The following is a 56,126-nucleotide window of genomic DNA, read 5'->3' as shown; positions in this document are numbered from 1 at the left end:
CGGGAGGTCGAGGCCGTCGGGCTCGGCGCCGCGGGTTTCGTCGACGAGACGCGCTCCCTGGTGCGTTTCGCGCCCAACCTGGCCTGGCGCGAGGAGCCGCTGCAGAAGAAGGTCTCCGCCCTGGTCGGCCTGCCCGTCGTGGTGGAGAACGACGCCAACGCCATGGCGTGGGGCGAGGCGAGGTTCGGCGCGGGACGCGGCGAGAGCCATCTGGTGTGCGTCACGGTCGGCACCGGCATCGGCGGCGGCATCGTCTTCGACGGCGCGCTCTTCCGCGGCCGCTGGGGCATGGGAGCCGAGCTGGGCCACATGCAGGTCGTCCCCGAGGGCCGTCTGTGCGGCTGCGGCAACCTCGGCTGCTGGGAGCAGTACGCCAGCGGCAACGCCCTGGTCGCCGAGGCCAGGCTGATCGCCGGCGCCGATCCCGGCCGCGCCGCCACGCTGCTCGAACTCGCGGGCGGGACGCCGGAGCTGATCGAGGGCAGGTTCGTGACCGAGGCGGCCAGGAGGGGCGACGACGCCGCGCTCGCCGCCTTCTCCTCGATGGCCGACTGGCTGGCCCAGGGATTGTGCGACCTGACCGCGATCCTCGACCCCGGCTGCTTCGTCCTGGGCGGGGGCGTCTCGACCGCCGCCGACCTGTGGATCGACCGGGTCAGGGAGGCGTTCGCCGCCAACGTGACCGGCCGGGGGCACCGCCCGATCGCCGAGATCCGCCTGGCGGAGCTCGGCGCCTCCGCCGGGCTGGTCGGAGCCGCGGACCTGGCCAGGATCCGCTGAGGGAGCCGCCGACGGCGCCGCTCAGGATCGCCACCTACAACGTCCGTTCGATGAAGGACGACCAGGCCGCGCTCGGGCGGGTGATCACCGCCCTGCGCGCCGACGTGCTGTGCGTGCAGGAGGCGCCGAGGTTCTGGCGCTGGCGCCGCAGACGTGGGCGGCTGGCCGCCTCGGGAGGCATGTCCGTGGTCGCGGGCCGCCGCCTGGGCGGGGTGGCGGTGCTGACGGGCCCCGCCGTACGGCCGCTGCACGGGCGGGGGCGGCTGCTGCGGTTCTTTCCCGGCCTCGAACAGCGCGCGATCGCGATGGCCGTCGTGGAGTACGGCGGGCACCGGGTCGCGGTCGGCTCGGTCCACCTCGACCTCGACCCGGCCGCGAGGGCCCACCACGCGGGCCAGGCGCTCTCCATGCTCGGGGAGGTCGCCGAGCGCTTCGGCGCGCTGCCCGTGCTGGCCGGGGACGTCAACGAGGAGGCGGGGGAGCCGGCCTGGCGGCTCATCACGGAACGGCTGACCGACTGTTACCCGCTCGCGCCGCGCGGCGACGGCCTCACCTTCCCCTCGCGGGCGCCGCACGTGCGCATCGACGCGGTCTTCGCGGCGCCCGGGGCGCGGGTGGTCTCCTGCGGTGTGGCCGGGGCCGATCCCGGTGACCTGCGGCTGGCGACCGACCACCTGCCGGTGCTCGCGGAGCTGTCGTTCTCCGGCGAGAGACCCGGCTGAGGGGCGCGACGGGGCGCCGAGATCGGGAAAGGACGGGGCCGGGGCCTCTCCCCGAGATCTCCGTCGGGAGGGCAACTACAGCGGGCACGCACACGGGCCGTGCCGGGCGCCGTACCATTTGGGGCATGACCCGTCGCCTTCCGCGGCGTGCGCTGGCGCTGTGCGCGGGAGGACTGCTCCTGACGGCCTCTCTGTCGCCGCCCGCCCACGCCGACCCCCGTCCCGCCTCCGTCGCGGAGGCGTGGCAGGCGCCGACGAGCGCGCGGCTGAGCAGCGACGGATCGCTGTCCGACGTCGCGGGCGTCTCGACCTCCGACATCTGGGCGGTCGGCCAGGAGAGCGTGTGGGACATCTGGCAGAGCCGCGGCGCGCTCACCCACTGGAACGGCAGCACCTGGACCGAGGTCGGCATCCGCAACGATCCGACGGGCGCGGGGCTGTTGCGTTCGGTGGCCGCCGCGCCCGGCCAGGTGTGGGCGGTCGGTGAGGGCCACGACGGCCTGCCGTACCTCGCCTCGGGCAGCGGGACCACCTTCGACCGGGTGGTCGTCGACAAGCTGCACGTCGGCGACTGGCTCGCCGGGGTCGCCGCGCTCCCCGGACGGATGGCCGCGGTCGGCCGCCGGGGCGAGCAGCCGCTGGTCCTCACCCAGACCGGCACGAAGTGGAAGCTCACCCAGATCAAGGGCAGGGGCACCCTGTACGGCGTCGCGCTGTCCGGCAAGGGCGACGGGCTGGCGGTCGGCGACACCGGCACGGGGCCGCTGGTCGTCCGGCTGTCGGGGAACCGCTGGAAGCAGGTCTCCGTCCCGGCGGTGCCCGGCGGCTACCTGCGGGATGTCTACTTCGACTCGCCGAAGCGGGCGCTGGCCGTCGGCGGCGTCTACCTGAGGTCGGGCGGGGTCGGCCCGCTGATCCTGTCGTGGAACGGCAAACGCTGGTCGAGGGTGAAGGCCCCCGGCGACGACGTGCGCCTGTACGGCGTGACCGGCGACAGGAAGGGCCGTTTCTGGATCTCCGGTGTGGACATGGAGCGCCCGGGAGAGGCGTTCCTGCTCACCTACGACGGTCACAGGGTCAAGACGGTGCGCGGCGCGGACGGCGCGGCCCCCAGGACGATCAGGCTGCAGTCGGTGACCTACCTGACGGCCACCGGGACGGTGTGGACCGTCGGCCATGTGGTCGACGCCTCGGGCCGCTACACGGACGTGGTCGAGCGGTTCGGCGCGGCCGGGCGGCCGGTCGAGCCCTGAGGCCCGCCCCGGCTCCCGGGGCGCGCGGGATCGGAGCCGGGCCGTTGCGTCGGCCCGTCCTCAGACGACGGCGCCGTCGTCCCAGCCGTCGGTCGGCGGGCCGTCGCCCATCCGCACGACCAGCGCCACGAAGCCGCCGATGAAGGCCGCCACGGCGGTGAACAGCATCCACCCCTGCAGCCGCCAGCTCAGCGCCGCGCTCAGCAGCAGGTAGGCGGGGCCGCCGAACAGGGCCAGCCACGCGAGCTTGGTCGCGGTGTCGGTCTTGGGCAGCGGAGGCGGCGGCGGAGGGACGTAGTGCCCCTCATCGTCCTCGGTCTCCGCCTCGCCGCCCCGGCCGAGGCCCGCGAACTCCTCGGGCAGCGGCTGGCGCGCCTCCTCCGGCGGTTTGACGACCCTCCTGGGAGGGCCGGCGGGGAGGTTCTCGCTGTCCGGCCACGGCTGATCGGCCGAGTCCAGCTCGGAGGTGTCGTTGAAGGAGGCGACGATCTGACGCCAGACCTCGTCCTCATCGCTCTGGGGTGTCACTTAGCTGGCCCGTCCCTCCCGGAGACCACGCATGCCCCGCCTGCCTTCACTCTCCCTGCAAGGGTACAGAGGCGTTCGCGTTGATGAACTCCAGGCTCCCCGCAAAGATCCGGTCCGCGTCGTTGTCGAGGGTGGCGACGTGGTAACTGTCGTTGAGTTCCACAACATCAAGGTTCCCCCCGGTTAGCTTTTCACGCAAAATTCGCAAACTAGTTGGTTTCACCACATGGTCCTGCGGGCTGTGAAAAGCCAGTACCGGTTGGGTGACCTTGTGCAGTTCCGACTGGGTCAGCGCCCACAGCCGGGGGAGGGTGGCGGCGGCCTTGACCGGGGTACGGCTGTAGCCCAGTTCCCTCGCCCCCTCCTTCTTGATGTCCCCTGCCACGCCCCGCACCGAGGAGACGAACAGCCCGAGCAGCGGCGCCAGGGCGAGCATGGGGACGTCGTTGGCGATCGACGGGTTGACGACCACGACCCCCCTGATGCCCGTGCCGTGCACCTCGGCCAGCCGCAGCGCCATGCAGCCGCCCAGGGAGAGCCCGGCGGTGAAGACCTCGTCACAGTGGCCGCGTAGGCCCGCCAGCGCCCTGTCCAGCTCGGCGTACCAGTCTTCCCAGCGGGTGTGGCTCATCTCCTGCCAGGTGGTGCCGTGGCCGGGCAGCCGGGGAAGCTCGACGCTCAGGCCCGCGGCGGCCAGGTGCTCCGCCCAGGGACGCAGCGACTGCGGCGACCCGGTGAATCCGTGACAGAGCAGAACCCCGACCCGTCCCCCTCTGTGGTGGTACGGCTCCGCGCCGGGCATGACTGGCATCGCAGCTCCTTGTAAGGTTCGCCCGATCGTCGCACGACTGGGGCGTGTTTTGCGAGAGGTCGATATGTGTGGTTTGGCGATGTAGGTGGTCCGTCCGGGAGGTGGGAGGATTGCTCCAGGTCCCACATGCCGACCGAAGGAGCCTCGCGTGTTCTACTGGGTGGTGAAGGCCATCCTCTGGCCCTTCCTCCATTTCATCTTCCGCCCGTGGGCGGAGGGGGTGGACAACGTGCCGAGAGAGGGCCCGGTGATCCTGGCCGGCAACCACCTGTCGTTCGCCGACCACTTCTTCGGGGCGCTGTTCCTGCCCAGAAAGGTCATCTCCCTCGGTAAGTCCGACTACTTCACCGGACGCGGGATCAAGGGCGTGCTCAGCCGGGCCTTCTTCAGCGGCGTCGGCACCGTCCCGATCGACCGCTCCGGCGGGAAGGCCAGCGAGGCGGCGCTGCGCACCGGCAAGCGCATCCTGACCGAGGGGCAGGTCCTGGCCATCTACCCCGAGGGGACCCGCTCGCACGACGGGCGCCTCTACAAGGGCAAGACCGGCGTGGCCAGGCTGGCGCTTGAGTCGCGTGTCCCGGTCATCCCGTGGGCGATGGTCAACACCTTCGAGATGATGCCGCCGGGGCGCCCCCTGCCCAGGCTCGGCATCCGCCCCGGCGTGAAGTTCGGCAAGCCGCTCGACTTCTCCCGTTACTACGGGATGGAGGAGGACCGCCTGGTCCTGCGCGCCGTCACCGACGAGATCATGTACGCCCTGATGGAGCTGTCCGGCCAGGAGTACGTCGACAAGTACGCAGCGAGCGCCAAGGTCGAGGCCGCCCGTGCCGCCAGGGAGGCGGCCAAGGGAGGCCGGGGCTGAGCGCCGCTCAGTCAGGCAGACGCTCACGGATCCGGCGGATGTGCTCGGGCGTCGTACGGCAGCAGCCCCCCACGAAGGAGGCGCCGGCCGCGTGCCACTCCGCGGCGGCGGCGCCGTACTCGGCGGGGTCGGCCAGGCCCTCCCAGCGGTGCTCCGCGGCGTTCCAGGTCTCACCGGAGTTGGGGTAGACCACCACGGGCACGTCCGTGACCTCCTTGATGAGGGAGGGGACGTGGCTCGGCGCGACACAGTTGACGCCGGCCGCGACCACCCCCGGGTGACCGGCGAACAGCGCGGCGGCCTGGCGCAGCGGGGTGCCGTCACTGATGTGACCGCCGTCGCGGCAGGAGAAGCTCACCCACACCCGGGTCTGCGGCGTCTCGTCGAGCAGCCGCCGCAGCGCCCGTGCCTCGGCCAGGGACGGGATGGTCTCGCAGGCCAGCAGGTCCGCCCCGGAGCCCGCCAGGATGTGCCAGCGGTCCCGGTGCCAGGCGAACAGGCCGTCCTCGTCGAGGTCGTAGTCGCCGGTGTACTCGGCGCCGTTGGCCAGGGCCGCGCCGTAGGGGCCGACGCTGGCGGCGACCGCGCCCCGGCCGGTCGCGTCCCTGGCCTCGGTCGCGAGCCGTACCGAGAGCAGGATCAGCCGCTCGGCCTGGACGGCGCTCAGCCCGCGCCGGACGAAGGCGGGAACACTCGCCTGGTAACTGGCGGTGGTGGCGACGTCGGCCCCGGCGGCGAAGTAGTCGAGGTGCGCCTGACGGATCACCGAGGGGTTCTCGATCAGGAGCTTCGCCGACCAGAGCTCGTCGCGCAGGTCCGCGCCGAGCGCTTCGAGATGTGTGGCCAGCCCGCCGTCGAGAACCGTCATTCCATCACTTTATGGGTGTAACGGGTGGCCGGGGAGGACGCCCCCTCCCCGGCCACCCGGCGCTCAGCCGATCCGGCGCAGGGCCTCGGCTAGGCTGGACAGGCCGACCGGGCCGAGTTCAAGGGCGGAGGTGTGCCAGCGGCGCAGGTCGAAGGCGGCGCCCAGGCGCGTCCTGGCCTCCTGCCTGGCGGCCAGCCAGGCCCGCTCCCCGAGCTTGTAGGAGATCGCCTGGCCGGGCCAGCCGAAGTAGCGGACGATCTCGGCGTGGATGCGGTGCGGTTCACACCTGCCCCGCTCGCCCAGCACCTCGCAGGCCTTGGCGAAGGTCCACCGCGACCCGTCGGGCAGCGGCAGGTCCAGATGGACGCCGATGTCCACGACGACCCTGGCCGCCCGGAGCGCCGACCCGGCGAGCATGCCGAGGCGGGTGCCCGGCTCGGTGAACCAGCCCAGCTCGTCGGCCAGCCGTTCGGCGTACAGCGCCCAGCCCTCCCCGTGCCCGCTCACCCAGGAGTTCCTGCCGAAGCGGGACAGGCTCTCCCCGGCCACCTTGGTCGCGCCGAACTGCAGATGGTGCCCGGGAACGCCCTCGTGGAAGACCGTGGTCAGCTCCGGCCAGGTCTCGAACCGGTTCCTGTCCTCACTGACCGGCCACCACGTACGGCCCGGCCGCGACAGGTCCTCACTCGGCGAGGTGTAATAGGGCGCCCCGGAGGAGGAGCCGACGGCCAGCGTGACGTCCACCCGGCGCAGCGGCTCGGCGATGTCGAAGTGGGTGCCGTGCAGCCTCTCGACCGCCCTGTCGTGGCGTTCCTGAAGCCAGTCGCGGTAGGCGTCGCGGCCCACGACGTACTGGGTGTCGTTGAGGATCTCCGTCGCCTCCTCGACCGAGGCGCCCGCCTTGACCCGCTCGGCCTCGACGGCGAGCTCGGTCTCGATGCGTTCGAGCTCGGCCCAGCCCCACTCGTAGGCGTCCACCAGGTCGATGTCGGCGCCCAGGCTGATCCTCGCGGCCGCCGCGTAGCGCTCCGCGCCCACCGCGTCGGCCTCCTCGGCCATGGGCGCGTAGTCGTCACGCAGGTAGCGGGCGATCCGGGCGTAGGCGGCGTGGGCGGCGGCGACCCCCCTGGCCAGATCCTGCCGCACCGGCCCGTCGCCGTACCGGGCGAGCAGCGGATTGTGGGTGCCGCCGTCGGCCAGCAGCCGGGCCTGGGTCGCCGACTCCAGAGCCTGGCGGCGGGCCGCCCGCAGTCCCCTGGACAGGCCGGTCTCCAGGCTCGTCCGCCAGCCGTCCAGCATCTCGGGCATCGCCGCCAGCCTGGCCGCCACGTCACGCCACTCGTCGTCGGTGCCGTTCGGCAGGAGGTCCACGCTGTCACGCAGGTCGTTGACGAGCCCGAAAGGCGCCTGCACCGCGCGCAGCGGCTCGCCGAGTTCGTGCCAGGCGCGTTCGGCCTCAAGACGTTCCCGCAGATGGGCGGCCGCCCGCACATCCGCCTCACCCTGGGGGCGCAGGGTGGCGAGCCTGGTCAATGTCTCGCTGATCAGGGCGGCCCGCGCGGCGTGGCCGTCCGGGCCGTAGTCCGACGCGGCGGCGAACTCGACGGCGATGCCCGCCGCTCCGGCGGCGACCGGGTCGAGCGCCGCCGAACGCGAAACATATTCATCACAAAGAGAGAAAATGGGACTGGTCACGCGGGAACTTTAACCAACCTGACCTGCGGCTAATCGCCTGTCGCATAACGTCCTGACCCTTATAAGAGGAAGCTATCCCCTGTGGTGGCGGCGCGTTATACCCTCCATATGAAATAGGTTATATCTCCTAAGAAATGGCCGTTATCGCCTCCAGAAAGAGCGGCGTTTTCCGGTACGGCCCAGCTCCTCCAGCCCTTCGAGGGTCTCGCGCCACAGGTCCTCCACGTCCCCGCCCGCCCGGAGCCGTGCGACCAGGGCCTCAAGCCCGGCGTGACCGCCCAGGGAGACCGCCAGGGCGGCGAGCCTGCCCGCCAGGTCCTCCAGATGACGCAGCCGGTCGGCGGCGGGCAGGGACGCCGCCTCCCGCAGCCCGCGCAGCTCCCCGGCGAGCAGCTCACCGAGCGGCGCGGGCGCGGGAGGAGCCACCGGGGCGGGGCCGGCGAGCCGGGGGCGGGGGCCGGGTGCGGCGACACGTGGAGCAACGGAGCGCGGAGCGGCGGCGCCCGGCGCGGGAGGCGGGACGGGGGCGCCCCCGAAGCTCGCCGCCGCGAACCCGGGCGCGGCGCTCATGGGGGCGGCCATCCCGGTCAGCGACATCGGCGCCGCCGCCGGGGGAAGCGGCCGCTCCCACCCGCTGGGCGGCTCGACCGGCTGGATCACCCGGTGCCCGGGGCCGCCCTCGGCCACCACCCGGCTGTCGACCGCGACGAACGCGGTGAACCGGCAGAGCACGCCGTACCTCAGGGAGACCGCGACGATCTCCTCCTCCAGGGAGTGGTCCCCGGCGGCGTAGCGGTCCTCAAGCGCCCGCAGGCGCTCCCGCGCCCAGATCGCCCGGGTCGCCCCGGTGGCCGGGCCGTCCGCCACGCTCCCCGCGACCCGCCGCCGCCAGGCGTTCCCGGCGACGTCGGTCCCCCGTACGGCCAGCGAGCCCTCGGCGGCGCCCCGGTAACGTCCCCTGACGACGAGCGGGACCCCCGGGTAGAGCGAGTCGAGACGGCTGACGCCGTCCGGGAGCAGGCCGAGCCCGTCGGCCTCCAGGGACAGGCCGGTGACCACAGGAGAGCCGATCCTGCGGTGGATGTGCTCCATGGCCTCGTCGAGCCTGTCCTCCGACTCGACCAGCTCGCACCGGCCTGCGCCGATCCCGGCCAGCCTGCTCAGGAACCCGGCGTTGACAGCTCTGTCGATGCCGACCGTGTGCACCCGCGTCCCGGCCAGGCGGGGGGCGAGCCGTTCCAGGATCTGGTCCTCGTTGCCGACCTGGCCGTCGGTGACGAGCACCAGGACACGGTCTCTCCCGCCTCTCCCGCCGGAGGCGAGCAGACCGGCCGCCCGTTCGAGGGGGGCCAGCATCTCGGTGCCGCCCCGCGCCTCAAGACGCGCCAGGTGCTCGACCGCGCGGTAGCGGTTGCGGTCGCTCGCCTCGGACAATCCCTCGCCGAGTCCCTCGGGACCCTCGACGACGGTGTCGAAGGACAGCACCGCGAACCGGTCACCGGTGGTGAGCGTGTCGACGATGCGGGCCGCCGCGCGCCGGGCCGCGACCATCTTCCAGCCGGTCATGCTGCCCGAGCGGTCCAGCACCAGCACGACATCCTTCGCCCTGTCCGTGACCTGGGCCGGGCCCGGCACGACGGTCAGGGTGAACGTGCCCTCCCCGGAACCGTCCTCGGGGTCTTTCCCGGGGTCGGGGACCAGGGCCAGCGAGGTCGAGGCGTCGAAGGCCAGGCGCAGGACGAAGTCGCGGTCGAGACGCTCGCCGGGGCGCAGCCGTACGGTGTTCCCCTCCTCCTGGACCACGTGCAGGCTGGAGCGGATCTCGCGCAGGTCGAGACCGGCGGGGTCGATGGAGACGGCCAGCGACAGGCGGACCGGGTCGGGGAATCCGGGCAGCAGCACCGGGGGTGTGATCCGGGAGGCGTCGGGCACCGCGTCGGTGTCGCACGCCCAGCCGTCACCCGCCCGTTCACCGTCCAGCGGGGCGCCGGGGACGTAACGGGGAGCGACGACCAGCGGGAAGCGGAAGGTCGCCGCGCCGTCCTCGTAGGGGAGCGGCTGGTCGAGCCCGAGGCGTACGGTGACCCGCTCGCCGGGCACGATGTTGCCGACCCTGATGGTGAAGACGTCGGGCCGGTCCTCCTCGGCGATCGCGGCCCGCCTGCCCTCGGCGACGGCCTGGTCGTAGTCGGCCCTGGCCTGGCCGCGCTCCTTCAGGACGCCCTCGACGACCCGGCCGTCGGCCTCCATCGTGAAGGAGGTGACGGCGGCGCGGTCGGGCAGTGGGAAGACGTAGGTCGCCTCAAGTGCCACCTCGTGCGGGTTGCGGAAGGTCTGGACGACCTCGACCCCCGCGGCGAGGCCGCAGACGCCCGCGGTCACCTCGACGCTCTCCAGCGGCAGGTTGCCCCGGTCGGTGACGAGGGCCCCGAGACCGGCGCCGGGGACCGGCTCGCACTCCTCGGGGCGTAGCGCCGTGATCTCGGTGATCATGGTTGGTTCCCTCCGTGATCGGGGTTGTCGGGGTTGTCGGGTTTGCCGGGGATGCCGGGGACAAGGCCGTGCTCGCGCAGCACTGCCAGGAGCGTCTCCGCGGCGGCGCCGATGTCGGCGAGCGCGCCGGGGGAGAGGGGATGTCCGCCGTCGAGCAGCAGCGTCACCCCGGCGGCCAGCCGTACGCCGTTGACCTGGGCGGGGACGGGCCGCGCCCGCGGCCGGGGGGCGGATGTCCTGGGTGGTTCGGCCCAGAACCTCGGGCGCGCGCCGCCGCCGCCCGCAGGGCCCGCAGGAGGGCTCGGAGAGCTCGGAGAGGCCGGCGAGGGGAGGTCGGCGACGGCCTCAAGGGTCTGGTCGCTCGCCCCGGCCAGCTCGGCCTGGATCTCGGCGATGGTCAGCCCCTCGGCCTGGCGGCGTTTGACGGCGACGAGCTGGAGCAGGTGACGCCTGCCGTACAGGGCCACGCGGCCCCGGCGGGACGCGGGCGGGTCGAGCAGGCCGATCGTGGCGTACCACCGGATGAGGCGTTCGTTGGGCACGTCCCTGACCCGCCCGTTGAGCTGGGCGGTCGGGGACAACGCGGCGGAGGCCCGCTCCGCCAGCTCACCGATGGTCCATTCCATATGACGATAGTGACACTGTCACAATGACAGTGTCAACATAAGGGCCATATTGATGGGTAGGGACGTTTCCGTACAAAACGGAAACCGATCCTGCAAGCAGGGGGAGGACACCACATGTCCGCGATCACCAGTTCGCTCAAGGGCGAGGACAAGAAGGTCGTCATCACCGCGCTCCAGGGCGCGCTCGTGGATCTTCTGGAGCTGTCGCTGCTGGGCAAGCAGGCCCACTGGAACGTGATCGGCCACCATTTCCGCTCGCTGCACCTGCAGCTCGACGAGATCGTCGCCTCGGCCAGGGAGTACGCCGACACCGTCGCCGAACGGGCGGTCGCTCTCGGGGGCAACCCCGACGGGCGCGCCTCGACGCTCGCCAAGACCAGCGAGCTGCCGGAACTGGAGGCCGGTTACATCAACGACGGCAAGGTCGTCGCCGCGATGACGGACATCCTCGGATCGATCATCCGCAGGATGCGTGAGCGCGTCGAGGCGACCGAGAAGGCCGATCCGGTGACCCAGGACATCTTCATCGAGATCACCCAGAAACTGGAGGAACAGCACTGGATGATCGAGGCCCAGCGCTAGGACCTGTTCCGTGGGTCGCCGCCTGGGCGGCCGCGGTGGACGTGAAGGATCCACAGAACAGGTGCCGTATCCGCTCGGGGGCGCTCCGGACCGTCGTGGCCGGGGCGCCCCCGCGTCATCGGAAGTCGGCCCGGTTCGCGCTCGCCCACTCGGCGAACTCGCGGGCGGGGTGGCCGGTGATCCGTTCGACGGTGTTGGTGACGGGTGCGGGAACGCCGACGGCCGAGGCGGTCACCTCAAGGAGCGTCCGCAGGACCGGCTCGGGCATCCGGGGGTCGCGCCGTCCGAGCGCCTGCTCCACGGTCAGCTCCTCCACCTCGACGGGCGCGCCGACGGTCTCGCCGAGGGCCGCGACGACCTCACGCAGGCGCATCGACCGGGGGCCGGTGAGCACCTGCCTCCGGCCCCGGTGCGCCTCCTCGGTGAGCAGGCGCGCGGCCACCTCGGCGACGTCGTCGATGTGGACGGGGTTGACCTGCGCGTCGGGATGGGCGATGCCGACCCGTCCGGTGGCGCGGATCTCCCCGGCCCAGTCTCGGCGGGCGTTGGTGGCCAGCCAGCTCGGATACAGCACGGTGTGCCGCAGGCCGGACTCCTCCAGCGCCCGCTCGACCGCCCGGTGGACGAGGCCGATGGGCCGGTCGTACTCCCCGGCCTCGTAGGCGGCGGGGGAGGACAGCAGCACGACGTGCCGCACTCTCGCCTCGGCGGCGATCCTCAGGAAGGCGCCGGTCTCGCCTCTGGTGGGGTAGAGGAACATCGTCTCGACGCCCCGCAGGGCCTGTTCGGCGCCGCGCGGGTCGGTGACGTCCAGCTCGGCGGGCTCGGCGCCCTCGGGCAGCCGCAGTGCGGAGGTGTTCCTGGCCGAGCCGCGCACCCGGTGGCCGCCCTCGGCGAGCAGGGTGAGGAGACGGCCGCCGATGTTGCCCCGGGCGCCGGTGACGAGGATGGTCATGATCGATTCCCCCTGTACGGCTACGATGGATTTGCTTTGGAAGCCAAATACCTTTGTTCGCAAAGGTAATTTGTGAGGGGTGGGGCATGTCAAGCGGAGACGAGGGGCCCGGACTGGGCGTCGACGACGCGATCCGGGCGTTGCTGCTGCTCATGCCGCGCATGGTCGGGCGGGTGAAACGGCTGCCGGTCCCCGAGCCGCTCCAGTCGCTCGCGCTGGGGCCACGGCATCTGTCGCTGCTGTCCTACCTGCTGTTCGACGGGCCGATGACGGTGAACGAGCTGGCCGCGCGCCTTGAGGTCGCGCCGACGACGGTGAGCCTGATGGTCGGTGAGCTGAGCCGCAAGGGCGTCCTGGAGCGGCGCGAGGACGACGACGACCGGCGCCGCAGGATCGTCAGCATCGCCGCGGCCGGTCGCCCGGCGATCGACGACTGGCTGGCCAGGGGGGCCGTCGCCTGGCGCAGGGCGCTCGAACCGCTCACCCCGGAACAGCGCCGGATGTTCCTCGACACCCTGGGCGCCTACCAGCGCGCCGTCGAGGAACTTTCGTGACCGGGCGGCCGGTAGTGTGACGACTGTGGCAATGGGCAACGCGGCTCGCAGACTCGCCCCGCTGGGCGGGCTGCTGCTGGTCGCCGCCGTCCTGTGCGGACTGATCGTCATGCACGGGGTGCAGCCCTCGCCCGGCCCGGCACCCACGGCGAGCGTTCTGACCATGGGGCTCGGTCACGCCTCCGGCGCCGGTGCCCCGATGCCGGACTCCTCCCACGAAGGTCACATGGGCGGCCAGGTCTGCCTGGCCTTCCTGCTCACCGGAGCGGCACTCCTGCTCCTCGCCGCCGTGACGGTTCTCGGCCGGCCGGTGCCGACGCGGGCCCGCTCGCTCGTTCGGGGGCTGCCGCGCGGGCCCACCGCCCGCCCCAGAGGGCCGACCCTCGCCCAGCTTTGTGTGATCCGGGTGTAGAAGCCGCACTCGGCGGTCCGTTCTGACCGTCGAGCGCCGACTTCTCATTCACCTTGTTGAACACGAAGGGTGTTCGTCATGAAGCGCATCGTCATTCTCGCACTCGTTCTCGCGGCGGCCGGTCTGCCGGCCACCGGCTGTGGCTCCACCGGGCGCACCACACTCGCCGTGGAATCCGCCCCGGACGCGCCGGCGGCCTCCACTCCGGCCGCCGACCACAACGGCAAGGACGTCATGTTCGCCCAGATGATGATCCCCCACCACCGCCAGGCGGTGGAGATGGCGAAGCTGGCCGAGGGCCGGGCCGTGAGCGACCAGGTCAAGGAGCTGGCCGGGAAGATCGAGGCGGCCCAGGAGCCGGAGATCCGGACGATGAGCGGCTGGCTCACCGCCTGGGGCGCGCAGGTGCCGGGTGAGCGGGGCATGCCCATGGACCACGACATGCCCGGCATGATGTCCGGCCAGGCCATGGAGGAGCTCAAGGGGCTCAAGGGCGCCGCCTTCGACAGGGCGTTCCTGACGATGATGATCCAGCACCACGAGGGCGCCGTCGCCATGGCCGGGCAGGAGCAGGCGGAAGGCGTCCACGAACCGGCCAGGCGGATGGCCGCCGACATCGTCGCAGGCCAGTCGGCGGAGATCGCCACGATGAGGCGGCTGCTGCGATAGCCCCGGGGGGACCGGGCGCCCGCCGCGCAACCCGTACGGCGGGCGCCGTCCCCGGACCAGGGCATGGGATAATTCTGCAGGTCAGGCAGCTTCGCCTGCTTCCCCTCTGACCGAGTGACAAGGGGAGCGGGCATGGACATCATTCCTCGGGCGGTCGTCATCCCCAAGGAGACCGACCATCTCGAACAGGGTAAGTACGGCCCCGTCTTCCCGAGGACCCCGGCGTGCTACGGGTTCACGATCATCGCCGACGTCAAACCGGGGCGGGCCGAGGCGATCAGGGACCACGGCCACACCCTGGCCAGGGCGCTGGAGGCCGACCCGCACCTGCTGGCCCCGCTCAAACTGCACTACCTGCGCTGGGTGCTCTTCGACGACGACACGCGTTTCATGTACCAGGGGATCTTCGACACCGACTTCGACAAGTACACCGAGGACGCCGTCGCGCTGTTCACCATGTCGGGGGTGAGCACGGCCTTCGAGAACCTTGAGGGCTTCCCCGAGGACTGGCGGACCAACCCCGAGGCGTTCGTCAGGTTCGTCCGCGAGCACCACTGCCCGAGCTTCATCGAGTACGGGGAGTACCCCTACGTCACCGCCGACGAGATCAAGAAGGCGCTGCGGATCAAGAGCGCCCTGTCGGAGATGCTCGACCAGATGCAGTGAGATCCGAGCCGTGAGCCGCCAGGGCGGGCCGGGCGCCACGCGTGTCCCGCCGTACAGGGGAGACGAGATGAGCCGGTCAGCGACCGCACGCACCTACAACCAGAACCACGTGCCGCGTCCGTACACCCCCGGTGGGCGGCGGGTGAGCGTCTACGTCTCGTGGAGCTATCCGGCGGAGGCGGGCAGGAACCCGGCCGAACTGGACAACCGCTTCTCCACGATGACCGAGGTCCGGCGGACGGCCTGGCCCGCCTACGAGGATCCGAAGTGGTCCGACCCGCTGCGCTTCCAGCAGGGTGTCGCCGGATCCCTTGAGCTGTTCTTCTGGGGCTGGCTGCCGTTCCAGCGGTTCGCCGAGGAGGCCACCGGGCACCCGGTGCCGGTGTACCAGCGCCTCGACCAGGCGGGCTTCCCCACCCCGCTGGACGAGCGGGTGCTGGCCGACACCGACACCCTGCTGGTGTTCGGGCTGGACCACATGATCACCGGGCAGGAACCGGCGCCCGAGGAGGTCGAGGCCGTTCGGGCCTTCCTCGCCCGGGAGGGGACCCGCCTGGTGCTGGGGCCGCACCACGACGTCGGGGCCTCCGACGACCTGGCCGTCCGTGAGAGGGAACACCGCCACCACGGTGACCCCCTGGTGCCCCGGCAGCAGCGCTTCGCCCGCTACCTGCGCTCCCTGATGGGAGAACTCGGCATCCCGGTGGAGAACCGCTACGGCCTGCGCCCCGCAGTGAGCGGACCCAAGCAGATCGCGCCCCTGACCATCGCCCGGGACCTGGACGGCGCGGGATGGCTGGAGGGGGTGACCACCCTCAACTTCCACATGCATCTGCCGCACTACGCCGTGACGACCGACGACCCGGACGTCGTCCGTGTGCTGGGCCGGCAGCCGATCGACCTGACCCGGCCGACACACCCCTTCACCGAGGAGGGCAACACCGAGTTCGACGTGGTCCTGTGGATGCCCCCGGGCGGCGACCGGGCCGGTGACGTGCTGCTGGCCGACTCCACGGTCTTCAGCTCGCTGTTCGGCGGCGACGAGAGCCTGCGCGCCTTCTGGCGGAACATCGTCACGGACCGGAGGGGGACATGACCGGGCGGGCGGTGGCCGTACTCGAACTCGACGACATCCAGCGTGGGGTGCTCAGCCCCCGGCCGAGCCCGTACGCGGCGACCTACGTCCTGTTCCGCATCGACGACCGCGCGCACGGCCGGGAGCTGATGCGGCGCCTCAGCACGGCGGTCACCTCGGCCGCCGACACGACCAGCCCCCTGGGGGAGACCTGGGTCAGCGTCGCGCTCACCCACCACGGCCTGGCGGCGCTCGGGGTGCCGAGGGAGTCGCTGGAGACCTTCTCCTGGGAGTTCGGGCAGGGGATGGCCGCCCGCGCCCGCGCGCTGGGCGACGTCGGCGAGAGTGCCCCGGAGAACTGGGAGACCCCGCTGGGCACCTCCGAGGTCCACGTGGTGCTGGTGGCCATCGCCCCCGACGACACGCGGCTGGAGGCGGCCCTCGACCGAGCCCGGCCCGCCTACCACGCCCTGCCGGGCGTCACGGCGATCTGGCGGCAGGACTGTCACGCGCTGTCGACCGAGACCGAGCCGTTCGGCTACCGCGACGGCATCAGCCACCCGGCCGTCGAGGGCAGCGGCATCGCCGGGTCCAACAGCCTGGAGACGCCGCTCAGGGCCGGGGAGTTCGTGCTCGGCTACCCCGACGAGCTGGGTGGTCTCCAGATCCCGCAGCCCGAGGTGCTGGGGCGCAACGGCAGCTACGCGGTCTTCCGCAAGCTTCACCAGCGCGTCGCCGCGTTCCGGCGTTACCTGCGTGACAACGCGGCCGATCCGGCGGACGAGGAGTGGCTGGCGGCGAAGATCATGGGCCGCTGGCGCAGCGGCGCCCCGCTGGCGCTCAGCCCCGGCCGCGACGATCCCGCTCTGGGCGCCGATCCGTCCCGTAACAACGTCTTCGGCTACGAGCGGGACGACCCGGCGGGGTTCACCACTCCCGGCGGCTGTCACATCCGCAGGGGCAATCCCCGCGACGCGGCGGTGGCGGGCGTGCCGAGGCTGCACCGGATGATCCGGCGCGGCACCGCCTACGGCCCGCCGCTGCCCGAAGGGGTGCTGGAGGACGACGGGGCCGACCGCGGGCTGATGTTCGCCTTCATCGGGGCGCATCTCGGCAGGCAGTTCGAGTTCGTCCAGTCCGAGTGGATGAACGACGGCGTCTTCTTCGGCGCGGGCGGCGCGCGCGACCCGGTCGTCGGCTCCGGTGACGGCTCCGGCGACTTCACGATTCCCCGCAGGCCGCTGCGGCGCTGCCTGAGGGGACTGCCACGGTTCGTGGTCACACGCGGCGGTGAGTACTGCTTCATGCCCTCGCTGAGTGCCCTGCGCTGGCTGGGCGAACTCGGCGGCTGACGCACGGCGCAGGGCCGGAGGTTCCATGAACGCGCTGCAGCCACTGTTCAACGCGATCACCGTGATCTTCATCGCGGTCACCATGTTCGCCGGGGGCCTGGCGACCACGTTGTCCGCCTTGCGGGCGGTCTTCACCGACCTGCGGTTGCTCGCACTGGCCCTGCTGGCCAACCTGGTGGCCGTCCCGTTGCTCGGCTGGGGTCTCGCGGCGCTGTTCTCCCTGCCCACCGCGGGTTTCATCGCCCTGATCCTGGTCGCGGCCTCCCCGGGCGGGCCGTTCGGGGCGAAGCTGAGCGTGGTGCAGAAGGGGGATGTGAGCGCGGGTACGGCGACGCAGGTGCTGCTGGCCGCGGTGGCGAGCCTCACCTTCGGCCCGATGAGCACGGCCGTCCTCAGTGTGGCCGACGTCGGCGCCAGGATCTCCCTGGACGTCGCCGCGCTGGTGCGGACCGTGGCCGTCCTGCAACTGGTGCCGTTCGCCGTGGGGCTGGTGGTGCGTCACTGCGCGCGCTCCACGGCGCGTTCGTGGCACCCGGTCGCCGCCCTGGTGTCGAACGTGACGTTCCTGATGGTGCTGGCCGGCATGCTGCTGGGCAGCTGGCACGACGTCGTCGCGCTGCTGGGCTCGCGCACCCTGCTCGCGGGGTTCGTCCTGGCCGTGGCCGCGTTCGCCGCCGGAACCCTGCTGGCCACCGGGCCGTCCGCGCGCCGTACCACCATGGGGTGCGTCACGGCGGTGCGCAACGTGGGGCCTCCGCTGGCCGCCGTCGGGATCGCCTTCGACGACGCGCAGGCCATCCTGGGAGCGCTCGCCGCGGTGCTGATCAGCGGCCTGGTGGCGGTCCTGCCGATCGCCGCGGTGCTCGGTCACCGGCGAGGCGACCTCACCTGAGGAACCGGAGGTCAGAGCAGGCGCTCCAGGAAGACCATGACCGTCATGGTGACGATGCCGGCGACGATCAGATCGACGGACCAGCGCAGGTTGCGGTGCTTGGTGCGGGCGACCCGGGCGATCCACAGGGCGTCGGTCGCCAGGAACAGCTCGTAGTCCGAGGTCTCGGTGTTCATCCGCTCGATCAGGGCCTGTGGTGTCGGCACGTCGGCGTAGCCGAGGACCCGCAGCCCGCCGCGTCTGGGGGACAGCGGGCGGATGGTGAACAGGATCAGTGTGACCGCCACGGTCAGCAGGATCAGGGCCAGGACGACACCGAAACGCCCGATGCCGGGGAAGCGGGCCGGGCCGGTGAGGATGAGGGTGACGAGCACGCCGTAGGCGACGCCCGCCCATGACAGCAGCAGGCCCGCTCTCTTCTCGCTCGCGCTGATCAGCTCGGCGCGGGCGGAGACGACGGCGGCGTCGAGCCGTTCCCTGAGGAGCGGGGACATGGATGCGTGTCCCGCGCGGCTGCCGTTCCCGGAGTGGCCACTGGATGTCACCGGTTCGTGGGTCATGCCTCCCCTTTTCTCCGCCTGGCTCCGGGGGCGCGAACGGGCGTACGCCGGGTTCCAACCACTGTAGGAGGGGGCGAAGCGGGTGATGTCAACGTCGTGGTAAAGCGTTCGTGCCGCCCAGGGAATGAAACGTGACGGCCCTGATTCGTCACGGACTCCTCGGGGCGTGTGTATGGCTTCACCGGATCGGCAGGCGGGCGGTCATTCCTGGAGCCTCGCCTCCCGGCCCGGCCGGCGCCGGGTGTGAATGACGGATGGAACGCCGTGGAGGTTCCTTTACGCTCCCATGTCAATGCTGAGCGTGACCGTTGGTGCGGTGGTAGCGTGACATTGCCTTCACAAAAGCGCAAGCTTACGAAAAAAGGCAGTTGAGAATATCCGCATTTACCTGGAATTGGTCCCATAAGGGGAAACGGTCGCAAAGGAGAGTGAGATGGCCGCGAAGAGAGGGCCGACGCTGCGGGCGCAGTGGCTCGGAAAGCACCTGAAGGAGTACCGCGACGCGGCCGGGCTGACGCTCAGGCAGGCGGGTGACCATCTCCAGCGTGACGCGGCGACCATCAGCCGCCTTGAGTCGGGCATCATCCCGGCCCGGGTGTCCGACGTCATGGCCCTGCTCAACCTGTACGAGATCGACGACGAGCGGATCCGCGACGGGCTCGAACAGCTCAGCCGTGACATCTGGCGCAAGGGCTGGTGGGACGGCTTCTCGGCCGACTCCCTCGGCGGCATGCTCGACCATGCCTGGCTGGAGGCCCGGGCCAGGGCCGTCTACTCCTACGCGGCGATGGTCGTCCCCGGCCTCCTCCAGACCCGTGACTACGCCTCGGCGATCATCACGGCGGGGGCCACGGGGGCCTCCGCCCGTCAGGTCGAGCAGTGGATCGCGTTCCGGATGGCCCGGCAGGACGTGCTCGACGGGGAGGCGCCGCCGAAGCTGATGATCGTCCTCGACGAGGGCGTGCTTCACCGGGCGGTCGGCGGCCCGAATGTGATGCGTGCTCAGCTGGAGCACCTTTTCGCGGCCGTCTCCAGGCCGAATGTGACCCTTCAGGTCCTGCCGTTCGCGATCGGGGCGCACGCCGGAGTGGACGGCGCCTTCACGGTTTTCCGCATGCCCGAGCCCTACTCCGACGTGACATACGTGGAGACCAAGGCAGGGGCCGTCTACACCGAGGCGGACGGTGCCGAAAACTTCATCCAGGCATACGATTCGCTGCTGAACGCCGCGCTTACCCCGGATGATTCCGCGACCGTTGTCAAGAACGCGGTCGACCGATTCAAATGAGACGACAGGGAGAAGCAGATGATCACCCCCGAGGAACTGTCGGGTGTCGCCTGGCACATCAGCTCGAAGAGCCCCGACACCGGCGGTCAGTGTGTGGAGGCCGGACCGCTGGCGGACGGCAGCGGCCGGGTGGCGGTGCGGCACAGCCGTCGCCGCGACGCCGAGGTGATCGTCTACACCCGTGCCGAATGGCAGGCGTTCGTCGGCGGCGTCAAGGACGGTGAATTCGACTTCCCGGTCTCCTGACCGGTGCCTGACGGCGGCGCCCCTCGCCCTGGCCGGGCTCCCGGGAGACGAAGGACCCGGCCGGGCGGCACGGCGCGGGCGACGTCCCCGGCGGCCGTCACGCGCCGGGCCTTCAGCCGGCCGGGTCGCGGGTGCCGTACCCGGGACGTCGCCGCGTCACCCGGATCGGTTCCGTCGCGGACGTCAAGGCCTCGTGGAACTCCTGAGCCACTCCTGCCGGGTGATCGCGTCTCGACCTCGCCGTACTCGCTGCCGGGAAGCGGCTCCTCCCACTCCAGGTGGAACGTGCGGACGTGCCGCATGCCGACCGAGGCCATCGTCGCGCGGGAGGCGGCGTTGACCGCCATCGTCTCGGCGAAGACACGGTTCAGCCCGAGATCCTCGAAGCCGTGCCGGAGCAACTCCCGTGCGCCCTCGCTGGCCAGGCCCTGACGCCAGTGACGGCGCAGGAGGCGGTAGCCGAGCTCGGCCTGCCCCTCGACCGGACCCTGGTCGGCCCGCTGCGGTGGTTCGAGGATCCACCAGCCGACGAACCGCCCGTCCACGGAACCGGCCCAGAACCCCAGGCCCGGCACCCGGTCCGCGGCGGCGAGCCGTTTCCGGTGGAAGCGCTCGACCTCCTCGCGGGTACGGGCCCGGCCTTCGAGATAACGCATGACCTCGGGGTCGGAGTCGAGCTCCACCTCGTCCTCAAGGTGCTCGTCGGCCAGCGGGACGAGAAGGATGCGGCCGGTGCGTAACGTCGCCTGGGACATGAAAGGCATTCTCCCCGACGTTACCCGGACATGAGGGCCGAGATCGCGATGGCGGCCAGGGCGCAGGGCAGGAGGATCGAGACGGCGAGGACGGCCCGCCGGGCGGCCACGTAACCGACCGGCACGAGGCCGTCCCGGCGCGGTGACACCCGCCACGGCCTGCGGGGATCGGCGGTCACCGGGCGCCCCTCGGGCAGCTCGTCCGGTACGGCCAGCGGCAGGTCGACCAGCCAGGCGACCAGCCGGGCGACGGCCACGGCGTCGGAGGGAAGGCCCGACGCCAGGTAGCGGGTCTCGCCCGCCGTGGAGGACAGCTCCCTGACCATGTTCCCCATGCCCATCGTGCGGAGCCAGCCGGACACCTCACCGTCTCCCGGGCCGGCCCCCCGGCCGACGCCCGTCCGCACCAGCAGGTCGGCCTTGCTGACGACGACCGCGACCCGCCGCTGCCCTCCCCCGCCGGGACGGGAGGCGAGCTCGTTGCGTACCCGCTGGAAGGTGTCGGCCGGGTCCTCCGAGGAGAAGGAGACCCCGGCCGCGGTGAGCATGTCGCGTTCGGCCGTGGTCAGGCCGCCCCGTACGAGTGGCAGTGCGAACGGGTCGACGACCAGGACCATCCGCTCCCCGTGCGTCAGGTAGCCCATCGCCTCGACCGCGGCCGCCCCCGTGTAGTGCTCGCCGGAGGGGTCGAACAGGTACATGATCCGGTTCCCCCTGCGGGACCCGGTGGGAAGCGAGACGTCCAGCGTCATGGCCATCGGCAGGGGAGTGGGCGTCTTGGACACCCTGCCCTGCCGCATCTCGTCCCGGTGGCGGGTGAAGGCGAGGCCGTCCTGACGGGTCACGAAGCTCGCCCGCCCGCCGTTCGCCTCGACCGCGGCGTGCAGCGCGGCGATCGCCAGCGTCATGAACGTCGTCTTACCCGCGTCGGGGCCGCCGACGAACGGCAGCGGCTCGGCCCTGGCCCGTCCCGTCCTCGGTGACAGCGGCCTGCCGCACCCGGGGCAGTACCCCGCCAGCCGGTATCTGCCGAGGAGGATCGTCGTGGGGAGCCGGGCGCCGCACACGCACACGTGCCGGAACGCGCCGTCCCCGTTGGGGCGCAGCCGCCGGTGCCGTTCCCCGCAGGAGGGGCAGGCGTACTCGGGAAGCGTCAGCCGTTCGTAGCAGTCGGCGTTCTGGCAGACCTGCAGGACCCGGTGGGCGGCGGTGAAGGCCAGGTCCAGGCCGCGCAGCACCAGGACGCAGGGCAGCCACACCAGCAGGGCCACGCCCGCGACCAGCGCGTACGCCGCGAACGACACGGCCAGGGCGAAGGCGAGCACGACCATGCCCAGCACGACGCCCGTCTCGACGCCGAGCCACAGCGGGAACAGGAAGTACACCTGCGGCCGTTCCCGCCACCGCTGCCCGACCCAGTCCCGGACGGCCCCGGCCCTGGCGACGACGACCGGGCGGCTCGCCCTGTCCAGCGCCGCCCAGTCACGCCATATCTGCCGCAGCGCGTAGATCCGGTAGGCGGGATCCCCGCCCTGGCCGCCGGGGCGGGGAACCGTGGCGGCCGTACGGGAGAGCAGCACCCGGCAGGACCGGTGGACGTGGTACCCGGCGGCGGTGAGGACCGTGACCGCCAGCGCAGGCCCGGCGCCGGCGAGGAAGGGGAACACGACGACCGCGATCACGACCCAGATCGACACGGCTCACTCCCGCTTCCACACCAGCCGGGGACGCAGGCGTTCCCACAGGGCGGTTCGCGGGCGCACCAGCTCCTCGTAGCCCCGCAGGAGGTCGGGGTCGTGGGCGAACCTGGCCCGCACGGAGCCCAGGGGCGACCCGCGCGCCCACGCGTCGAGCCGTTCTGATCCGGCCCCGCCCAGCCGCAGCCTGACCGTGACCTCCAGGAGCCTCGCCTGCTCCTCCCGCGACCTGACGCGTCTCAGCCACAGGTCGACCAGCCACGCGGCGGCCCGGCGGGAGGCGGTCATGACGACCTTCGCCCGGAACTCGGGCCCTCTGGCGTCCAGGACTCCCAGCACCGCCTTCGCCACGGCCCCGCGCAGCTCGGGACCGGCGGTCTCCCTGGCGTCGAGGAGCCTTTCGAGCGGTCCGGCCAGGTCACCGGGCCGGACCGCGCCGGAGATCTCCGCGACGACGACCACCAGCTCGGCGCTCCCGGCGGGAGCGGTCGACGTCACCAGTCTCGCCAGCCTGGCCGTCTCCTCCCGCGGCCCGCCGCTGAGGAACGCGCGCCCCGGCAGCTCCGCCAGGACCGGGGAGACCCCGGCCGAGGCGCCCAGCCGTTCCGCGAGCGCCCCGCACTCGGCAGGCGTCGGCGGCCCGGCCCAGATCTCGCGCAGCACCGTGTCACGTCCGGGTTCCGGCGCCAGCCGTACCAGCCGTTCCGTCGCGTCGATCCGGCCGAGCGCGCCGCGCCGCACCAGGCGGTTGAGGACGGCCGCTCCGGTACGCGGGGCGCGTGTCAGGTCGGCGGGCGCGAGCAGGTCGCAGACCTCGTCGGTCAGCAGCCGGGCCCGCACCTCCTCGGGCGCCGTCTCCAGCCCGGCGAGCGCGCCCTCGACAAGCCTGCCGCGCCAGCCGTACGGCATCCGCCCCGCGGCACGCCGGAGATCACCCGCCCCGGCACGGACGAGCGCGGCGGCCCGGCGTTCCAGGTCGCGCCCCGGTACGGCCAGCCCCGCCTCGACGGCGAGCAGCGCCACGGCGGCGAGACCGGTCAGGCTCTCCGCCCCGCCCAGCGCGTCCCGCACCCGGGGTTCGAGCGCCCGGCGGGTCGCCGCGCGCAGCCGTACGGCGGGCAACGGCAGCTCGGGGTCCCGCAGGGCCAGCGCCACGCACCGGGCCGCGCAGCGGTCGGCCGTGTCCGGCGGGCCGGTCGCGCTCGCGGCGGCGGCGAGCTCGTACTCCATCCGGCCGGCGGCGCCCTCCAACGCCCGCCACACCCAGGCGGGAAGACCGGCCTCCAGCAGACGTGCCGCGTCCAGCTGCTCGGCGCGGGTGACGGTGACGTCGCCGTCGCAGAAGGCCACGAGGGCCGCGGCGGCCTCGGGGTCGGTACGGCCCAGCTCGGCCATGCCGTCCAGCGCGGCCATGTCCATCCGCCGCCAGCGGTCCACGACCGTACGGGCCAGGCGGCCGGTCCCGGAGCCGGCCGCGGGCCGGGTGAGATCGACCACCTCGGCGTCCAGGTCGGAGGGGAGCCAGACGTCCGGCGTGGTCCCCACGATGATCTGCGAGGCCGCCGCCGGATCGGCGCTGTAGGTGGCGAACGACAGGCCGAGGGCGACGGCCTGCGGCAGCGAGTAGGAGATCACGGTGATCCACCGGACGATCTCCTCGACGTCCCCGGCCACCAGGACCAGCCGCCCGTGCCCTCGGGTCAGGGCCCGCACCGTCGTCTCCAGCAGGAAACCGAGCCGGGCGTAACCGCCGTCGCCCTGGCCCGCGAGCCACTCCCCGAGGGATTCGGGGTCGGCCGTGCCGCCGGGGACGATCTCGGTCAGCTCGGGCAGAGCCGTCTCCGGGGAGTCCTTCCAGAAGGGGGCCCGCCACAGCTCCACCGGTCTCAGGCCGGTCAGCTCGCCGGGGGAGACCACCAGGGCGTGCCCGAGGAAGTTGCCGTGGCGCCCCGAGTAGTCCCGGCCGAGATGGACGCAGCGGGTCAGCACCCGGTGGGAGCCGAGGAGGTCGTAGGTCAGCGCGACGGGGAAACGCGACGCCTCCCGCTCGGTCGGGGCGAGCGGGGCGCCGGGCGGCGGCCGGTAGGTCAGCAGAGGGGCGACACGCGACCGCAGGCCCTCGGGCAGCCCCGGTGTCTCCGCGACGAACTGGAACCCCGCCCGGCCCGTCGGGCCCGCCGCCACCGAGGTGTAGTGCAGCTGCCAGGCCACCGCCTCACCGCCCCGCGCGCAGCATGCCGAACCGGTACAGCAGCCACAGCAGCGGATCCTCGACCCGGTAGGGGCGCACGCCTCCCGGCCCGACCCTACCGGTCCCCAGGTCGGGCTCCCCGCCGAGGGCGGAAAGCCCGAACAGCGCGTGGCCGGTGTAGTGCTGGCCCAGATACCGGTCGATCGCGCCCGCCTGCCACCGGTCGAGCAGCGCCCGCACCTGCTCGTGCACCGCCTCCCGGTCGTCGAGGTCGAGACGGCCGGTGCGGGGCCGGGCGCGGTGCAGGGCCGACTGGCGGCCGAACTCGGGCCGCAGCGCGTCGATCTTGCTGAGCGCCACCGCCACCGGGATCCGCAGCCGCCGCGGGAACCACCCCGAGAGCCACCCCGAACGGTGCCGTTCGCGCAGCAGTTCGGTGACCCTGGCGAGCACGTCGAGGGGGTCGTCGCCGGGGTCGCCGTTCACCGGGGGGCCCGCGCCGGGAAGCCCGAGCGGGTCGAGGAGGACGACGACGCCGTCCACCGCGCCGAGGTAGGACAGGTACAGCTCACTGCGGTCGCGGCTGCGCAGGTCCTCACCCGCCGCGTCGAACAGGACCAGCGCCAGCGAGCGCGTCCTGTCCCACCTGATCCGGAACTCCCGCCCGAACAGCCGCACCGCGCGGTCGAACGACCAGACGGTCCTGGACAGCAGATAGACCAGGGGCCCACCGGGGTCGGTCTCCGCCGAGCGGGTCGCGCCGAGCAGCCGGTTCTCCTCGTAGAGCGGGCGGGCGAAGTCACGCCGGTAGCGTTCGATGGTCCGTTCGTCGCAGCCCATGAGGGTGGTGTTCAGCTCCTCGCCGACCTGGTTGGCCAGTTCGTGCAGCAGGACGGTGAGGTAGGTGCTCTTCCCCGAGCCCTTCGCCCCCACCAGGGCGACGATTCTTCCCGGCCGCCGGCAGTACTCCGCGGGCAGCGGGCCGTGGCACCGGGGGCAGACCCGGCGGCCGGTCGGCCGGTGACAACGGGGACATTCGGCCCGGCTCCCGGGACGGGGCACCGCGAACGCGGGAGGCAGCGAGACCCCCGAGGACGAGCCGAGATGGCGGGCCAGGACCTCGTCGGGCTCGGGGTCGCAACCTCCCCTGCGCCCCGAGGCTCCGACGCACCGGAACTCGATCCGGCCGGGACGCAGCCTCGCGAAGCAGTGCGGACAGGTGACCACGGCTCACCTCACCCTCAGCCGCCGCACCGGCGGATCGACGAGTTCGGCCTCGCCCTCGGCGAAACAGCGCAGCCAGTACGGCCCCGCCCGGCCGGGCCCCGGCGCCTCCAGAGTGACCGGGACCTCCAGGTCGCTCCACTCGGCCAGGACGACGCCGTCGGCGGCGGAAACGGGCTGGACGCGGCCCCGCCGCAGCACGAGAGACAGGCGTGCCAGCCGTACGGGGCGTTCGCAGGTGAACGTGAGCACCAGGCGGCGCCGCCAGGGCGGTCCCTGCCACATCACGTCGTAGCGCACCGGCGGCCTGGCGGGCAGCCGTACGGAGGACACCGGCCCGAAGACGTGTCCCCCCTCAAGGAACAGGGCCGGGGCCACCTCGACGGTCAGCTCCTCGTCCTCGGGGACGGTCAGCCGGACGCCGCCCCGGCCGCGGTAGAGCGCGGAGGAGACGATCCGCTCCCGGCCGTTCCAGCGCACCAGCGCCTCGCTCACCTCGGACGGCCAGGCGAACCCCACGTACACGACCTCGCCCCGGCGTTCGGCGGTGAGACCGGCGACGGGCGGCAGGCTCACGTGCTCACGGTGGCCGCCGATCGTGGCCAGACCGCCCAAGACGGTCACCGCGAGCAGGACGGCGCCGACCCCGGCGGGCCGGACCGTCAGGCCGTCCCGGTGCGGGGAGGAGGGCACGGTACGACTCGCCGCGCGCAGGCCGGCCACCGGGACCGTCGTTCCCGGCGGCCAGGGCGGCTCACCCGGCAGGGCGACGATCTCCAGGACGCCGGTCGTGGGCGCCTGGCAGCGCACGAGGAACGCCCCCGGCTCCTCGGGGTCGGGTTCGAGGGCGAACGCGCGGACCGCCTCCGGGCGCAGGAGGAGTGGTTCGGCGCCCGAGGGCGCGGCGGCGGCCTCGCCCCGGCGGGCGACCACCTCGTAGCGCAGGGCGGTGTCGACGGCGGGGGCCTCGTCGAGGAGGGAACATCCGGCGACGACGGCCAGCGGGACGCCGTTCCTGCGCACCTCGTAGCCGATCTCCCCGACCCTGGACGCCGAGGGCTCCCATGAGACCAGGACGCCCTCCGCGCACGCCTCGGCCGTGACCGACCCGGCCGGGTGCGGGGCCAGCCTCGCCTGGAGCTCCCCGGCCTCCGGCAGGCCGGGCACGCTCGCCAGCGCGTCCCGCAGCATCAGCCAGGCCCGGTCGGGGTCCGTGCCGTCCCGTACGGCCTCGTCCCTCAGGCGCACGGCCGTGTCCAGCCTGGTCTGGGCCTCGGCCACCAGGTCGCCGACCTCTCCGGCGATCGCGGCCACGTCGAGGGTCCGCGCGAGATCGACGGCGCCGACGACGTCCCCTCCGTCGATCAGCTCCTTGAGCCGGGCCGCCGTGTCACCCGGCGCGCCGCCGTAGCGGCTCTCGTGCCGGACCGCGAAGACCAGCCTGCGCGCCTCGTCGAGGGCCAGGCCGAGACGGCCGACGGCGTACCGCACGAGGGTGCCGTCGTCGGCGTGTTCGCGGGCCCGCTCCCGCACCCGGGTCACGAGGTCGTGACGCACCAGCTCAGCCGGGTCGGGCACGGCGCCCAGCGCGGTCAGCACAGTCTCGGCCTGGGTCGTCAGCGTCCCCCTCGGCTCGGCCGCCCACCTCGCCCGCACCCCTTCGAGGGCGTCACCGCCGAGCGGTGTCCCGTCCGGCAGGGAGAAGCCGCCGAGCACCCGCGTATCCCGGCAGGCGTCACCGAACACGAAACGCGCCAGATGCCGTTCGCCCAGCGTGTCGAGGGCCGCGCGGACCTCGCCGTAGCCCGCGTACGGCGGGGCCTGCGGCAGCCGGTCGGGCTCGCGCGCCTCGATCCTGAGCTCGCCGCACAGCGCGAGGGTCTCCTCCGCCCCGAGTCCGGTGTCCCGCGCGATGCGTTCCACGACGTCGGGAAGGACCAGGCGCAGGCGGCCCGCGGCGGCCCGCAGACGCTCCTCGGCGTCCGCGCGCCGCCTGGCCGCGTGCTCCGCCGTCTCCGCCAGGGCCGTGCGCAGCGGGCCGAGATCCCCCCGTTCGGCCGCGGAGAAGATCTCCCGGTATCTCCCCTGGTCGTCGGCCTCAAGCCGGTTGACGAGCCGTTTGAACTTCAGCTGCCCCCTGGCCAGCCGCCAGCTCTGCCGTACCCGCCTGACGGTCTCGGTGACCTCGGCGGCGCTCATCGTCTCGTCCACCCGGTAGCGCGCACGCGGATCGTCGGGGAGGGCGCCACCGGGGCGGCGGGCGGGTTCGAGGACCTCCTCGACGTACCGGTCGTGGTCGAAGGCCATCGGGGCCGCCTAGCCGACCCGCACCTGGGACAGCCATGTGCGGGACTCCGCGACCTTCTCCTCGGACATGCCTCCTATCTGGACCCGCAGGTCGAGCCGTTCGCCGGTCTCCCGTTCCCTGGCGGTCACGTGCAGCAGGCCCGAGGAGTCCAGGTCGAAGGCGACCTCGATCGGCCAGCCCCTCGGCTTGCCCGGCGGGATCGGCAGCTGCCCGGTGGCGATCCTGACGTTGTCGTCGAGGCGCGGCGACTCGGCGGCTCCCGCCTGCTCCACGATCTCGACGGTGACCACGGCCTGGTCGGGGACGACGGTGTAGAACTCCTCCGTCACGGACGTGGGCAGGGGGTCGTTGGCGTGCACGAGGTGGAGCACGTGCGGTGTCTCGCCGCTTCCGCCGGTCAGGACGATGCCGAAGCCTCGGGAGGCGACCGTCCTGATCGTCGTGTTCTCGATCAGCTCCCGCCGCTCCGCCGTCAGCCCGGCCTGGGCGGCGACCGCCTCGGCCCCGGCGTGGTCGCCCGAGCGCAGCAGGCGCCGGTAGGTCTCCTCGAAGGCGTACAGCGCGGCCCCCTTGGCGACCGCGAGGTCGGGGTCCTGGATCAGGACCGGGACCCCGAACGCCCGCCGCAGAGCCTCGGCGACGGCGGGCATCTTCGTGGAGCCGCCCACCAGGATGAACTGGTCGTAGTCGCGCACCCCCTTGGCCGCCGCCGTCTCCATCGTCCGCCTGGTGATCTCCACGGTGCGGTCGAGAAGGTCCCTGGTCAGCTCCTCAAGGGTCTCCCTGGTGAACTCGACCCTGGCGACCCTGCCCTCGTGGGCGACCCGCACGACGTGCCGGTTCCTTGACGAGAGGGTCCTCTTCAGGGCCTCGGCGTCGACCCGGAGCTGTTGTTCGGCCTGCGGGTCGTCCAGCGGACTGCCGACGTCGGGGTGCTCCAGGGTGAACTCCTCGACGAGGTGCTCCATCAGCCGTTCGTCCCAGTCGGTGCCGCCCAGCTCGCGGTGGCCGTCGGTGCAGACCACCTTGATGCTCCCGCCCCTGAGCGTGATGACCGTGGTGTCGAAGGTGCCGCCGCCCAGGTCGTAGACGAGGATCGTGCGGTCGAGTTCCGGGTTGAGCAGACCGTAGGTGATGGCGGCGGCCACGGGCTCGGAGATGATGTCCACGACGGTGAGCCCGGCGATCTCGCCTGCCTTGCGGGTGGCGTCGCGCTCGGCCGCGCCGAAGTCGGCCGGGACGGTGATCACCACGTCGCGCACGGCCTCCCCGGTCGCGACCTGGGCGTCCTCGGCCAGTTTCCTGAGGATGAACGCCGAGATCTCCTCGGGGGTGTAGGTCCTGCCGTGTCTCCTGTGCGGGGTGCCGTGCGCCATCTCCCGCTTGATCAGGCTGACCGCCAGGCCGGGTTCCAGGACGGAGCCGTCCCTGGCGGCCGCGCCGACCACCACGTTGTCCGCCGACTCGAAGAACACCACGGACGGGACGGTGTCGGTGCCCTCCAGACTGCGCAGCACCGTGGGCCTGCCGGTCTCGTCCACCCGGGCGATGCAGGAGTAGGTGGTTCCGAGGTCGATGCCGTAGGCGGTCATCCGGCGCCCCCGCTGCTTGCGCGGAGTTCCGCGACGACGGCAAGCGGCTCGGTGAGCAGCCGGCCGGGCCTGCGGATGAGGTGGCTGAGCTGCCGGTGCCCCAGGCGGAGCACGGCGTGCTCCCCGCCGGCCGCGGCGAGCAGGACCGGCCCGACGAGCAGTACGGCCGGCGTCGTGCCCTCCAGGACCTCGACCAGCTCCGCCGCGAGGTCCGAGCCGGGGGCCTCCCGGTCCGTGGCGCGGCGCAGCTCGGCCTCCAGCTCCTCGGAGGTGGCGGCCCTGCCCGCGTCCGCCGCCCTGATCGTGACCGTCTGGAACCACGGGTCGGTGACGGGCTCGGACTCCCCGGCGACGGTCCATCCGCAGGACCGGACGAACCGGTCGAGGGCGTCCCGGACGTCGGCGTGGTCGTCCTCCCGCCCGAGACAGAGGACGACGCGCTGTTCGAGGGGCGGCTCACCGCCCATGTCGGCCAGCAACGCCGAGCGCTGGTCGGTCAGGGCCCGCTTCAACTCGGCCTCGACGCGGCCTCCCGACGGTCCCCGGGCGATCTCCGGCCGCCGTGGGCCGTTCAGCGCGGTGCTGATCACCTCCTGCGCGACCTGGAGCGGCATGTACTGCAGGATTCCCTCCGCGTTGCCGCCGACGTAGGTCGGCACGCCTATCTCCTTGAGGTGGGACATGAACCGCTCCATGGCGACGTGGTCGGCGCCGAGGAGCCGGACCTGCTCCTCAAGGATGACGGCCTCCAGCCTGCGGCGTTCCCGCTCGGTCCTGATCCGCTTCCGTTTGATCTCCTCCTCGATGTCGGCGTTCTCGTTCTCGTGCTGGAGCCGCTGCTTCCGGGTGCGCGCCTCGACGTTGGCCTTGCGCAGCTCGTGGATGGTCGTGTCCTCGGGCTCGAACTCGCCGATGGTGGTGCTGATCGCGGTGACCTGCCAGTCGCCGAGCGCCTCGCGCACCTGCCCGGCGAGTTCGAGCCGGATCGGCTCGGGACTGTCGAGGAAGTCGAGGGTCAGGCGGCCCGCCGCCGCGCGCTGGAAGTAGCTCTCGACCGTCTGGGCCAGGACCTTGTCGATGAACCGCCGCACCGGGGGGTCGTCCTGGGCGGTCTTCTGCTCGCCGACCCGGCTGACCAGCACGGGGGCGGCCCTGGCCGGGATCTGGATGGTCTGGCTCATGTCGAAGCGCACCCAGTAGCCCTCGACGTTGATCCGGATCTGGTCCAGTGAGGAGTCCAGGTTGGTCGGCCGTTTCTGCTCCGGCCTCTTCCAGTCGAGGACGAGGACCCGGGTGGGGATCTGCACGACCCTGGCGAACCAGGGGTTGATCCGGTAGTCGCCGCCGCCGAGGGTCTCCTCCTGCACCCCCCGCTGTCCCCCGCCGTCCAGGAAGACCGTGGGGAGCTGGAAGCTCGCGTGCCCCGGCACCCGGCGGCCGAGCGCCCCCTCCTCCTCTCCCGCGGGTTCGCCCTCACGGACCACCACGACCCCGGTGGTGCCCTCCGGAATGGTGATCTCCCTGAGGTCGTCGTCGGTGAGGCCGTGCCTGCCCTCCACGGGGGTGTTCACGGTGATCACTTCGAACAGCTCCGTGTTGATGGCGTAGGAGGCGCCGCCCCGCAGGACTCCGGGCTGCCTGCCCCGCGTTCCGCCGTTGCGCAGGAACGCCACGCCGTCCTGGAAGTCACGGCACTCGACGTGCGGGGCGAGGTTCCTGACGGGGGAGGGCGGGGCGCCGTCCCTGGCCACGACGACGCCGATCGTCCCGAGCGGCACCTCGGTCCGCCTGACCACCGTGACCTCGTACAGGACACCCGGCAGCACGTGGATGCGGTCCGACTGCAGGACCGCCGCCTGGACGCCCGGGGAGGTCTCCTGGACGCGGATCTCGCGGCCCTCGTCCTCCGGGTGTATCCGGCCGACCCTGCGGCGGACGATGCCGATCTCTCCCTTGGAGAGCTTGACGACGAGCCCGGACATCATCGCCGCCCTCTCATCTTCCTCAGTCGTAGATGGACCGCCATCGCCGTCTGCCTCCACTGGTCGTGCCAGCCTCGGTGGTGTTCGAGCTGCGGGTTGCGCAGCGTGGGGAAGAAACCCGCGGGGAGCGGCTCCGGCGGCACGAACTCCCCGTATCTCGGTGTCGCCTGACGGCCCCTGCGCCAGCCGAGGGCGTCGGCCAGTGCGAAGAAGTCACCGGCGTGCCCGGCGGGCGTACCCGGGGGAGGGCCGCCGTAGCGGGCCAGCTGCGCCCCGAACCCCTGCGTCCCGCCCATGGAGCGGGCCCAGACCGCGTCCACCTCCTCCAGCAGGCCGTACGGCAGGAGCTCTCCGTCGAGCCGGCGCATCCAGCCGTCCCCGAGACGTCCGGCGGCGTCGAGGAGAAGGGTCGTCGTCCAGATGTCGGCGTGTTCGAGGCCGCCGCCGTCCAGGAGGGAGGTGAGTTTCCTTACCGAGGCCCTGCCGGTGACGTGTGGAACCGGGATCGGCGCCCTGGGCGGTGTCCTTCGAGGCGGTGCCTCCCAGGACGGTGTTCTCCGAGGCGGTTCTGCGGGTGGCGGGGGAGCCGTCCCGGTGGCCGCGTCACGGACCTCCCGCAGGACGCGCAGGTAGTCCTCGCCGGGCATCGCGCCGTCGCGGGCGTCACAGTGCCGGGTGGCGCCGAGGATGTAGAGGGGTTCCCCGCGCAGGAGGACGGGGAAGAACCTGCGGTTGCGCCGCTGGCCCTCCAGGACCTCTCCGATCACCCGGCTGGATCTCTCGGCGTCGGGTGAGACGAGCACGATGACGCCCAGGGCCTGGGAGATGCGCCGCCTGGTCTCCTCGACGGAGTCGTCGCCCCACCTCACATGGGCGTCGTGCCACACGGGCACCCCCTGGAGACGCAGGTACTCGCCGAGCCGCTCCGCGTAGGCGGCGTCCTCGGCGCAGGAGGAGAGGAAGAAGGCGGGACCGGTGGCCTCCTCCCCCGGCGGGGGAGAGCTCGGGGCGGTCCTGAGCCACTCCTGCAGCCCGGCCCGGACACCGGGGCCGGCCAGCCGCGTGGACAGGGCGGTGACGATCCTGGTGAGCCGGTCGTCTCCGTGAGGTTCCGCGCGGAGCTCCTCGGCGACGAACCTGATGGCGTCCCACGGGGAGCGGAGGTCCCTCGGCCGGGGAATGCCGGGGAAGGTCCCCATGACCAGTTCCGTGAGGTCGGCGCCGGTCCCGGCGCCGTGGACGACCGCCCGCAGCCGGACCCGCGCGTCCCTGGACAGCCAGGGGAGGTCGAGGAGGTCGTCGATGTCCTCCCAGTGGCGGCGGATCGTCTCGACGGGAATCATGCGGCCGGTGCGACGGCTCTCGGCGTGTGAGGCGTCCGAGATCACGCCGAGGACCTCGCCGCTGTTTTCCTCGTATACGCCGGAACCGCTGAACCCCTCCCGGGGAAACTCCGCGTGACCCGTGGCGGCCTCGATGTGCAGCCATTCACCGATTCCGTGTGAGGAGGTCACCCGTAGCCGGAGAACCGATCCGAAAGGACCCGCGTCCCTCGGAAAACCGTGAGCGTTCAACTCGGCGGCGGTGCCGGGCCGGAGAGAGAACCTGGCCGGAGAGAGATCGACCTTTTCGGGCAGTTCGAGAACGGCGATGTCGCCGGGGTCTCCGGGACGCCGCCAGGGACCCGTGTACGAGACGCCCACGGGGATGTTCTGGAGGTCTCCCCGGCCCGTCTGCACGAAGCTGACGGTGAGGTCCGAGCAGCCCCACACGAGGTGCGCGCAGGTCAGCAGGTGCCCGGCGTCCACCAGGACGCCCGCGCCCGTGACCAGTGACCGGTCACGTTTCCCGGTGATCCGGGCCCGCCACGTGGTGAGCACGGCTCATCCGCGGTGCTCGTGGTTGTGCGTCCCCGACCACTTGACCCTGACGGTGAGGTTCCCCTCGACGGACGCCTTGGCGATGACGGCCCCCGCCTCCGTGCCCAGCTTCACGCCGAACTCGACCTCGACCTCGTCCGGGCCGATCGCGCTCTCACGGAAGGTCCTCAGGGCGGTCTCCGCCGCGCCCCTGACGTGTTTGAGGGCCTCTTCGAAGCGTTGTCTCGCGTCGTAGATGACCCGGTCACCGGTCGAGGAGACCGGGACCCAGTCCGTGACGTACTCCTCGTCCGTTTCGACGACCACCGTTCCGCCGTCGATCTCCCACCGTACGAGCTGTTTGGCCATATGTCCTCGTCTGTATCCGTCACTGGATGACCCGCCCCCGAGGAATACCGGTCTTAATATCAAAATATAACAAGATCAATATTTCCGTAAAGAGGAATATGGGCTGCTCGACTCGATGCTGAATTTTCCTGATATGGCCCGAAATCTGCACTTTATGGGAGTAGTCAGGGATGCTTCCAGCCGGAGGATTTCCATCGTGGCCGGAATCCTCGTTCAGTCCCGCGACGCCAAGGGAGCCTGCCGGGCCAGGGCACGTGCCGGAGGCAGGAGAAGCGACAGCAGTACGGCCACCGCCGTCGTCAGCAGGGCCGTACGGGGAGAGGTCAGCTCGGCCAGGAGCCCGGCGAGGGCGGCTCCCGCGGGCTGCCCGCCCCAGGCGATCATTCTGGCGGTGGTGTTGACCCTGCCCTGGAGGTGGTCGGGGGTCCGCTCCTGCCGTTCGATGATGCCGTTCAGACTGACCAGGCTGTTGGCCGCCTGCCAGACGGCCAGCACCACCAGCCCCACGACCAGGTGCTCGGTCAGGGCCCACACCACCAGCAGTATCCCCACGGCCGTCAACGAGGTGAGGGAGATCGCGGGGGTGCCGAAACGCAGCCGCAGCCGGGGTACGGCCAGGCCCGCGGCCATGGCGCCGGCCGCCGTCGCGGCGAACAGCAGGCCGATCGCCGGATCGGCGGGCCCGAGGCCGAGCCGTTGGACCGCCACGACGACCAGCAGCCCCATCACGGCCCCCTCGGCGAGGCTGTTGCCGACGCCGAGGAAGGTCAGCGGCCCGACCACCGGGTGGGCGCGGATGTAGCGGACGCCGTCGAGGACCTCGGCGCGCAGATCACGGCGAGGCCTGGGCCCCGGATTGGCCGGCGGCAGCCGGGCCAGCAGCAGCGCCGCCGCCACGTAGCTCAGCGCGTCCAGCCCCATCGCCGGGGCCGCGCCGGTCGCGGCGACCAACACCCCCGCCAGGGCGGGGCCGACGAGCGAGACCAGGGTGCTCCAGGTCATCAGGACGCCGGTCGCCCTGGCCACCCCCTCCCGCCCGACCAGCGCGGGCAGCGCGCCGAACGCGGCGGCGTCGAAGAACACGAAGGACGAGGCGGTCGCCGCGGCCACGACGAACAGGTGCGGCGTGGTGAGCAGCCCCAGCGCGGCGGCCAGCGGGACGCTCGCCACCAGCAGCGCGCTGAGCAGACTGGTGAGGGTCAGCACACGGCGGCGGTCCCACCGGTCGGCGAGCGCCCCCGCGGGCAGGCCGAGCAGCAGATAGGGGACCGCCTCCATGGCGGTGAGCAGGCCGGTCAGGGCGGCGTCACCGGTGCGCTGGTAGAGCAGCATCGGCAACGCGACAAGGGTGATCGACGACCCGGCCCACGAGATGATCCGGGCGGCGAGGTAACGGCGCATCAGAACACGTCCGGGTGCAGGGCGCGGGCGATCGCCTGGGCGCCGTCAACGGCACGCAGCCCCGAGTAGTCGGCGGCGGGCGTGGCGACCAGGCGGCTGTTCCTGACCGCCCTGGTCTGCCCCAGGTGCTCACGCAGCCACTTCTCGGCCGAGGCGCGGTCGGCCTCGTCGGTGTAGTGGTAGACGATCGTCTCCGGGTCTGCCTTGGCGACGGCCTCCACGGAGACGACGTCGAAGTTCTTGCCCGGGGGGATCAGCCCGTCGAGCACGTTGGCGCCGCCCGCGACGCGCAGGATGTCGGAGTACAGGCCGCCCGCCAGGCCGTACAGCTGCCTGTCGAAGACCTGCACCATGGCGGTGCGCACCGGGGCGTGTCCGTCGAGGCGGCGACGCAGGCCGTCAAGGGCCCTGGTGACGTCGCGTTTGGCGCCTGCGGCCTGTCCGGGCACGCCGAGCAGCCCGCCGAGGGCGTCGAGGTCGCGCCCGATGTCGGCGAGGGTCGCCGAGCCGGTGGTCCCCGGGCAGAACGCGGCGTCGACGTAGACGGGCACGCCCAGCGCGGCCAGTTCGGCGATGGTCGGCAGCTTCCTGCCGTCGAAGTTGTACTCCCCGTCGGCCAGGATGAAGTCGGGACGGGCGGCCAGCAGCGTCTCCTTCGACACCTCACCCCCGGACAGGACCTTGACCCCGGCGTAGTCGGCGGCGTAGGCCGGCTTCGGCGCCGACTGGCCGGCCCACACCTGGCCGGCGAGCCGGTCCTTGACCCCCAGGGCGAGCAGCAACTCGGTGTTGGACGGGAAGAACGACACGATCCGCTTCGGCCGGCTGTCCACCTGGACACTCCGCCCGCAGTTGACGACCTGGGCGGGGAAGACGCCCTCACCGCGCGGAGCCGAGGGGGCGGCGGATGTGGCGGGGCCGGCGCCGCAGCCCGCCGACAGGGCGAGGAGGGCCAGGGCGCACAGGGCCGTTCGTGGCGTTCTCATCGGGGGTCTCCAGTTTCCTTGAGGGTGTCCTTCAACGGGGCGAAGGTGAGGTTCGGCCGGCCGGTGAGCGGGTTGACGCCCAGGTGGGAGCGGACCCCGAACACCTCGGCGAGCAGGGCCGGGGTCAGCACCTCGCCGGGGGAGCCGTGGGCGACGATCCGGCCCGCCTCAAGTACGTAGAGCCGGTCGCAGTAGGCGGCGGCGAGGTTCAGCTCGTGCAGCGCCGCCAGCGTCGTCACGCCCAGGGAACGGACCAGGCCGAGCAGCTCGAACTGCGCGTTGACGTCGAGATGGTTGGTCGGCTCGTCCAGCACGAGCAGGGCGCCCCGCTGGGCCACGGCGCGGGCCAGCAGCGCCCGCTGCCGTTCCCCTCCGGACAGCGTCGAGTACAGGCGCTCGGCCATACCGGTCATCCCGACCCGTTCGAGGGCGGCGGTGACGATCTCCCGGTCGGCCGAGGGCGAGGTCCGGTGCGGGGTACGGCCGGTGGCCACGAGTTCGGCGACGGTGAAGTCGAAGCCGTCCCCGCCGTGCTGGGCCACGACGGAGATCCGCCCGGCGGACTCACGGGCCGTCAGGGCTCGCCACACGTCGTCTCCGCCGACCAGCACCGTGCCGTCGTCCGGACGCAGCGCCCGGTACAGCGCGCGCAGCAGCGTGGACTTGCCGCTGCCGTTCGGGCCGATGAGTCCGACGAACTCGCCGGGCTCGACCCGCAGCGCGACCCCCTCGACCCCGCCGAGCGGCAGGTTCAGGCCGGTGACCTCCACTCGCATCAGGACACCGGCCCTTCCCTGCGCAGCAGCCACAGGAAGAACGGCGCACCGATCGCGGCGGTCAGGATGCCGAGCGGAAGTTCGAGCGGCGGTGACAGGATGCGGGCGGCCAGGTCGGCGAGGACCAGGAACAGGCCGCCGCCCAGCGCGACCAGCGGCAGGGCGCGGCGATGGTCGGGGCCCGCGAGCAGCCGTACGGTGTGCGGCACGATCAGCCCAACGAACGCGATGCCCCCGGCGACCGAGATGACGGCCGCCGTCAACAGCGCGGCGACGGCCAGCAGCGTCAATCGGAACCGGTGTACGGCGACGCCGAGCATGGCGGCCGTCTCGTCGCCGAGCAGCATCGCGTTGAGCCGTTTGCCCTGCGCCGTCAGCCACGCCGTACAGGCCACGACCACCGCGCACGGCACGGTCAGGTCGTCCCAGCCCGCGCCGGAGACCGAGCCGAGCAGCCAGAACAGGATGCCGGAGAGCTGACCGGGCTGGGCGCGCAACTGGAGGTAGCCGGTGGCCCCCTGCAGCAGGTAGGACAGGGCGACCCCGGCCAGGATCAGCCGGGTCGGCGCCAGGGTGCCGCGCCTGCTGCCGAGCAGCAGCACCAGGGCGAGCGTGGCGCACGCCCCCACGAAGGCCGCCCCCGGCACGCCGAGCCCGGCGACGCCGCCCAGGGTGATGACCGCGACCGCGGCCAGCGACGCCCCCGAGGCGACCCCCAGGACGTAGGGGTCGGCCAGCGGGTTGCGCACCACCGCCTGCAGCACGGCTCCGGCGACGGCGAGCCCGGCCCCGGCGACGAGGGCCAGGACGGTCCTCGGGGCCCGGGAGTTCCAGATGATCTCGTCGTCGATGCCGCTGACGTCCGCGGGACGCCGCCCGGTCGTCAGGTGGGCGACAACCGTGTGCCACACATCCGCGGCGGGCAGGTCGACGGCGCCGAGGCTGACGGCGGCCACCATCGCGAGCGGGACCGCGACCAGCAGCAGCGCCACCGCCAGCGGGTGGCGTCGCACGGAGATGAGACGGGAGGAGGCCAAGGGAGACTCTCTCTAGTGGGGCAGAGGCAGGCGACGGCGGGGACGGCCGCCCAGGGTCTCCGCCAGCCGGGTGCCGCCGAGGAACGGCAGTCCGGCCGCGGTGTTGGAGTAGGTGCCGGGCACCACGACCCGCACCACGCGCAGGCCCGCCTCCCGCACGTCCGGGGTGGTCACCTCGGCGCACAGCGCCTGACGGCCCAGCCGTACGGCCAGCTCGCGGGTGTCCCCGGGTGGTGGCACCGCCCGGGCGGGTACGTGCTCGGCCAGCGCCTCGGCGAGCTCCTCCTCGAACTCCTCCTGGACGGCCGGGTCGAGGTACAGCTGGAGGTGGCAGCCGTAGTCCACGACGTCGGCCAGGTCGGACCGGTAGGACGAGCCGTAGGCACGGTCGGCCCGCCACGGCTTCAGGGGACTGCGCGGGTCGGCGGCCACCTGGCAGTACGGCCCCGCGGGGTCGTCGAGCCCGGCGGTGAACAACTGCAACTGCAACGCCTCGCCGTAGGCCTTGACCATCGCCTCCTGGGCGTCGCGCCGTACGCCCATGCCGAGAGTGAGATGGCCGGTCTCCCGGTCGCGGACCAGCGCACCGGTCACGTGCAGCCCGGTGGCGGTGGGGAAGCCGAGGAAACGCACGTGCAGCCGCCGCAGCGGCCCGGTGGCGAAGTCGGCCAGCCAGGGCGGCGGGGTCAGCGCGCGCAGCCCGGCCCGCCCGTGCCAGGCCAGCGTCATGGCGTCGCGCTCGGCGATCTCGTACAGAGCGCCCCGGACGGCGTACCCACGCGTCGGCCCGGCGGCCAGTCCGGCCTGGATGACCGGGTTGACGCGGGGCGTCGGCGGGGTGACGTCGGCGGAGAAGTACGACACCCACACCAGCCCCGCCGGCACGAGCGTCCCCCGGCCGTCGAGCAGGTCGACCGCCTCCGTCCATTCGACCGGCAGGTCACGGGTGAACGGCGCCAGGGGGAAACCGGGGACGGCGTGCTGGGCGGGGGAGTACAGCGCCAGGTCCTCGGGGTCGAGGGCACGGGCCCCCTGGGCGGTCAGGTCGGCGTGGGAGGCCAGGACCAGCCGGGGAGGGACGAGGTTGCCGCAGTAGCGCTCCGCGGCTTCGCCGAACGCCGCGCCGCGCGCGGCCTGCGGGTCGGCGAAGGCGTATCCGGCACCCGCGGAGTCGCAGGGCCACGGGCCGAACCTGGTGGTGTCCGAGAGCACCGCGGTGACCAGCTCGAACGAGGCGGGTAGATGGCCGGGAGCGGCGGAGCGGACCAGGGAGCGGACGATCCCGGTGCGGGAGTCGAGCAGCGAGGAGTACGCCCCTGTTTCCAGGGCGGTGGGAGCAGTCATGTCAGGCCAGGGGGAGAGGGTGGGGGAACAGGTCGTCCTCGTCCAGGACGCGGGAGGTGAGGCCGAGCTTTTCCGGCACCTCGTACAGGCGCCCGCCGCCGCGCAGAGGGAAGGCCGGTGGGGCGTTTCCCACCAGGCCGGGCACCAGGACCCGCACCACGCACAACCCCGTCGCGGCCACGTCGGGGGTGGTCAGGTCCACGCTGTAGGCGGTGAGCCCGGCCCCTGCCAGCCGGTCGAGATAGCTCGCCGCATCGGCCGGGGGCAGGTCGTCCAGGTGGGGGCCGGGAGCCGCGCGCAGCCGGGCCAGAGGTTCGCCCTGCATGCGCGGGTCGAGGTAGAGCTGCGCGACGGCGGGCAGGTCGGTCAGGTCGCGGTAGTCCGGGCGGAAGGCGTCCCGGTAGGAACGGTCGGCCCGGTAGGGCCGGAACACGTGCTCCTCAAGCACTCCGGCGGCCACGGCCTGCCACACCGCGCCCCGCGGGTCGGCGAGCTGGAGCGTCAGGGAGTACAGGCCGAAGGCCTCGACCAGCGCCTTCGCCGCCGCCTCACGGGGAGTGGCCCGGCAGGCACTGCCGAAGGCCACGATCCCGCCGGCGAGGTCCTCAAGGAAGGCCGCCATCACCGGCACACCGAACGGTGACGGTACGGCCAGCAGCCGGACCCGTGGTTCCTGTCTCCCGTCGCCGAGGGCCGCGGTGACCGTCTCCGGATCGGCCACGGCCTCGCAGGCGGCCCCGCTCGACCACCAGATCGTGGTGGCGTCCCGCTCGAACAGCTCCTCAAGGGCCGCCCGCTCCGCGTGCTCCCGGCCGCGCCCGGTGGCGATACCCGAGTACGGCAGGGCGTGGGTCGGCGGCTCGGCGGCACGAGGACCGTGAAAGTAGTCGAGCCAGACCAGGGACGCGGGAACCAGCACCCGGGAGCCGTCACGCATGTCCCGCGCCGGAGTCCAGGCGACCGGCAGGTCCCGGGTGAACGGGACGAAGGGGAAACCGGGTTCGCGGTACTGGGCGGCCGAGTACAGCGGGATCGTCTCCGGGTCCAGGGCCGCCTCGGTCAGGTCACGCCAGGAGGAGACGGTGAGCCCGGAGGGGACGGCGTTGCCGCAGTAGCGTTCGACGGCCTCCCCGAGCGCCGCGGCGCGGGCGTGCGACGGGTCGCCGACGGTCGCGCCGAACCCGTGCCGGTCGGCGGTCCAGGGGGCGAACCGCCGGGTGTCGGCGACGGCGGCGCCGTATCCGGTCCACCAGCGGGGCAGGCCGGGGCGGCGGGGCTGTGGTTCCAGCGCGGTCAGCACGCCGGTACGGGAGTCGACCAGCAGGTCTTCCGGGTTGTTCACGCGTTCTCCAGGTCTTGCGGGCTTCTCGGGGTCTCCAGGACCAGGCGGGCGGCGCGGACCCGTTGGCGGACGGGGGCCGTCGCGGTGGTCGTGTGGCGGTCGGCGCCGGTGCCGAGGGAGCGGGCCAGGCGCGGGAAGTCGCTGCCGGTGATCTCCAGGCGGAGCCGGGATCCGGCGGGCAGGCACGCCCAGACCGGGCTGAGCGCCAGACGTCCCGAACTCGCCGCCCTGCCCCTGGCCAGCTCGAACACCTGGTCGTCCACGGTGTGCTCGGCGAGCCGTACGATCCAGTCGGCGTCGGGGGCCGAGGCGGTGACGTCCAGGTGGACGGCGACCGAGGTGAACGACAGCGGCGCGGTCAGCGGCGGAGTGCTGAAGCGCAGGATGTCGGGCCGCCCGTCCAGGGCGCGGCGGTCGGTGCCGGGGGCCAGGGACGGACACGGGTCGGCCGGGTCGTACACGAAGGCGCCGGCCGGACCGATCCCGGGGACCTCCTCAAGTCTTCCATCGGGCGAGCCGTCCCCGGGAACCTCGTCGACACCCTTACCGGGGTGGGCGTGCAGGACGCGTTCGCGGGTCGTGGCCGGCCAGGGCCGCCAGGAGGTTCCGCCGACGGGCAGGACCATGTCAGGGCCGGGGTCCTCGCCCGCCAGGCAGGCGCGGATCCACGCGACCTGCGCCGCGCCCAGGTCGAACAGCGCCTGGGGGCCGTGCTCCCGGTCGATGTGCCGGGTCCGTCCGGTGAAGGCGAGGTCGTGCCCCCACGGTCCCATGATCAGCCGCTGCGGGGGGCGCGGGGTGCGGGCGGAGCCGACCGTCCGCCAGTGCAGGACGGTCTCGTCGGCCAGCAGGTCGTACCAGCCGCCGACGTGCAGCCCCGCCGTGGGCAGCGCGGCCAGCTCCTCCTCGGTGATCTCCTCGGCGGGGCGGTGGTCAGGACCCCGCAGGACGACCCCGGCCCAGCCTGGCAGGCGCACGCCGAGCCGTTCGGGCAGGCCGGTCACCGGCAGACGGGCCAGCGCGTCTCCTTCCTTGAGGAGGAAGGCGGCGAGGCCGTCCCTGCTGGTACGGCTGTCCGCGCGTTCGAGCCACCAGGCCGCGTGCTCGGCCAGCCGCAGCACGCCGTCCTCGAACTTGGTGCGGTGCAGCGCCATGGACGGACCCATGCTCACCACCGCGGGCACCGTCTCGGGGCGTTCGACGGCCAGCGCCCAGGCGGTGTACCCGCCGTAGGAACCGCCGTAGCCGACCAGCCGGCCGTCGCTCCACTCCTGGGCGGTGATCCAGTCGGCCAGGGCGGCGCCGTCGCCGCGCTCGTTGCGGTAGCACTCCCAGGCGCCATCGGAGTCGTGGCGTCCCCGCACATCCTGGACCACGTAGCCGAAGCCGCGGCTGACCCACCCCGCCCCCTCCGCCAGGTGACGGCCTCGCCCGTACGGAGTGCGGGTGACGACGGTGGGGACGGGCCACGAGGAAGGGTCCGGCAGGCGGACGTCGAGGGCGAGCAGGGTGCCGTCCCAGCCGGGCAGCCGCAGGTTGAACCGGTTCATCGGACCGGCAGCGGCAGCACCGGGTGCCGGTCGACCCGTCCGGAGGCCGGATCGACCACGAGCTGGAGCCCCGCGGTGGCGGGCAGGTCACCGGTCCACCAGGTCAGCAGGTCGTTGACCAGCAGGCCTGCGGCGACCGCGATCGCGCCGGGGTTCGGCCACGGCACCGGCGGAAGCGGCACCGTACCGGCGGCGCCCTCGTCGAGGTAGGTCCACAGCCCGGCCAGCTCGTCGGGCAGCGCCGCCGCGGCGAGTCTGCGTCCCCGCAGGTCCCGGTAGGAGGCGGTACGGCCTGGCACGGTCATGGGGCCGACGACCAGCCTGCGGCCCTCGACGTGGCAGCGGTGCCTGACGGCTCCGTCGTCGTCGAGGCGCAGCCAACGCCCGTCAGGGAGCCAGCCCGCGCACTCGACCAGCGCGTCCGCCGCGGCCGGGTCGTCCACGGCGAGCGCGTTCCCCGTGCCGGCGAGCAGCCGTACGGTCTCGGCGGCCACCGGCCCGTCCCCGCGCACGCACACCCGAAGCGGCTCCTCGCTCCCGGAGGGAGCGTCGGTGAGCACGCCCCGCTCGCGCAGAGCGGTGGCCAGCGGTTCGAGGTCGGGGGCGTTCCCGCCAAGGTAGGACTGCTCACGCATGCGTTCGAGCAGGTCGGCCCGGCCGGTCAGGCGGGTGAACCGCTCGTTCTCGTCGCACGAGCGCCACGTCCCGTCCGGGCCGACGTACAGGTGGTGGCCGGGGGTGATGGACTCCATGGGCTGTTCTTCTCCGCGACTCACAAAGGGGGAAGGATGGGATGGGCGGACGGCCCGCACTGGGAGCGGGCCGTCCGTTCTGGAACTCAGGCGTTCCAGGCGAAGGGGGTGTGGACGAGGGCGTTGGTGCCCGGCCCCTGGAGAGCGGGCAGCGCCGTGGCGGGAGCCAGCTCCTCGAAGCCGAACGGTGTGTGGACGAGGGCGTTGGTGCCCGGTCCCTGCAAGGCGGGCAGCGCCGCCGCGGAGGTCAGCTCCTCGAAGCCGAGATCCGTGTTCATGGTTCTCCTTTCGACGGTGAAAACGGTTGTCGTTTTCGGGGAGAACCATAGATCGCCGAATCCGGCCATCGCAAGAGGGGTAAAAGCAGCTTTTATCCTTACTTTCGGCTTGCCTGTGGTGACTGTGGGTAGTCGGCACGGTGATGAAAGGGCCTCGCGAAGGCTCGTGAAATGACGCTTTCGGCCGGGAGGGAATTCTTTCCGGTAGGCCGGTTTTCCCGAATATCCGACCGGATTTTCGCCCACCCGGAAAGGCATTTCGGGTGGCCGGTTACCCGAAGGGCGGTCGGGGCGTTTCGCCAGTTCGCCATGGGCGACTCGGTGGTCGCCGGGCGGTCCGGATCTCGTCTTCGGCGACGCCTCGGCCACTCGGGGGCATCGGGAAACGCGCCTTTCCCCGGCCGGGGGAATTCCCGCCTGGAAAACAGGGCCGGGGCCGTGGAAGGCGGCGGGGAGATCGGCGGCGGTCGGTGTGCGGAGTCGTTCCGCGGGCAGGTCCGTCGAAGGATCTCCTCCACCCGTACGACGCGTCCGCGGGATCACGGTCTCGGGTGGGGGCCGTCCTGGGCGCTCGCGGCGATCCGGGGGTGACCGGCGCGGCGGATGGTCTTCCGCGGTCGTCGCCGAGAGCCTTGTCCCGGGGTTCCCGACGAACTATGGAACGTTCCACATCGACGAGGGGAGACGTCATGGTGAGACACCTGCTCGCCGCCGCGATCCTGGCGGCGGCGACGATGGGCCCGGTGCCCGCGCGGGCCGGCGTTCCGGGGGGCGGCGCGGCCGAGGCCCCCTGGGGGACGATCTCCTACCGGAAGACCGGCGGTTTCGCCGGGATCCGCCAGACGCTCGTCGTCGACGGGAACGGCCTGGCCCGCGGCGGCTCGGCGGGCGCCACCAGGACCTTCAGGCTCACCCCGGCCGAGCTCGGCTCCCTGCGGCAGGGGCTGGACCACATCAGGACGTGGTCGTCCTCCACGGCGGGCTGTGACGTCCCCGACCACTTCACCTACACCCTGGAGTACCACGGCAGGAGCGCCACCCGCTGTCACGAACCGCCCGCCGACTGGCGGCCCGCGGTCGCCCGGCTCGACGAGGTGATCGCCCGGCACGTCACCGCCCCGGCCACCTCCGGAGACTGAGTCCGGGACGGCCGGTCGCGCCCCGCCGTACATGGGGCGCGACTTAGGGGTTATGGGTGATTTGTCGCCAAGAAAAAGGGTTGTCGGAATAGCCGGTTTCTGACACAGTGCCCGCGTGCTTCCCCCCGTCGCGGCCCCTACCCGTCTGTGGACCAGGAACTTCCGCCTCTACTTCGTCGCCCGCATCGTGTCGATGCTGGGCGACGCGATGTTCCCGGTCGCCCTCTCGGTCGCGATGCTCTCCCTCGGCTACGGGGTGAGCGGTGCGGGGTTCGCACTGGCCGCCTGGATGGGGGCCTTCGCCCTCTTCGTGGTGTTCGGCGGAGTGCTGGCGGACCGGTTCCACCCCCGCCCGCTGATGATCGGCTCGGACGCGGCCCGGTTTCTGATCCAGGGCTCGCTCGCGCTCTATCTGGGGCTCGGACATCCGCCGGTGTGGTTCGTCATCGTCACCTCGGTGCTCGGCGGGATGGCGACCGCGATGTTCCAGCCGGGCGTCTCCAGCCTGGTGCCGCAGGTCGCCGCAGACCCGCAGCAGGCCAACGGGGTGCTGAAGGTGAGCGAGGGCCTGTCCACGATGGCCGGTCCCGCCATCGCCGGAACGCTCCTGGCCGTGACCTCGGCGGGCTGGGTGTTCGCCATCGACGCCGCGACCTTCGCCGTCAGCGGGATCTGCCTGGTGGCGCTGCGGCTGCCCGCCTTCGAGGTCGACCGGTCGGCCACGACCCTGCAGAACCTGCGCACCGGCTGGAAGGAGTTCCGCTCCCGGTCCTGGCTGTGGGGGGTCATCCTGATCTGGTGGGTGCTGGGGGTGTTCGTCTGGGGGCCGATCACCCCGCTCGGCGCGGCCTCCATCATCGCCGCGCACGGCAAGGCGGCGTTCGGCTTCGCCGAGGCCGCGTTCGGGGCGGGCTGCGTCCTCGGCGGGCTGGCCGCGCTCAGGCTGCGCCCCTCCCGTCCCCTGTTCGGCGGCGCGGTCGCCATGTTCCTCTTCCCGCTGATGCCGCTGGCGGCGGCGCTGGTCCCCTCCCTGCCGCTGCTCATGCTCGGCTACGGCGTCAGCGGCCTCGGCTGGGCGTTCTGGGGCGTCCAGTGGGCCACGACCGTGCAGACCCACATCCCCGCCGACCGCCTCAACCGGGTGGCGGCCTACGAGATCGCCGGGTCGATCCTGGCCGTCCCGTTCGGCCAGGCGATCGCCGGTCCCGCCAGCGCGCTGTTCGGCATCAGGGACATGCTGCTGGCCGCCGCCGTGATCGCCCTTGGCTGCGCCGCGGCCCTCGTCGTCGCCTGGCCCATCCGCCGCCTGCCCCGCCTCGGCAAGGGGTCCTGAGAGCCGTTCAGAGCAGGTGACGGGCCAGCCCCGCGATCGGGTGCGGCCGCGCCAGCAGCTCGCGCAGGGCGTCGAGCTCGGCGCCCCAGGAGTCCCTGGGGCCGCCGAGGCCCTCGCCCGTCAGGCCCGCCTGCCGTACGGCCCGCTCCCAGATCCTGTCGTCGCCGGTGCCCGCGGCGCCTTCGAGGCCCTCCAGCGCGCTCGGCCCCCCGGCCTCGGTGACCAGCGACGACAGCAGGTGCGGCCAGTTGACGGTCAGCGCCGCGAGCTTGGCGACCTCGGCGTCGGAGGCGGGCGCCGCCCCGGCCAGCGCCCGGCGGTAGGTCAGGAACGAGTAGAACCGGAAGACGTTCACATAGCGCTTGATCTGCCGTGGGTTGGAGAACGTCAGCGCGGGCAGCACGAACTCGATCGCCCGGTAGGCGTTCTCGTCACTGTAGAGGTCGTCGAAGACCCGGTCGGCCGCCTCGCGCGCCGCCGAGGACAGGCCGCCGACCATGTCGCGGCTCTCGACGCCCAGCCTCTCCTGCGCCAGCCTCGCCGCCTCGTCCAGGGTCGTGGCCGTGGGCCGCAGCGCCCAGATCGCCTCCTCAAGACGGCTCACCTGGACCGGGTCCGGCGGCTCCGCCGGGCCGGGCAGCGGGTCGGCGATCGGCGGGTCGGCGGGGGAGCGCGGCGGCGCGACGAACGGTGCGTCCTGCCCCTCCGCGGGGTCGGGCACGCCCAGCAGGGCCCGGACGAAGGCGGGCAGCCGGTCGGCGTCGTCGAGCAGCGGCACACTCAGCGGCAGCTGCACGATCTTCTCCAGGAACCGCCATCCCAGCCCGGCCCCGGAGGCGGGCCTCGCCTCCGTCAGGTCCCGGTAGGCGGCCTCGACGTGCGCGACCACCGCCTCGGGCTCCATCGCCAGCACGAAGACGCAGTTGGGGAACTCACCGGCGAGGAACAGGTTGATCGCCTCGATGACCTGCGCGACCGTCCCCGGCGAACACCGGTCGAGGTCGTCGACGAACACCACGAGCGGCCGTTCCTCGGTGGCGACCAGGTCGAGCACGTGCCGCATGTCCGTCTGCACCAGGTGCAGGAACCCGGTCCTGGACCGGTAGCCGGGGCCGGTCACGGCCTCGGCGAAGAGCCCGCCCGCGTCCCGGGCCAGCGGGTCCGGCCTGCGCACCAGCTCGGCGAAGGCGTTGTCGGCCGACTCGCCGAAGAACCGCGCCAGCCGTACGGCTCCCGCCCCGAGCACACCGGCCGAGCCCACGGTGCCGACGGCGGCGGCGAGGTGCCGGATCATCTCTCCGGCGGCGGGCAGCAGCGCCGAGGCCGCCAGCAGCGCGCCGGTCAGCACGAGCCCGGCGACCAGGCAGAGGGCGGGCGGCGCGAGCCGGGTCAGCGCCAGCCGGTAGGCGCGCCGCCGGACCGCCTCCCTGTCGATCCTGGCCAGGTTGAGCCGCAGCCAGAAACGCTCCCGTTCCGCCCTCGGCAGCCGCTCGGTGACCTGGCTGATGATCTCGTGGGCGAGCCCGGCCCAGACCTGCTCGCCGTTCTGGTACATCCAGGGGTTGAACCAGACGGTCGGGCGCCAGTCGGCCTGCCGTACGGGAAGGTGGCCGGGTTCCGCGCGCACCGCGCCCTCCCCGTCCTCCGCCCGGCGCCGTCCCGCGTGGGCGAGCACCTCGGCGTTGGTCGGCGTCCTGCCCGCACGGGCGCCGGGCGGGCCGATTCCCGGCAGGTGGATCCTCGCCGGGGTGTTCCCCGCGGCCCCCGGGTCCAGCAGGTCCTGGATCATCCGCATCAGGGAGGTCTTGCCCGCCCCCCACGGCCCCTTGACGCCGATGGTGAGCGGGGGCCGGGTCTCCGGGTGCCTGACGAACGCGGCCACGGCCTCCGCGTAGAGCCGGTGCCCGAGCTGGTCCTGCGTGGTCCACCGGTCGGCCGTCAGCCGGGCCCTCGGCGGTACGGCCCGCAGCCCCGCCCGTCTGCGGCGCAGCAGCGCGGAGGTCTGCGCGCGCTCGGCGGGCGTCAGCCGTGAGTAGCCGAAGGCCCGCACGTCCGGGTGGGCGAACGTGGTGCGCTCGCCGAGCAGCCCCCACCGGCCGAGCTCGGACGCGTCGCCGAAGACCTCCTCGACCGACTCGTCCTCGGCCAGCAGCGAGGCCACCCGCAGCAGCCGTCTGCCCGCCTCGCTCAGGTGCAGCTCGTAGACGCGCCTGACGACCTCGAACCCCGACGCGGGCGCCACGGCGCCGCCGAGTCCCGCGGCGGCCCGCGCGAGGGCGGCGGGGACGGCCCGGGCCGGGCCGGGACCGCCGGTCAGCGGGACGTCGGCCACGGCGCCGTAGGCGATCAGGATGGGGACGCGGGCGGCGCAGGCCGCCGCGTAGCGCTCCAGGGCGTAGGCGTGCAGCTCGCCGACGGTGATCACGCCGTCGCCGTCGAGGTCGGCGGCCCTGGTCGCCAGCCCCTCCGCGATCACGTCCGTCAGGCTCCGCGCGGGCCCCCTCGGCGCCTCGCCGACCTTCAGCGTCAGTGTCAGGGCCGCCGCGGCCATCCTGGGCTCACCGGCGACCGCGAGCCGCCGCACGGGGGAGGCCGTCTCCTCCAGGGCGCTCCAGCCGAAGTCGACGACCAGCAGCACGGCCGTGGCCAGTGACCGGCCGACCCGCCTGCCGAACGCGCCGATCATGGCTCCCAGCTGCCTGGACGTCCAGCCGCCGTCCGAGGGCAGCCGGATCAGCAGCAGGTCGTCCTCCCTGGCCGAACCCAGGAACTCCCACACCCGCTCGCCGTCCCACCGCGCGCCCCGGCCGTACTCGGCCTCGACGGCGAAGCCCTCGGCGCGCAGCGCGCCCGCCAGGCGGGCGTCGGGACGCGCGGGGGCCTCCTGAGAGGAGGGGTCCGGCGCGTCGAGAAGGACCAGGGCCCGGCGGCCTCCCTCGGCGGGAACGGCCCGGGCCGCCGGATCGGCGAACGTGAGTCCCTCGCTCAACGGTGCCCCCGCTCTGACGACGGTGTGATCTCCACTGTGAACGCCCGGGTGGCGGTGATCGGGGACATCGGGCATGAAACGCCCGGTTTTGGGAAACGCTTGCTCTCCGGTTTCCGCAAAGTTTGAGCGGGGGGAGTCGCCCTGTTCACGTGGGTCCGATCGACTGGCCGCCTACCGTGAAGGTGACGAGGAGGAGCGATGCTTCGCCGTACGTTCGTGCGCACCGGGGAGCCCGCGCCGGGAACGGCCTTCGCGGGACCTCTGCGGTGGGGCGCCGCCGGCGCGGACGCCTCTCGCGGCGGCCTGGCCGTGCTGTCCGGCCCGTACGGCCCGCCGAGGCCCCCGGACGCCAACGGGGTCGTGCTGCCCGAGGGCTTCTCCAGCCGGGTCGTCGCCCGCACCGGCCACCGGGTCGGCGGGGTGCTCTGGCACCCGGCCCCCGGCGACGGCGCCTGCTTCCCCGACGGGGACGGCTGGGTCTACGTGTCCAACTCGGAGATCCCGCTGCTCGGCGGCGCGACCGCCATCAGGTTCCGGCCCGACGGGAGCGTGCACGGCGCCTACCGCGTGCTGTCGGGGACCGACCTCAACCGCGCCGGGGCCGCGACCCCGTGGAAGACCTGGCTCTCGTGCGAGGAGACCGCGCGCGGGCAGGTCTTCGAGTGCGACCCGTACGGCGTGCGCGCCGCGATGCCGCGCCTGGCCATGGGCCGCTTCAGGCACGCGGGCGCGGCCTGCGACCCGGTCAACCGGGTGGTCTACCTGACGGAGGACGAACCGGACGGCTGCCTCTACCGGTTCGTCCCCGCCTGCTGGGGAGACCTGACGACCGGCAGGCTGGAGGTGCTCTGCGTCCTGCCGGACGACGGTTCGACGGCCTGGCGGCGGGTGCCCAACCCCGCCGCGCTGCTTGAGGCGACCCGCCACCAGGTGGACGCGGCCCACAGGTTCCAGGGGGGAGGCGCCTGCCACTACTCGGCCGGGGTGTGCCTGTTCGCCAGCGGCGACGACGGACGGGTCTGGGCCTACGACACCCTGCGGGAACGGCTCGAAACCGTCGAGACCGCGGAGGCCGGGGACCTCATGGAACTTGTCCTGGCCGGTCCCGGGCGGACGGCCGCCCCTTTCCTGCGGGTCGAGGGGCACCCCGGTTCGGAGATCACCGGCCCCGCCCTCTCCCCGGACGGCGCCCGCCTGTACTTCTCCTCCCAGCGCGGCCGCCGGGACGACGCCGCGGGCACCGACGGCGTCACCTACGAGATCACCGGCCCCTTCCCCCGCTGACGGCCCGGTGGAACCGCACCGTCGCCTCCTTCCCCGTGGATGCCCGGATCCCCTCCATAAAATACCTATCAAAATAGAAGGAATTACTACGGGAAGGGGCCGGCTAAAGGTCCATGACCCAGGTCTCCTCGACGACGCCGCCCATGGTGTGCTCCTCGACCCGCTCGAAGCCCGCCGTGCGGTAGATCCGCCGGGCGTCGGTCAGCACGTCCCTGGTGCACAGCATGATCCGCCGGTAGCCCGCCTCGCCCGCGAAGCGCAGGCACTCGTCGACGAGCCGCCCGCCGATGCCCATCCCCCTGGCGGAGGGCTCGACGAGCAGCAGCCTGAGCTGGGCCGTCTCGTCGTCCCTGCGGACGCAGAAGACGCAGCCGACCCGGTCGCCGTCGACCTCCGCGATCCACGAGGCCTCCCGCCTCGGGTCGTACTTCTCCGCGTAGTCGGCCACGAGCCTGGCGACCCTGGCCTCGAAGCACAGGCCCCAGCCGAACTCCTGGCTGTAGAGCACCCCGTGCCGCTGCACGACCCAGCCCAGATCCCCCGGCCGGGGCGGACGGATGACGTACGGCGCCGCGCTCCTGTTCCTGGAGAGGATCTCCCTGATCGTCGTCATGCTCGCGGCGAGCCGGTCACGCTCCTCCTCGGTCAGTCCTTCGAGCAGGTCCCGGACCTGCGCGGCCGAACGCTCGTCGACGTTCGTGAACGCGATCCTGCCCGCCTCGGTCAGCGCGACGATCTGCCGCCTGGCGTCGGCGGGCGAGCGCTCACGGGTGACCAGCCCGTCGGTCTCGAAGCGCCCCAGCATCCGGCTGAGGTAGCCGGAGTCGAGTTCGAGCAGCCGCCGCAGCTCGCCGGTCTCCATGCGGTCCCGCAGGTTGAGCTCGCACAGGACCCTCACCTCCGTGAGGGAGTAGGGGGTGTTGACCATGTCCCGGTGGAGAGCGCCGATGACCTCGTTGTAGAAGTGGTTGAACGCGCGTATCCGCGCGACGAGGTTCTCCATGGTTGACACGATCAACTTTCCCGTTGTCCAGGTCAATGAAGGCCCCCGCGAGGGGCATGGAGCCACGAGCGGGACAGGGGATCGCATCCGGGAAAAGCCGGGTGCCCAGGGGCCGAGTCGCTGCGCTAAGTTCGCAGACTGGCCGAGAACGGTTGAAGATTTCGGGCGGCCCGGGCCGCCCGACCCAGTGACGGGAGCATGATGGCTGAGGTCGCGTACATCGGCGGATACACCCCCGACACCGGGGGATCGGGCACGGGGATCACCGTGGTCGAGCTGGGCAGTCTCACCAGGCTCGGCACCACGCCCGCCAGCGGGCCCTCCTTCCTCGCGGTCCACCCCCGCCTCCCGATCCTGTACACCGTCGGGGAGAGCGAGCGCGGCACCGTCGGCGTCTACGCCCTCGGCGAGGGCGCCCCCACGCCCCTCGGGCAGCGGCCGAGCGGCGGCTCCTTCCCCTGCCACCTGTCCGTCGACCCGTCGGGGAGGCTGCTCGCGGTGGCCAACTACGGCGACGGCACGGTGAGCGTGCACCGTGTCGGGGCCGCGGGCCTGCTGACCGAGCTGTGCTCCTTCCCCTACCGGGACGGCTCCCACGCCCACCAGACGGTCTTCGGCGCCGACGGCGTCCTCTACGTGCCCGATCTGGGCGCCGACGAGGTGCGCCGCTACCTCACCGACCCGGACGACGACAGGGTCGTCCCCCACCCCGACGGCCCGGTACGGCTCGCGCCGGGCATGGGTCCCCGGCACATGACCCGTTTCGCGGACCACTGGTACGTGGCAGGGGAGCTCGACGGCACGGTCCGTGTCTACGACGACGCCTGGAACGAGGTGGCCGCGGCCCCGTCCAGCTCGGCGCCGGGTACGAACTATCCCTCCCACCTTGAGGTCTCCGGCGGGTTCCTCTACGTCGCCAACCGGGGCCCGGACACGGTCTCCGTCCTGTCCCCGCACACCCTGGAGCCGGTCGCCGAGGTCGCCTGCGGCGGGTCGTGGCCCAGGCACTTCGCCATCGCCGACAACCGGATGTACGTGGCCAACCAGCGTTCCGACGGCGTCGCCGTGCTGGTGCTCAAGGACGGCGTCCCGCAGCCCGACCCCGTGGTGTTCGCCACCGGGACCCCCGCGTGCGTGCTCACCCTGCCCTGAAAGTCGCCCTGAGACCGTCCTGAGGAGCCCTGGAACGTCCTGGGGCGCGTGCGGACCAAGATCCGGCCAAGTCCCCGGACGATCACGGACAGGCCTCCCCGGTGGGGAGGGTTCCCGTGATCATGCTGGATGTCATGTTCCGAGCGTTCACTCATCTGACGGTCACACTGGCTGTGATCACCACGGTCGCGGCGGTCGCCGGGTGCGCCCCGGCGACCGGCACCGCGGCCGGCACTGTGTCCGGCACCGCGGCTGTGGCCCCTGATCTCCCCGGCGCCCCGGCCGGTGGCGGGGCGCTGTCCGTGAAGGGCTCACCCGCGGCGGCCGGGGCGGCCCTGGAGGGCACGGCGCCCACGGCGACGGCTACGGAGCCGAACCCGACCGTGGCCGAGAACGCCAAGCCGGGCGACCCGCTCTGGCAGGCCACCCCCAGGGGCGGCGAGCATGAGATCGAGGGCTACGCCGACAAGGTGAGCGTGCTGCCCGGCCAGACCTTCCGGCTGCGCGTGTCCACCACGGCCGCCCACTACACCGCGACCGCCTTCAGGATGGGCTGGTACGGCGGCGCCGGGGCCAGGAGGGTCTGGCGGTCGGACAAGCTGCCGGGGACGGTCCAGGAGCCCGCCAGGACGATCCCCGGGACCCGCACGGTCACCGCGGCCCACTGGAGGCCCGGCCCGGTCGTCGACACCGCGGACTGGCCGGAGGGCTCCTACCTGATCCGCCTTGAGGCCTCGACCGGCGGCAGGCGGTTCGTCCCGATCACGGTGCGGTCGGCCTCGACCGAGGGACGCCTGGTCCTCGTCAACGGCGTCACCACCTGGCAGGCCTACAACCTCTGGGGCGGGCGCAGCCTCTACCAGGGGCCGGGCGGCTTCGAGGACAGGTCGACGGCCGTCAGCTTCGACCGTCCCTACGACACCTCGGGCGCCAGGCTGTTCCTCGACATGGAGCGCCCCGCGATCGAGGTGGCCGAGCACAGCGGAGCCCCGCTGGCCTACATCACCAGCCTCGAACTGGAGGACGACCCGCACATCCTCGACGGGGCCAGGGGACTGGTCTCCCTCGGGCACGACGAGTACTGGTCGGCCGGCATGCGCCGTACGGTCGAGGACGCGCGGGACCAGGGCGTCAACCTCGCCTTCCTCGGCGCGAACGCCGTCTACTGGCGCATCCGCTTCGCCTCGACGCCGCTCGGCCCCAACCGCCTGGTCATCTGCCACAAGGACGGCAGGGTCGACCCGACCACCGACCGCTGGCGGGTGACCGAGCCGGAGAGCTCACTGACCGGCCCGATGTACACCTGCTTCCCGGCGGAGGCGACCTACGTGGTCCACACCCCCGACAGCTGGGTCTTCGAGGGGACCGGCGTACGGCGCGGCACCTCCTTCCCCGGCCTGGCGGGGGTGGAGACCGACGAGGTGCTGCCCACGATGCCGCTGCCGCGCCCGATGGAGGTCCTGTCCGTCTCCCCGGTCGACTGCAGCGGCAGGCCGACGACGGCGCACAGCGCCTACTACACCGCGCCGAGCGGCGCGGGCGTGTTCAGCACGGGCACGATGCGCTGGGTCTGCGCGATGCGCGGCTCCGCCTGCGGCCACGGCGTCACCGACCGGGCCGGGGCCTTCGTCCGCGCCGCGACGACGAACGTGCTGCGGGCCTTCGCCGAGGGCCCGGCGGCCCTCAGGCACCCGGCCAGGGACAACCTCGCCGCGCTCGGCCTGAACCCGGTACGGAGGGCCGGGGACCAGGTCCGGGACCGCGCCCGCGACGCCGCGAAGAACCGCGTGCCGATGAGCCGCTGGAAGCGCCACCGGGCCGGGCACCGCCCCGCCGCGCGCGGCGCCCGGCACGACCGGCACCGGTTCACGCCCAGGAACGGGCACGGCCGACGGCCTTGAGCCAGCGGGCGTAGGCCGCCTCGGCGGCCTCGTGAGCCTTCTCGTCCCGCCCGGCGGGCTCGAAGCGCCGGTCCAGGGTCCACGTCTCGCGCAGTTCCTCCGCGCAGGACCAGACACCGGTGCCGAGCCCGGCCAGGAAGGCCGCCCCGAGCGCGGTGGTCTCCTGGACCGCGGGCCGTTCGACCGGCACACCGAGCTGGGCGGCCTGCGTCTCCATGAGCAGGTCGTTGCCGCTGGCCCCGCCGTCGGCCTTCAACGAGGGCATCAGCAGGCCCGCCGAGCCCGTCATGACCTCGACGACGTCGCGCACCTCGAACGCGATCGCCTCAAGCGTCGCCCTGGCCAGGTGGGCGGCGGTCGTGCCCCGGGTGAGGCCGAGGATCGCGCCCCGGGCGTCCGGGTCCCAGTACGGCGCGCCGAGCCCGGTCAGCGCGGGCACGAAGACCACGCCGCCGCTGTCGGGGACCGTACGGGCCAGCGCCTCCGACTCCGGCGCGTGGCCGATCAGCCCGAGCCCGTCGCGGAGCCACTGCACGGCGGCCCCGGTGACGAAGATCGAACCCTCCAGGGCGTAGGTGATCTCACCGGAGGGCGACTGCCACGCCACGGTCGTCAGCAGCCCCCCGCCCGGCCGTACCGGCTTGGAGCCGGTGTTGATCAGCACGAACGACCCCGTGCCGTAGGTGCACTTGACGTCGCCGGGGGAGAAGCACGCCTGACCGAACAGCGCCGCCTGCTGGTCGCCCGCCATGCCGCCGATCGGCAGGCGGAGACCGAGGAAGGCGTCCGGGTCGGTCACACCGATCACCCCGTGGTTGGGGACGATCTCCGGCAGGGCCTCGCGCGGCACCCCGAAGAACCCGCACAGCTCCGCCGACCACCCACCGGCCTCCAGGTCGTACAGCAGCGTGCGGGAGGCGTTGGAGGCGTCGGTCACGTGCCGGGCGCCGCCGGTCAGCCGCGCGACCAGATAGGAGTCGACGGTGCCGACGACGGCCTCGCCGGACAGCACCCGCGCCCAGGAGCGGGGGTCGTTCTCGGCGATCCAGGTGAGCTTGGTCGCGGTGAAGTACGGGTCGAGCCGAAGCCCGGTCAGCGCGCTGACGCGGGGCTCGTGCCCGGCCTGGCGCAGCCGCGCGCAGATCCCCGCGCTACGGCGGTCCTGCCAGACGATCGCCGGGCGCGGCGCGGCGAGGGTGTCCGAATCCCACACCACCGCGGTCTCGCGCTGGTTGGTGATCCCCACACATGTCGGCCTCGTGCCCGTCCTCTCCAACGCCATACCACAGGCCGCCAGGGTCGCCCGCCAGATTTCCCCGGGATCGTGTTCGACCCATCCCGGTTCTGGGAAGTACTGAGGGAACTCCTGGTAGCCGCGGGAGTCGACCCGGCCGTCCTCGGTCACGACCAGCGCGGTGACCCCGGTCGTCCCGGCGTCGATGGCGAGAACCGACATATGAGGGACTCCTTCGATTTGGTCTAGACCATTGGCGTGTCGGCAGGCAGAATGCGTTGCGTCGGCGTCCGAAAATCCCTCGACCGCCGGCCGCGTCACCCCATTTAAGTCTGGCCGTCTTGCCTCGGAACCACCACCGGAGGATGCCATGCGTATTGGAGTGCTTACCGGGGGCGGCGACTGCCCCGGCCTCAACGCCGTTATCCGCGCCGCAGTGCGCAAGGGCGTGAGTGTCTACGGTCACGAGTTCGTCGGTTTCCGTGACGGGTGGCGAGGGCCGCTCGAAGGCGAGACCATGCCGTTGGACGTCCAGGCGGTCCGTGGCATCCTGCCACGCGGCGGGACGATCCTCGGCTCGTCGCGGACCAACCCGATCAAGATCGACGGCGGTGTCGAGCGAATCAAGGACAACCTCGCCGCCACCGGGGTCGACGCGCTCATCGCCATCGGCGGCGAGGACACCCTCGGCGTCGCCAAGCAGCTCTTCGACAAGGACGTCAACGTCGTCGGAGTGCCCAAGACCATCGACAACGACCT

The 56,126-nt window shown here is 72.7% G+C and carries 49 protein-coding genes (2 of these 49 only partly in view); 20 read left to right on the top strand and 29 right to left on the bottom strand.

Going from position 1 to position 56,126, the window contains the following annotated elements:
• The 3 genes from ACFOYY_RS14445 to ACFOYY_RS14435 form a co-directional block, all read left to right on the top strand.
• A protein-coding gene (locus tag ACFOYY_RS14445; protein ID WP_352008864.1) for an ROK family glucokinase crosses the window boundary here: on the top strand, positions 1-780 show its 3' portion. 165 nt of this gene lie to the left of the window's left edge; only the last 780 of its 945 coding nucleotides appear in the window; its start codon lies off the left edge, out of view; the stop codon is at positions 778-780.
• Between the two features lie 50 nt (positions 781-830).
• The gene (locus ACFOYY_RS14440; protein WP_386190032.1) at positions 831-1,502 is read left to right on the top strand and encodes an endonuclease/exonuclease/phosphatase family protein; all 672 of its coding nucleotides are present in this window, start codon (positions 831-833) and stop codon (positions 1,500-1,502) included.
• Positions 1,503-1,627: 125 nt separating this feature from the next.
• Positions 1,628-2,755 (top strand): hypothetical protein, encoded by a 1,128-nt coding sequence (locus ACFOYY_RS14435; protein WP_386190031.1) that lies wholly within the window; start codon positions 1,628-1,630, stop codon positions 2,753-2,755.
• A 60-nt stretch (positions 2,756-2,815) separates the two neighbouring features.
• Here the strand turns inward: ACFOYY_RS14435 and ACFOYY_RS14430 are convergent, their stop codons facing one another.
• Entirely contained in the window at positions 2,816-3,283 is a 468-nt protein-coding gene (locus ACFOYY_RS14430) for a hypothetical protein (protein WP_362775318.1), read from the bottom strand.
• Between the two features lie 46 nt (positions 3,284-3,329).
• Positions 3,330-4,094, bottom strand: coding sequence for an alpha/beta hydrolase (locus ACFOYY_RS14425; protein ID WP_352008868.1), 765 nt, complete (start codon positions 4,092-4,094; stop codon positions 3,330-3,332).
• A 148-nt stretch (positions 4,095-4,242) separates the two neighbouring features.
• Here ACFOYY_RS14425 and ACFOYY_RS14420 point away from each other — a divergent pair, with 148 nt between their 5' ends.
• Positions 4,243-4,956, top strand: coding sequence for a lysophospholipid acyltransferase family protein (locus tag ACFOYY_RS14420; protein WP_352008869.1), 714 nt, complete (start codon positions 4,243-4,245; stop codon positions 4,954-4,956).
• 7 nt (positions 4,957-4,963) lie between these two features.
• Here the strand turns inward: ACFOYY_RS14420 and mmuM are convergent, their stop codons facing one another.
• From mmuM to ACFOYY_RS14400, 4 genes are all read right to left on the bottom strand, one after another.
• Complete coding sequence (mmuM, locus tag ACFOYY_RS14415) at positions 4,964-5,824, bottom strand: homocysteine S-methyltransferase (protein WP_352008870.1); 861 nt, start codon at positions 5,822-5,824, stop codon at positions 4,964-4,966.
• 63 nt (positions 5,825-5,887) lie between these two features.
• A complete protein-coding gene (locus ACFOYY_RS14410; RefSeq protein ID WP_386190030.1) occupies positions 5,888-7,519 on the bottom strand; it encodes a DUF885 domain-containing protein in 1,632 nt (543 codons plus the stop codon).
• Between the two features lie 141 nt (positions 7,520-7,660).
• Complete coding sequence (locus tag ACFOYY_RS14405; RefSeq protein WP_386190029.1) at positions 7,661-10,012, bottom strand: VIT domain-containing protein; 2,352 nt, start codon at positions 10,010-10,012, stop codon at positions 7,661-7,663.
• Positions 10,009-10,638, bottom strand: coding sequence for a helix-turn-helix domain-containing protein (locus tag ACFOYY_RS14400; protein WP_386190028.1), 630 nt, complete (start codon positions 10,636-10,638; stop codon positions 10,009-10,011). The genes ACFOYY_RS14405 and ACFOYY_RS14400 overlap by 4 nt, the downstream gene beginning before the upstream one ends.
• A gap of 114 nt (positions 10,639-10,752) precedes the next feature.
• Here ACFOYY_RS14400 and ACFOYY_RS14395 point away from each other — a divergent pair, with 114 nt between their 5' ends.
• Complete coding sequence (locus tag ACFOYY_RS14395) at positions 10,753-11,220, top strand: Dps family protein (RefSeq protein ID WP_352008874.1); 468 nt, start codon at positions 10,753-10,755, stop codon at positions 11,218-11,220.
• 115 nt (positions 11,221-11,335) lie between these two features.
• Here ACFOYY_RS14395 and ACFOYY_RS14390 read toward each other — a convergent pair whose 3' ends face one another.
• Entirely contained in the window at positions 11,336-12,175 is an 840-nt protein-coding gene (locus tag ACFOYY_RS14390; RefSeq protein WP_386190027.1) for an NAD(P)H-binding protein, read from the bottom strand.
• 86 nt (positions 12,176-12,261) lie between these two features.
• On the opposite strand from ACFOYY_RS14390, the gene ACFOYY_RS14385 reads away from it, so the two are divergent.
• The 7 genes from ACFOYY_RS14385 (at position 12,262) to ACFOYY_RS14355 (ending at position 17,795) form a co-directional block, all read left to right on the top strand.
• On the top strand, positions 12,262-12,729 hold the full coding sequence (locus ACFOYY_RS14385; RefSeq protein ID WP_362910498.1) for a MarR family winged helix-turn-helix transcriptional regulator: 468 nt from the start codon (positions 12,262-12,264) through the stop codon (positions 12,727-12,729).
• 31 nt (positions 12,730-12,760) lie between these two features.
• Entirely contained in the window at positions 12,761-13,141 is a 381-nt protein-coding gene (locus tag ACFOYY_RS14380; protein WP_386190058.1) for a DUF6153 family protein, read from the top strand.
• 78 nt (positions 13,142-13,219) lie between these two features.
• The gene (locus ACFOYY_RS14375; RefSeq protein ID WP_386190026.1) at positions 13,220-13,810 is read left to right on the top strand and encodes a DUF305 domain-containing protein; all 591 of its coding nucleotides are present in this window, start codon (positions 13,220-13,222) and stop codon (positions 13,808-13,810) included.
• A 132-nt stretch (positions 13,811-13,942) separates the two neighbouring features.
• Entirely contained in the window at positions 13,943-14,476 is a 534-nt protein-coding gene (locus ACFOYY_RS14370) for a hypothetical protein (RefSeq protein ID WP_352008879.1), read from the top strand.
• Positions 14,477-14,543: 67 nt separating this feature from the next.
• Positions 14,544-15,572: a hypothetical protein gene (locus tag ACFOYY_RS14365; protein WP_386190025.1), complete on the top strand. Its 1,029-nt coding sequence runs from the start codon at positions 14,544-14,546 to the stop codon at positions 15,570-15,572.
• The gene (locus tag ACFOYY_RS14360; protein ID WP_386190024.1) at positions 15,569-16,903 is read left to right on the top strand and encodes a Dyp-type peroxidase; all 1,335 of its coding nucleotides are present in this window, start codon (positions 15,569-15,571) and stop codon (positions 16,901-16,903) included. Before ACFOYY_RS14365 ends, ACFOYY_RS14360 begins: the two co-directional genes overlap by 4 nt.
• 25 nt (positions 16,904-16,928) lie before the next feature.
• Positions 16,929-17,795, top strand: coding sequence for a bile acid:sodium symporter (locus ACFOYY_RS14355; protein WP_386190023.1), 867 nt, complete (start codon positions 16,929-16,931; stop codon positions 17,793-17,795).
• Positions 17,796-17,806: 11 nt separating this feature from the next.
• Here ACFOYY_RS14355 and ACFOYY_RS14350 read toward each other — a convergent pair whose 3' ends face one another.
• Positions 17,807-18,289: a Pycsar system effector family protein gene (locus tag ACFOYY_RS14350; RefSeq protein WP_352008883.1), complete on the bottom strand. Its 483-nt coding sequence runs from the start codon at positions 18,287-18,289 to the stop codon at positions 17,807-17,809.
• 499 nt (positions 18,290-18,788) lie between these two features.
• Between ACFOYY_RS14350 and ACFOYY_RS14345 the strand changes: the two genes are divergently transcribed.
• Both ACFOYY_RS14345 and ACFOYY_RS14340 read left to right on the top strand, forming a co-directional pair.
• Positions 18,789-19,643: a helix-turn-helix domain-containing protein gene (locus ACFOYY_RS14345; RefSeq protein WP_386190022.1), complete on the top strand. Its 855-nt coding sequence runs from the start codon at positions 18,789-18,791 to the stop codon at positions 19,641-19,643.
• A gap of 18 nt (positions 19,644-19,661) precedes the next feature.
• Positions 19,662-19,889 carry a DUF397 domain-containing protein gene (locus ACFOYY_RS14340; RefSeq protein WP_352008885.1) on the top strand — a complete coding sequence of 76 codons (228 nt, stop codon included), beginning with the start codon at positions 19,662-19,664 and terminating at the stop codon, positions 19,887-19,889.
• Here the strand turns inward: ACFOYY_RS14340 and ACFOYY_RS14335 are convergent.
• The 18 genes from ACFOYY_RS14335 to ACFOYY_RS14250 all read right to left on the bottom strand — a co-directional run bounded on the left by ACFOYY_RS14335 (position 19,817) and on the right by ACFOYY_RS14250 (position 43,332).
• Positions 19,817-20,644 (bottom strand): GNAT family N-acetyltransferase, encoded by an 828-nt coding sequence (locus tag ACFOYY_RS14335; protein WP_386190021.1) that lies wholly within the window; start codon positions 20,642-20,644, stop codon positions 19,817-19,819. The genes ACFOYY_RS14340 and ACFOYY_RS14335 overlap by 73 nt on opposite strands.
• A 20-nt stretch (positions 20,645-20,664) precedes the next feature.
• Complete coding sequence (locus ACFOYY_RS14330; protein WP_386190020.1) at positions 20,665-22,341, bottom strand: TRAFAC clade GTPase domain-containing protein; 1,677 nt, start codon at positions 22,339-22,341, stop codon at positions 20,665-20,667.
• 3 nt (positions 22,342-22,344) lie between these two features.
• Positions 22,345-24,552: a GAP1-N2 domain-containing protein gene (locus tag ACFOYY_RS14325; RefSeq protein ID WP_386190019.1), complete on the bottom strand. Its 2,208-nt coding sequence runs from the start codon at positions 24,550-24,552 to the stop codon at positions 22,345-22,347.
• 4 nt (positions 24,553-24,556) lie between these two features.
• Positions 24,557-25,759, bottom strand: coding sequence for a hypothetical protein (locus ACFOYY_RS14320; RefSeq protein ID WP_386190018.1), 1,203 nt, complete (start codon positions 25,757-25,759; stop codon positions 24,557-24,559).
• A gap of 3 nt (positions 25,760-25,762) precedes the next feature.
• On the bottom strand, positions 25,763-28,063 hold the full coding sequence (locus tag ACFOYY_RS14315; protein WP_386190017.1) for a hypothetical protein: 2,301 nt from the start codon (positions 28,061-28,063) through the stop codon (positions 25,763-25,765).
• A gap of 9 nt (positions 28,064-28,072) precedes the next feature.
• Positions 28,073-29,656, bottom strand: coding sequence for an Hsp70 family protein (locus tag ACFOYY_RS14310; RefSeq protein ID WP_386190016.1), 1,584 nt, complete (start codon positions 29,654-29,656; stop codon positions 28,073-28,075).
• Entirely contained in the window at positions 29,653-31,638 is a 1,986-nt protein-coding gene (locus ACFOYY_RS14305) for an SPFH domain-containing protein (protein ID WP_386190015.1), read from the bottom strand. The genes ACFOYY_RS14310 and ACFOYY_RS14305 overlap by 4 nt, the downstream gene beginning before the upstream one ends.
• Entirely contained in the window at positions 31,638-33,518 is a 1,881-nt protein-coding gene (locus tag ACFOYY_RS14300) for a TIR domain-containing protein (RefSeq protein WP_386190014.1), read from the bottom strand. Before ACFOYY_RS14300 ends, ACFOYY_RS14305 begins: the two co-directional genes overlap by 1 nt.
• Before the next feature lie 3 nt (positions 33,519-33,521).
• Entirely contained in the window at positions 33,522-33,866 is a 345-nt protein-coding gene (locus tag ACFOYY_RS14295; RefSeq protein WP_352008894.1) for a CU044_2847 family protein, read from the bottom strand.
• Between the two features lie 213 nt (positions 33,867-34,079).
• Positions 34,080-35,267 carry an MFS transporter gene (locus tag ACFOYY_RS14290; RefSeq protein ID WP_386190013.1) on the bottom strand — a complete coding sequence of 396 codons (1,188 nt, stop codon included), beginning with the start codon at positions 35,265-35,267 and terminating at the stop codon, positions 34,080-34,082.
• Positions 35,267-36,253, bottom strand: a complete 987-nt coding sequence (locus ACFOYY_RS14285) for an ABC transporter substrate-binding protein (protein WP_386190012.1) — start codon at positions 36,251-36,253, stop codon at positions 35,267-35,269. Before ACFOYY_RS14285 ends, ACFOYY_RS14290 begins: the two co-directional genes overlap by 1 nt.
• Positions 36,250-37,029: an ABC transporter ATP-binding protein gene (locus tag ACFOYY_RS14280; protein ID WP_386190011.1), complete on the bottom strand. Its 780-nt coding sequence runs from the start codon at positions 37,027-37,029 to the stop codon at positions 36,250-36,252. Before ACFOYY_RS14280 ends, ACFOYY_RS14285 begins: the two co-directional genes overlap by 4 nt.
• Entirely contained in the window at positions 37,029-38,066 is a 1,038-nt protein-coding gene (locus ACFOYY_RS14275; RefSeq protein WP_362910468.1) for a FecCD family ABC transporter permease, read from the bottom strand. Before ACFOYY_RS14275 ends, ACFOYY_RS14280 begins: the two co-directional genes overlap by 1 nt.
• Positions 38,067-38,078: 12 nt before the next feature.
• A complete protein-coding gene (locus ACFOYY_RS14270) occupies positions 38,079-39,410 on the bottom strand; it encodes a YcaO-like family protein (RefSeq protein ID WP_386190010.1) in 1,332 nt (443 codons plus the stop codon).
• Between the two features lies 1 nt (position 39,411).
• Positions 39,412-40,752: a YcaO-like family protein gene (locus ACFOYY_RS14265; protein WP_362910464.1), complete on the bottom strand. Its 1,341-nt coding sequence runs from the start codon at positions 40,750-40,752 to the stop codon at positions 39,412-39,414.
• Positions 40,749-42,302: a CocE/NonD family hydrolase gene (locus ACFOYY_RS14260; RefSeq protein WP_386190009.1), complete on the bottom strand. Its 1,554-nt coding sequence runs from the start codon at positions 42,300-42,302 to the stop codon at positions 40,749-40,751. Before ACFOYY_RS14260 ends, ACFOYY_RS14265 begins: the two co-directional genes overlap by 4 nt.
• Positions 42,299-43,054, bottom strand: coding sequence for a hypothetical protein (locus ACFOYY_RS14255; RefSeq protein WP_352008902.1), 756 nt, complete (start codon positions 43,052-43,054; stop codon positions 42,299-42,301). The genes ACFOYY_RS14260 and ACFOYY_RS14255 overlap by 4 nt, the downstream gene beginning before the upstream one ends.
• Positions 43,055-43,140: 86 nt before the next feature.
• Positions 43,141-43,332, bottom strand: a complete 192-nt coding sequence (locus ACFOYY_RS14250) for a streptamidine-related RiPP repeat protein (protein WP_362910458.1) — start codon at positions 43,330-43,332, stop codon at positions 43,141-43,143.
• Between the two features lie 689 nt (positions 43,333-44,021).
• Here ACFOYY_RS14250 and ACFOYY_RS14245 point away from each other — a divergent pair.
• Positions 44,022-44,471: a hypothetical protein gene (locus ACFOYY_RS14245; protein ID WP_386190008.1), complete on the top strand. Its 450-nt coding sequence runs from the start codon at positions 44,022-44,024 to the stop codon at positions 44,469-44,471.
• A 115-nt stretch (positions 44,472-44,586) separates the two neighbouring features.
• On the top strand, positions 44,587-45,804 hold the full coding sequence (locus ACFOYY_RS14240) for an MFS transporter (protein ID WP_386190007.1): 1,218 nt from the start codon (positions 44,587-44,589) through the stop codon (positions 45,802-45,804).
• 7 nt (positions 45,805-45,811) lie between these two features.
• On the opposite strand, the gene ACFOYY_RS14235 is transcribed toward ACFOYY_RS14240, so the two are convergent.
• Positions 45,812-48,793, bottom strand: coding sequence for a KAP family P-loop NTPase fold protein (locus ACFOYY_RS14235; protein ID WP_386190006.1), 2,982 nt, complete (start codon positions 48,791-48,793; stop codon positions 45,812-45,814).
• A gap of 198 nt (positions 48,794-48,991) precedes the next feature.
• Between ACFOYY_RS14235 and ACFOYY_RS14230 the strand changes: the two genes are divergently transcribed.
• Entirely contained in the window at positions 48,992-50,077 is a 1,086-nt protein-coding gene (locus tag ACFOYY_RS14230; RefSeq protein ID WP_386190005.1) for an alkaline phosphatase PhoX, read from the top strand.
• Between the two features lie 103 nt (positions 50,078-50,180).
• Here the strand turns inward: ACFOYY_RS14230 and ACFOYY_RS14225 are convergent, their stop codons facing one another.
• Entirely contained in the window at positions 50,181-51,080 is a 900-nt protein-coding gene (locus tag ACFOYY_RS14225; RefSeq protein ID WP_362778675.1) for a bifunctional helix-turn-helix transcriptional regulator/GNAT family N-acetyltransferase, read from the bottom strand.
• 201 nt (positions 51,081-51,281) lie between these two features.
• On the opposite strand from ACFOYY_RS14225, the gene ACFOYY_RS14220 reads away from it, so the two are divergent.
• Positions 51,282-52,232 carry a lactonase family protein gene (locus ACFOYY_RS14220; protein WP_362778673.1) on the top strand — a complete coding sequence of 317 codons (951 nt, stop codon included), beginning with the start codon at positions 51,282-51,284 and terminating at the stop codon, positions 52,230-52,232.
• A gap of 134 nt (positions 52,233-52,366) precedes the next feature.
• A complete protein-coding gene (locus ACFOYY_RS14215; protein ID WP_386190004.1) occupies positions 52,367-54,133 on the top strand; it encodes a N,N-dimethylformamidase beta subunit family domain-containing protein in 1,767 nt (588 codons plus the stop codon).
• Here ACFOYY_RS14215 and glpK read toward each other — a convergent pair.
• The gene (gene glpK / locus ACFOYY_RS14210; protein ID WP_386190003.1) at positions 54,099-55,589 is read right to left on the bottom strand and encodes a glycerol kinase GlpK; all 1,491 of its coding nucleotides are present in this window, start codon (positions 55,587-55,589) and stop codon (positions 54,099-54,101) included. The genes ACFOYY_RS14215 and glpK overlap by 35 nt on opposite strands.
• A 148-nt stretch (positions 55,590-55,737) precedes the next feature.
• Between glpK and ACFOYY_RS14205 the strand changes: the two genes are divergently transcribed.
• Positions 55,738-56,126: the 5' portion of a 6-phosphofructokinase gene (locus ACFOYY_RS14205; protein WP_352008912.1), read on the top strand. Its footprint extends 637 nt past the window's final position; 389 of the gene's 1,026 nt are visible here — the first part of the coding sequence; the start codon lies at positions 55,738-55,740; its stop codon lies off the right edge, out of view.

Origin of the sequence: Streptosporangium jomthongense, from assembly GCF_042650425.1 — a bacterium.
Classification (GTDB): Bacteria; Actinomycetota; Actinomycetes; order Streptosporangiales; family Streptosporangiaceae; genus Streptosporangium.
This window is presented reverse-complemented; position numbering and strand designations above follow the sequence as displayed.

What these genes read in the sequence shown, in the direction of transcription:
- ACFOYY_RS14440 (WP_386190032.1), top strand. Translation starts at nt 831, where the DNA reads ATGAAGGACGACCAGGCCGCGCTCGGGCGGGTGATCACCGCCCTGCGC.
- ACFOYY_RS14435 (WP_386190031.1), top strand. Translation starts at nt 1,628, where the DNA reads ATGACCCGTCGCCTTCCGCGGCGTGCGCTGGCGCTGTGCGCGGGAGGA.
- ACFOYY_RS14425 (WP_352008868.1), bottom strand. Translation starts at nt 4,094, where the DNA reads ATGCCAGTCATGCCCGGCGCGGAGCCGTACCACCACAGAGGGGGACGG.
- mmuM (WP_352008870.1), bottom strand. Translation starts at nt 5,824, where the DNA reads ATGACGGTTCTCGACGGCGGGCTGGCCACACATCTCGAAGCGCTCGGC.
- ACFOYY_RS14405 (WP_386190029.1), bottom strand. Translation starts at nt 10,012, where the DNA reads ATGATCACCGAGATCACGGCGCTACGCCCCGAGGAGTGCGAGCCGGTC.
- ACFOYY_RS14400 (WP_386190028.1), bottom strand. Translation starts at nt 10,638, where the DNA reads ATGGAATGGACCATCGGTGAGCTGGCGGAGCGGGCCTCCGCCGCGTTG.
- ACFOYY_RS14395 (WP_352008874.1), top strand. Translation starts at nt 10,753, where the DNA reads ATGTCCGCGATCACCAGTTCGCTCAAGGGCGAGGACAAGAAGGTCGTC.
- ACFOYY_RS14390 (WP_386190027.1), bottom strand. Translation starts at nt 12,175, where the DNA reads ATGACCATCCTCGTCACCGGCGCCCGGGGCAACATCGGCGGCCGTCTC.
- ACFOYY_RS14385 (WP_362910498.1), top strand. Translation starts at nt 12,262, where the DNA reads ATGTCAAGCGGAGACGAGGGGCCCGGACTGGGCGTCGACGACGCGATC.
- ACFOYY_RS14380 (WP_386190058.1), top strand. Translation starts at nt 12,761, where the DNA reads ATGGGCAACGCGGCTCGCAGACTCGCCCCGCTGGGCGGGCTGCTGCTG.
- ACFOYY_RS14375 (WP_386190026.1), top strand. Translation starts at nt 13,220, where the DNA reads ATGAAGCGCATCGTCATTCTCGCACTCGTTCTCGCGGCGGCCGGTCTG.
- ACFOYY_RS14370 (WP_352008879.1), top strand. Translation starts at nt 13,943, where the DNA reads ATGGACATCATTCCTCGGGCGGTCGTCATCCCCAAGGAGACCGACCAT.
- ACFOYY_RS14365 (WP_386190025.1), top strand. Translation starts at nt 14,544, where the DNA reads ATGAGCCGGTCAGCGACCGCACGCACCTACAACCAGAACCACGTGCCG.
- ACFOYY_RS14360 (WP_386190024.1), top strand. Translation starts at nt 15,569, where the DNA reads ATGACCGGGCGGGCGGTGGCCGTACTCGAACTCGACGACATCCAGCGT.
- ACFOYY_RS14355 (WP_386190023.1), top strand. Translation starts at nt 16,929, where the DNA reads ATGAACGCGCTGCAGCCACTGTTCAACGCGATCACCGTGATCTTCATC.
- ACFOYY_RS14350 (WP_352008883.1), bottom strand. Translation starts at nt 18,289, where the DNA reads ATGTCCCCGCTCCTCAGGGAACGGCTCGACGCCGCCGTCGTCTCCGCC.
- ACFOYY_RS14345 (WP_386190022.1), top strand. Translation starts at nt 18,789, where the DNA reads ATGGCCGCGAAGAGAGGGCCGACGCTGCGGGCGCAGTGGCTCGGAAAG.
- ACFOYY_RS14340 (WP_352008885.1), top strand. Translation starts at nt 19,662, where the DNA reads ATGATCACCCCCGAGGAACTGTCGGGTGTCGCCTGGCACATCAGCTCG.
- ACFOYY_RS14335 (WP_386190021.1), bottom strand. Translation starts at nt 20,644, where the DNA reads ATGTCCCAGGCGACGTTACGCACCGGCCGCATCCTTCTCGTCCCGCTG.
- ACFOYY_RS14315 (WP_386190017.1), bottom strand. Translation starts at nt 28,063, where the DNA reads ATGGCCTTCGACCACGACCGGTACGTCGAGGAGGTCCTCGAACCCGCC.
- ACFOYY_RS14310 (WP_386190016.1), bottom strand. Translation starts at nt 29,656, where the DNA reads ATGACCGCCTACGGCATCGACCTCGGAACCACCTACTCCTGCATCGCC.
- ACFOYY_RS14305 (WP_386190015.1), bottom strand. Translation starts at nt 31,638, where the DNA reads ATGTCCGGGCTCGTCGTCAAGCTCTCCAAGGGAGAGATCGGCATCGTC.
- ACFOYY_RS14295 (WP_352008894.1), bottom strand. Translation starts at nt 33,866, where the DNA reads ATGGCCAAACAGCTCGTACGGTGGGAGATCGACGGCGGAACGGTGGTC.
- ACFOYY_RS14290 (WP_386190013.1), bottom strand. Translation starts at nt 35,267, where the DNA reads ATGCGCCGTTACCTCGCCGCCCGGATCATCTCGTGGGCCGGGTCGTCG.
- ACFOYY_RS14285 (WP_386190012.1), bottom strand. Translation starts at nt 36,253, where the DNA reads ATGAGAACGCCACGAACGGCCCTGTGCGCCCTGGCCCTCCTCGCCCTG.
- ACFOYY_RS14280 (WP_386190011.1), bottom strand. Translation starts at nt 37,029, where the DNA reads ATGCGAGTGGAGGTCACCGGCCTGAACCTGCCGCTCGGCGGGGTCGAG.
- ACFOYY_RS14270 (WP_386190010.1), bottom strand. Translation starts at nt 39,410, where the DNA reads ATGACTGCTCCCACCGCCCTGGAAACAGGGGCGTACTCCTCGCTGCTC.
- ACFOYY_RS14260 (WP_386190009.1), bottom strand. Translation starts at nt 42,302, where the DNA reads ATGAACCGGTTCAACCTGCGGCTGCCCGGCTGGGACGGCACCCTGCTC.
- ACFOYY_RS14255 (WP_352008902.1), bottom strand. Translation starts at nt 43,054, where the DNA reads ATGGAGTCCATCACCCCCGGCCACCACCTGTACGTCGGCCCGGACGGG.
- ACFOYY_RS14250 (WP_362910458.1), bottom strand. Translation starts at nt 43,332, where the DNA reads ATGAACACGGATCTCGGCTTCGAGGAGCTGACCTCCGCGGCGGCGCTG.
- ACFOYY_RS14245 (WP_386190008.1), top strand. Translation starts at nt 44,022, where the DNA reads ATGGTGAGACACCTGCTCGCCGCCGCGATCCTGGCGGCGGCGACGATG.
- ACFOYY_RS14230 (WP_386190005.1), top strand. Translation starts at nt 48,992, where the DNA reads ATGCTTCGCCGTACGTTCGTGCGCACCGGGGAGCCCGCGCCGGGAACG.
- ACFOYY_RS14225 (WP_362778675.1), bottom strand. Translation starts at nt 51,080, where the DNA reads ATGGAGAACCTCGTCGCGCGGATACGCGCGTTCAACCACTTCTACAAC.
- ACFOYY_RS14220 (WP_362778673.1), top strand. Translation starts at nt 51,282, where the DNA reads ATGGCTGAGGTCGCGTACATCGGCGGATACACCCCCGACACCGGGGGA.
- ACFOYY_RS14215 (WP_386190004.1), top strand. Translation starts at nt 52,367, where the DNA reads ATGTTCCGAGCGTTCACTCATCTGACGGTCACACTGGCTGTGATCACC.
- glpK (WP_386190003.1), bottom strand. Translation starts at nt 55,589, where the DNA reads ATGTCGGTTCTCGCCATCGACGCCGGGACGACCGGGGTCACCGCGCTG.